At 67.9% G+C, this 54,365-nt stretch carries 53 protein-coding genes, 5 tRNA genes and 1 pseudogene; 22 read left to right on the plus strand and 37 right to left on the minus strand.

Annotated features, from left to right (window positions below):
• Positions 1-256: 256 nt before the first annotated feature.
• The 4 genes and pseudogenes from QM693_RS31965 to QM693_RS31980 form a co-directional block, all read left to right on the plus strand.
• Positions 257-898, plus strand: a complete 642-nt coding sequence (locus QM693_RS31965; protein WP_283354337.1) for a hypothetical protein — start codon at positions 257-259, stop codon at positions 896-898.
• A 99-nt stretch (positions 899-997) separates the two neighbouring features.
• Positions 998-1,342, plus strand: coding sequence for a CD225/dispanin family protein (locus QM693_RS31970; protein ID WP_348539665.1), 345 nt, complete (start codon positions 998-1,000; stop codon positions 1,340-1,342).
• A 196-nt stretch (positions 1,343-1,538) separates the two neighbouring features.
• Complete coding sequence (locus QM693_RS31975) at positions 1,539-1,745, plus strand: alpha/beta fold hydrolase (RefSeq protein ID WP_280783799.1); 207 nt, start codon at positions 1,539-1,541, stop codon at positions 1,743-1,745.
• 113 nt (positions 1,746-1,858) lie between these two features.
• A pseudogene (locus tag QM693_RS31980) lies at positions 1,859-2,204 on the plus strand (radical SAM protein); the annotation flags it as partial.
• Positions 2,205-2,269: 65 nt separating this feature from the next.
• Here QM693_RS31980 and QM693_RS31985 read toward each other — a convergent pair.
• Positions 2,270-3,343: a serine hydrolase domain-containing protein gene (locus QM693_RS31985; RefSeq protein ID WP_502942690.1), complete on the minus strand. Its 1,074-nt coding sequence runs from the start codon at positions 3,341-3,343 to the stop codon at positions 2,270-2,272.
• Positions 3,344-3,531: 188 nt separating this feature from the next.
• Between QM693_RS31985 and QM693_RS31990 the strand changes: the two genes are divergently transcribed.
• Complete coding sequence (locus QM693_RS31990; protein WP_283354339.1) at positions 3,532-5,259, plus strand: ABC transporter ATP-binding protein/permease; 1,728 nt, start codon at positions 3,532-3,534, stop codon at positions 5,257-5,259.
• Between the two features lie 37 nt (positions 5,260-5,296).
• Here the strand turns inward: QM693_RS31990 and QM693_RS31995 are convergent, their stop codons facing one another.
• The 5 genes from QM693_RS31995 to QM693_RS32015 all read right to left on the minus strand — a co-directional run bounded on the left by QM693_RS31995 (position 5,297) and on the right by QM693_RS32015 (position 10,686).
• Positions 5,297-6,889 carry an HD domain-containing phosphohydrolase gene (locus tag QM693_RS31995; protein ID WP_283354340.1) on the minus strand — a complete coding sequence of 531 codons (1,593 nt, stop codon included), beginning with the start codon at positions 6,887-6,889 and terminating at the stop codon, positions 5,297-5,299.
• A gap of 486 nt (positions 6,890-7,375) precedes the next feature.
• Complete coding sequence (locus QM693_RS32000) at positions 7,376-8,785, minus strand: amidase (RefSeq protein ID WP_283354341.1); 1,410 nt, start codon at positions 8,783-8,785, stop codon at positions 7,376-7,378.
• Complete coding sequence (locus QM693_RS32005) at positions 8,772-8,951, minus strand: hypothetical protein (RefSeq protein ID WP_283331857.1); 180 nt, start codon at positions 8,949-8,951, stop codon at positions 8,772-8,774. The genes QM693_RS32000 and QM693_RS32005 overlap by 14 nt, the downstream gene beginning before the upstream one ends.
• Positions 8,952-8,980: 29 nt before the next feature.
• Entirely contained in the window at positions 8,981-9,865 is an 885-nt protein-coding gene (locus tag QM693_RS32010) for an MBL fold metallo-hydrolase (RefSeq protein WP_283354342.1), read from the minus strand.
• Between the two features lie 2 nt (positions 9,866-9,867).
• Positions 9,868-10,686: a creatininase family protein gene (locus tag QM693_RS32015; RefSeq protein ID WP_283354343.1), complete on the minus strand. Its 819-nt coding sequence runs from the start codon at positions 10,684-10,686 to the stop codon at positions 9,868-9,870.
• Between the two features lie 127 nt (positions 10,687-10,813).
• On the opposite strand from QM693_RS32015, the gene QM693_RS32020 reads away from it, so the two are divergent.
• The gene (locus QM693_RS32020) at positions 10,814-12,235 is read left to right on the plus strand and encodes an MFS transporter (protein ID WP_283354344.1); all 1,422 of its coding nucleotides are present in this window, start codon (positions 10,814-10,816) and stop codon (positions 12,233-12,235) included.
• Here QM693_RS32020 and QM693_RS32025 read toward each other — a convergent pair.
• Positions 12,204-12,848 (minus strand): TetR/AcrR family transcriptional regulator, encoded by a 645-nt coding sequence (locus tag QM693_RS32025; protein ID WP_280783808.1) that lies wholly within the window; start codon positions 12,846-12,848, stop codon positions 12,204-12,206. The two genes, QM693_RS32020 and QM693_RS32025, sit on opposite strands and share 32 nt — an antisense overlap.
• A gap of 669 nt (positions 12,849-13,517) precedes the next feature.
• Between QM693_RS32025 and QM693_RS32030 the strand changes: the two genes are divergently transcribed.
• The 4 genes from QM693_RS32030 to QM693_RS32045 are packed head-to-tail and all read left to right on the plus strand — an operon-like array spanning position 13,518 to position 15,772.
• Positions 13,518-14,603, plus strand: coding sequence for an NAD(P)H-dependent amine dehydrogenase family protein (locus tag QM693_RS32030; RefSeq protein WP_283331861.1), 1,086 nt, complete (start codon positions 13,518-13,520; stop codon positions 14,601-14,603).
• Positions 14,604-14,661: 58 nt separating this feature from the next.
• Entirely contained in the window at positions 14,662-15,018 is a 357-nt protein-coding gene (locus QM693_RS32035) for an ArsR/SmtB family transcription factor (protein ID WP_280783810.1), read from the plus strand.
• Entirely contained in the window at positions 15,015-15,491 is a 477-nt protein-coding gene (locus tag QM693_RS32040; RefSeq protein WP_283354345.1) for an SRPBCC family protein, read from the plus strand. Before QM693_RS32035 ends, QM693_RS32040 begins: the two co-directional genes overlap by 4 nt.
• Before the next feature lie 29 nt (positions 15,492-15,520).
• Positions 15,521-15,772: a dihydrofolate reductase family protein gene (locus QM693_RS32045; protein WP_283354346.1), complete on the plus strand. Its 252-nt coding sequence runs from the start codon at positions 15,521-15,523 to the stop codon at positions 15,770-15,772.
• A 66-nt stretch (positions 15,773-15,838) separates the two neighbouring features.
• Here the strand turns inward: QM693_RS32045 and QM693_RS32050 are convergent, their stop codons facing one another.
• The 4 genes from QM693_RS32050 to QM693_RS32065 are packed head-to-tail and all read right to left on the minus strand — an operon-like array spanning position 15,839 to position 20,865.
• Positions 15,839-17,824, minus strand: a complete 1,986-nt coding sequence (locus QM693_RS32050) for a 5-oxoprolinase/urea amidolyase family protein (protein WP_283354347.1) — start codon at positions 17,822-17,824, stop codon at positions 15,839-15,841.
• Entirely contained in the window at positions 17,821-18,477 is a 657-nt protein-coding gene (locus QM693_RS32055; RefSeq protein ID WP_283354348.1) for an urea amidolyase associated protein UAAP2, read from the minus strand. Before QM693_RS32055 ends, QM693_RS32050 begins: the two co-directional genes overlap by 4 nt.
• Positions 18,474-19,319, minus strand: a complete 846-nt coding sequence (locus QM693_RS32060) for an urea amidolyase associated protein UAAP1 (RefSeq protein ID WP_283354349.1) — start codon at positions 19,317-19,319, stop codon at positions 18,474-18,476. The genes QM693_RS32055 and QM693_RS32060 overlap by 4 nt, the downstream gene beginning before the upstream one ends.
• A 1-nt stretch (position 19,320) precedes the next feature.
• The gene (locus tag QM693_RS32065; RefSeq protein WP_283354367.1) at positions 19,321-20,865 is read right to left on the minus strand and encodes an amino acid permease; all 1,545 of its coding nucleotides are present in this window, start codon (positions 20,863-20,865) and stop codon (positions 19,321-19,323) included.
• Positions 20,866-21,086: 221 nt separating this feature from the next.
• Between QM693_RS32065 and QM693_RS32070 the strand changes: the two genes are divergently transcribed.
• From QM693_RS32070 to QM693_RS32080, 3 genes are read left to right on the plus strand one after another with little or no spacing between them, the layout of a single operon-like run.
• Positions 21,087-21,794 (plus strand): TetR/AcrR family transcriptional regulator, encoded by a 708-nt coding sequence (locus tag QM693_RS32070; RefSeq protein WP_283354350.1) that lies wholly within the window; start codon positions 21,087-21,089, stop codon positions 21,792-21,794.
• Positions 21,795-21,853: 59 nt separating this feature from the next.
• Positions 21,854-22,183, plus strand: a complete 330-nt coding sequence (locus QM693_RS32075) for a type VII secretion target (protein WP_283354351.1) — start codon at positions 21,854-21,856, stop codon at positions 22,181-22,183.
• Positions 22,180-23,589, plus strand: a complete 1,410-nt coding sequence (locus QM693_RS32080) for a hypothetical protein (protein ID WP_283354352.1) — start codon at positions 22,180-22,182, stop codon at positions 23,587-23,589. The genes QM693_RS32075 and QM693_RS32080 overlap by 4 nt, the downstream gene beginning before the upstream one ends.
• Positions 23,590-23,593: 4 nt before the next feature.
• Here the strand turns inward: QM693_RS32080 and QM693_RS32085 are convergent, their stop codons facing one another.
• The 3 genes from QM693_RS32085 to QM693_RS32095 are packed head-to-tail and all read right to left on the minus strand — an operon-like array spanning position 23,594 to position 26,183.
• A complete protein-coding gene (locus tag QM693_RS32085; RefSeq protein ID WP_283354353.1) occupies positions 23,594-24,253 on the minus strand; it encodes a hypothetical protein in 660 nt (219 codons plus the stop codon).
• Positions 24,216-25,487, minus strand: coding sequence for a histidine--tRNA ligase (gene hisS / locus QM693_RS32090; RefSeq protein ID WP_105419836.1), 1,272 nt, complete (start codon positions 25,485-25,487; stop codon positions 24,216-24,218). Before hisS ends, QM693_RS32085 begins: the two co-directional genes overlap by 38 nt.
• A gap of 15 nt (positions 25,488-25,502) precedes the next feature.
• Entirely contained in the window at positions 25,503-26,183 is a 681-nt protein-coding gene (locus QM693_RS32095; RefSeq protein WP_283354354.1) for an MBL fold metallo-hydrolase, read from the minus strand.
• 181 nt (positions 26,184-26,364) lie between these two features.
• Here QM693_RS32095 and QM693_RS32100 point away from each other — a divergent pair, with 181 nt between their 5' ends.
• On the plus strand, positions 26,365-27,243 hold the full coding sequence (locus QM693_RS32100) for a peptidylprolyl isomerase (protein ID WP_164060309.1): 879 nt from the start codon (positions 26,365-26,367) through the stop codon (positions 27,241-27,243).
• 21 nt (positions 27,244-27,264) lie between these two features.
• Entirely contained in the window at positions 27,265-28,059 is a 795-nt protein-coding gene (locus tag QM693_RS32105; protein WP_283354355.1) for a peptidylprolyl isomerase, read from the plus strand.
• A 70-nt stretch (positions 28,060-28,129) separates the two neighbouring features.
• Here the strand turns inward: QM693_RS32105 and QM693_RS32110 are convergent, their stop codons facing one another.
• The 10 genes from QM693_RS32110 to QM693_RS32155 all read right to left on the minus strand — a co-directional run bounded on the left by QM693_RS32110 (position 28,130) and on the right by QM693_RS32155 (position 39,573).
• The gene (locus QM693_RS32110) at positions 28,130-30,505 is read right to left on the minus strand and encodes a RelA/SpoT family protein (protein WP_280783821.1); all 2,376 of its coding nucleotides are present in this window, start codon (positions 30,503-30,505) and stop codon (positions 28,130-28,132) included.
• A 103-nt stretch (positions 30,506-30,608) separates the two neighbouring features.
• Positions 30,609-31,142 carry an adenine phosphoribosyltransferase gene (locus QM693_RS32115; RefSeq protein ID WP_283354368.1) on the minus strand — a complete coding sequence of 178 codons (534 nt, stop codon included), beginning with the start codon at positions 31,140-31,142 and terminating at the stop codon, positions 30,609-30,611.
• Positions 31,139-32,875 (minus strand): ABC transporter substrate-binding protein, encoded by a 1,737-nt coding sequence (locus QM693_RS32120; protein ID WP_283354356.1) that lies wholly within the window; start codon positions 32,873-32,875, stop codon positions 31,139-31,141. Before QM693_RS32120 ends, QM693_RS32115 begins: the two co-directional genes overlap by 4 nt.
• 1 nt (position 32,876) lies before the next feature.
• On the minus strand, positions 32,877-34,109 hold the full coding sequence (gene secF, locus QM693_RS32125) for a protein translocase subunit SecF (protein WP_283354357.1): 1,233 nt from the start codon (positions 34,107-34,109) through the stop codon (positions 32,877-32,879).
• Positions 34,106-35,764 carry a protein translocase subunit SecD gene (gene secD / locus QM693_RS32130; RefSeq protein ID WP_283354358.1) on the minus strand — a complete coding sequence of 553 codons (1,659 nt, stop codon included), beginning with the start codon at positions 35,762-35,764 and terminating at the stop codon, positions 34,106-34,108. The genes secF and secD overlap by 4 nt, the downstream gene beginning before the upstream one ends.
• A 144-nt stretch (positions 35,765-35,908) precedes the next feature.
• Positions 35,909-36,286, minus strand: a complete 378-nt coding sequence (yajC, locus tag QM693_RS32135; RefSeq protein ID WP_061045219.1) for a preprotein translocase subunit YajC — start codon at positions 36,284-36,286, stop codon at positions 35,909-35,911.
• A 136-nt stretch (positions 36,287-36,422) separates the two neighbouring features.
• On the minus strand, positions 36,423-37,520 hold the full coding sequence (gene ruvB, locus QM693_RS32140) for a Holliday junction branch migration DNA helicase RuvB (RefSeq protein ID WP_280783825.1): 1,098 nt from the start codon (positions 37,518-37,520) through the stop codon (positions 36,423-36,425).
• Positions 37,517-38,119 carry a Holliday junction branch migration protein RuvA gene (ruvA, locus tag QM693_RS32145; RefSeq protein WP_280783826.1) on the minus strand — a complete coding sequence of 201 codons (603 nt, stop codon included), beginning with the start codon at positions 38,117-38,119 and terminating at the stop codon, positions 37,517-37,519. Before ruvA ends, ruvB begins: the two co-directional genes overlap by 4 nt.
• Positions 38,116-38,685 carry a crossover junction endodeoxyribonuclease RuvC gene (gene ruvC / locus QM693_RS32150; RefSeq protein ID WP_037239920.1) on the minus strand — a complete coding sequence of 190 codons (570 nt, stop codon included), beginning with the start codon at positions 38,683-38,685 and terminating at the stop codon, positions 38,116-38,118. The genes ruvA and ruvC overlap by 4 nt, the downstream gene beginning before the upstream one ends.
• A gap of 135 nt (positions 38,686-38,820) precedes the next feature.
• Complete coding sequence (locus QM693_RS32155) at positions 38,821-39,573, minus strand: YebC/PmpR family DNA-binding transcriptional regulator (protein WP_011598635.1); 753 nt, start codon at positions 39,571-39,573, stop codon at positions 38,821-38,823.
• A gap of 144 nt (positions 39,574-39,717) precedes the next feature.
• Between QM693_RS32155 and QM693_RS32160 the strand changes: the two genes are divergently transcribed.
• On the plus strand, positions 39,718-40,074 hold the full coding sequence (locus QM693_RS32160) for a GntR family transcriptional regulator (RefSeq protein ID WP_280783827.1): 357 nt from the start codon (positions 39,718-39,720) through the stop codon (positions 40,072-40,074).
• Positions 40,071-40,991, plus strand: a complete 921-nt coding sequence (locus tag QM693_RS32165) for a hypothetical protein (RefSeq protein ID WP_283354359.1) — start codon at positions 40,071-40,073, stop codon at positions 40,989-40,991. Before QM693_RS32160 ends, QM693_RS32165 begins: the two co-directional genes overlap by 4 nt.
• Here QM693_RS32165 and pdxT read toward each other — a convergent pair.
• Both pdxT and tesB read right to left on the minus strand, forming a co-directional pair.
• Positions 40,988-41,596, minus strand: coding sequence for a pyridoxal 5'-phosphate synthase glutaminase subunit PdxT (pdxT, locus tag QM693_RS32170; protein ID WP_009480131.1), 609 nt, complete (start codon positions 41,594-41,596; stop codon positions 40,988-40,990). The two genes, QM693_RS32165 and pdxT, sit on opposite strands and share 4 nt — an antisense overlap.
• Positions 41,593-42,447, minus strand: coding sequence for an acyl-CoA thioesterase II (tesB, locus tag QM693_RS32175; RefSeq protein WP_283354360.1), 855 nt, complete (start codon positions 42,445-42,447; stop codon positions 41,593-41,595). The genes pdxT and tesB overlap by 4 nt, the downstream gene beginning before the upstream one ends.
• Before the next feature lie 56 nt (positions 42,448-42,503).
• Between tesB and QM693_RS32180 the strand changes: the two genes are divergently transcribed.
• Positions 42,504-43,127, plus strand: a complete 624-nt coding sequence (locus QM693_RS32180; protein WP_283354361.1) for a nucleoside/nucleotide kinase family protein — start codon at positions 42,504-42,506, stop codon at positions 43,125-43,127.
• Between the two features lie 6 nt (positions 43,128-43,133).
• Here QM693_RS32180 and QM693_RS32185 read toward each other — a convergent pair whose 3' ends face one another.
• The 11 genes from QM693_RS32185 to QM693_RS32235 all read right to left on the minus strand — a co-directional run bounded on the left by QM693_RS32185 (position 43,134) and on the right by QM693_RS32235 (position 53,662).
• Positions 43,134-43,955: an acyl-CoA thioesterase gene (locus QM693_RS32185; RefSeq protein WP_283354362.1), complete on the minus strand. Its 822-nt coding sequence runs from the start codon at positions 43,953-43,955 to the stop codon at positions 43,134-43,136.
• A 158-nt stretch (positions 43,956-44,113) separates the two neighbouring features.
• Complete coding sequence (gene pdxS / locus QM693_RS32190; protein ID WP_011598631.1) at positions 44,114-45,016, minus strand: pyridoxal 5'-phosphate synthase lyase subunit PdxS; 903 nt, start codon at positions 45,014-45,016, stop codon at positions 44,114-44,116.
• A 152-nt stretch (positions 45,017-45,168) separates the two neighbouring features.
• The gene (locus tag QM693_RS32195) at positions 45,169-46,191 is read right to left on the minus strand and encodes an NUDIX hydrolase (RefSeq protein ID WP_283354363.1); all 1,023 of its coding nucleotides are present in this window, start codon (positions 46,189-46,191) and stop codon (positions 45,169-45,171) included.
• Entirely contained in the window at positions 46,188-47,315 is a 1,128-nt protein-coding gene (locus QM693_RS32200) for a glycosyltransferase family 4 protein (RefSeq protein ID WP_283354364.1), read from the minus strand. The genes QM693_RS32195 and QM693_RS32200 overlap by 4 nt, the downstream gene beginning before the upstream one ends.
• The gene (locus QM693_RS32205) at positions 47,312-48,217 is read right to left on the minus strand and encodes a phosphatidylinositol mannoside acyltransferase (RefSeq protein WP_283331878.1); all 906 of its coding nucleotides are present in this window, start codon (positions 48,215-48,217) and stop codon (positions 47,312-47,314) included. The genes QM693_RS32200 and QM693_RS32205 overlap by 4 nt, the downstream gene beginning before the upstream one ends.
• The gene (gene pgsA, locus QM693_RS32210) at positions 48,214-48,879 is read right to left on the minus strand and encodes a phosphatidylinositol phosphate synthase (protein ID WP_283331879.1); all 666 of its coding nucleotides are present in this window, start codon (positions 48,877-48,879) and stop codon (positions 48,214-48,216) included. The genes QM693_RS32205 and pgsA overlap by 4 nt, the downstream gene beginning before the upstream one ends.
• 79 nt (positions 48,880-48,958) lie before the next feature.
• Positions 48,959-49,534, minus strand: a complete 576-nt coding sequence (locus tag QM693_RS32215) for an ATP adenylyltransferase (RefSeq protein WP_005240964.1) — start codon at positions 49,532-49,534, stop codon at positions 48,959-48,961.
• Positions 49,535-49,539: 5 nt separating this feature from the next.
• Positions 49,540-51,597: a threonine--tRNA ligase gene (gene thrS, locus QM693_RS32220; protein ID WP_283354365.1), complete on the minus strand. Its 2,058-nt coding sequence runs from the start codon at positions 51,595-51,597 to the stop codon at positions 49,540-49,542.
• A 95-nt stretch (positions 51,598-51,692) separates the two neighbouring features.
• Positions 51,693-52,118: a TIGR02611 family protein gene (locus QM693_RS32225; protein WP_105414643.1), complete on the minus strand. Its 426-nt coding sequence runs from the start codon at positions 52,116-52,118 to the stop codon at positions 51,693-51,695.
• A 111-nt stretch (positions 52,119-52,229) separates the two neighbouring features.
• Positions 52,230-53,435 (minus strand): RtcB family protein, encoded by a 1,206-nt coding sequence (locus QM693_RS32230; protein WP_283354366.1) that lies wholly within the window; start codon positions 53,433-53,435, stop codon positions 52,230-52,232.
• Positions 53,436-53,590: 155 nt separating this feature from the next.
• Positions 53,591-53,662, minus strand: a tRNA-Val gene (locus QM693_RS32235).
• Between the two features lie 242 nt (positions 53,663-53,904).
• Here QM693_RS32235 and QM693_RS32240 point away from each other — a divergent pair.
• The 4 genes from QM693_RS32240 to QM693_RS32255 all read left to right on the plus strand — a co-directional run bounded on the left by QM693_RS32240 (position 53,905) and on the right by QM693_RS32255 (position 54,295).
• A tRNA-Gly gene (locus tag QM693_RS32240) sits at positions 53,905-53,977 on the plus strand.
• Between the two features lie 24 nt (positions 53,978-54,001).
• Positions 54,002-54,072 (plus strand) — tRNA-Cys (locus tag QM693_RS32245).
• 1 nt (position 54,073) lies between these two features.
• A tRNA-Val gene (locus QM693_RS32250) sits at positions 54,074-54,145 on the plus strand.
• Between the two features lie 77 nt (positions 54,146-54,222).
• A tRNA-Gly gene (locus tag QM693_RS32255) sits at positions 54,223-54,295 on the plus strand.
• Positions 54,296-54,365 lie beyond the last annotated feature (70 nt).

The following is a 54,365-nucleotide window of genomic DNA, read 5'->3' on the forward strand; positions in this document are numbered from 1 at the left end:
TACCACGCGTCACATTATGTCCCACAGGTCACTTCATCCACATGAGACACGCTCTCAGTGGAAACCCGCACGCGGACATTCACGCAGGATGTCAAAGAGTTAACCAACGCTGGGGCGCTGTCGCCCATCCCGATGGGGTATCGGGGCGCCCCATCGGGGTGGGCGACAGTGACCCTCGGGTGCCTGTCCCGTCGTCCGTCGGGGCCGCAGGATAAGGCCTGTCATCCCATCCCGTACCCCCTGTTGGAGGCACTTCATGGCTCGAAACACCGGCGCCCGCATCGCGATCGGCGCCCTCGCGGCGCTGTCAATCTCCCTGGCCGCGACGACTGCCATCGTCCTCGCGGACGACGATCTGCGCGGCATTCCGCTTCCCGGCCGGGAACAGGGCACCACAGTGCAGGTCGTCCCTGGAAGCGCACCACAGACCGGCAGAGACATCGCGGACGCGCGGACGCAATTCCCCGGCAACTTTCCCGCTACCGTCGGGCCCGACGGTAGCGCGACTGCGGGAGGAGCCGTCGGGGCTGACCCGTCCGGTGACGGCGCCGCGAACCCCGGCCCAGCCCCTGTGAACCCGGGCACGATCGTCGGCCCGGCCCCCGCGGATCCCGGTTCGCCCCCATCCCCGCCGGTCGCCGATCCGCCGGTCGAAGAACCACCCGTCGCCGACCCGCCGGTCGAAGAACCACCCGTCGCCGACCCGCCGGTCGCAGAACCACCCGTCGCCGACCCGCCGGTCGCAGAGCCGCCGGTCGCAGAGCCGCCGGTCGCAGAGCCGCCGGTGATCCGCGACCACCGCGACGAACCCGTCATCCGCGACCACCGCGACGAGCCCACGGGTCCGGTCGTCCGCGACCACCGCGACGAACCCGTCATCCGCGACCACCGCAATTAGTCCGAGGTGTTCCCCGAACTTGTGGGAACTTTCTCGTCTTCGAACGCATCTCACTAATAACAGCACGAATTCGACAGCCCGTTGAAGGAGCTCCCAACTATGTACCCGACATCGTCGCCCATGTCCGGCCAGTCGTTCCCCGCCCAGTCCATGCCGACCTATGGGGCGCCCCAGCCCGCGCCGCCAAAATCGAACGCCGGCTGGGCCGCCGCAGCCATCATCTTCTTCTGGCCGCTCGCGTTCGCCGCGTTCAACCACTCCTCCCGGGTGTATCCGCTGTGGGCGACCGGCGACTACCTGGGCGCGGCGTATGCCTCCCACCGGACGAAGCGCCTCGGCAAGACGGCCCTATGGATTTTCATCATCCTCAACACGATGTTGATCGCGTTCTACGTCCTGACGATCGCGATGGTCGCGGGAGCCAACGACTACTCCAGCTACTAAAGGGCATTTGCGCATTGTCCAGGCCAGGAACGTTCACTACGCAGCGTGTGGGCCCGCCCATGCCGGTAGCACGGTGTGGGGGCGGTTGGCGGTGCCCGCTAAGGTCTACGCCGCGGTCATCGGTCGTCGGCGCACCGCTGTCCCAATTGCCGTCCCAGTAGGTCCTGCCGTTTCCCGAAGAGTGTTGGAATGGACAATGTCGGAAGACACCGAACACCTGCGTCGCCGGCTGTTCGATTGCGGCGATCCGGAGCTGGGAGCCGCCCGCGCCCGTGAGCACATCCCGTCGGTCGAGGTCGAGATCTATCCGGGCATCGGGCACGACCTGTTGTGGGCGAATCCCGAGCAGGTGATTCCCCGCTTCCTCGACTTCACCGACAGCCACGATCCGGTTCGATCGTGAATCACGTGTCATAGGCCGATCGGTGTGCGATTCGGCTCTGCCGACTTCGCGCACCGGCGATGGTCCAGGCGTGCGCACGCTCGTGCCGGGTAATGAGCCAACGAGCGAGCGCGGACCTCGACCAGATCATCGCCGGTTGTTCACAACGGGTACCGGGCATTCCCCTCGCGATGACCGCCAACGCCGTCGGCCTCGAACATCGCGCACACCGGCTCGCCGATGCGGGACTGACCCGAGTCAACGTCTCACTCGATACCATCGACCGCGCGCACTTCGCGTCCTTCCCGCCGGGACCGACTGCCGTCGGTACTCACCGGAATCCGCGCCGCCGTCGCCGCCGGACTGGAACCGGTGAAGATCAACGTTGTACTCATGCCCGAAACCCCGAGCGGCGCCGGAGATCTGCTGCAGTGGCGCCTACATGAGGTTGTCGCCCTGCGATTCATCGAGAAAATGCCACGTCCCCACCGCCGCCCACAACCAGGACACCTGGTCATGACGCGGCACCTCCTATCATCTGATCTCTACGACGGAGGCGCCGGCCAGGGATGATCGGGGCTGATGATCTTCACGATCTCGGCGAAGAAGTTCCACACGCCCAGCGGGTCGACGTTCGTGTTGACCAGCATTACCACCGTCTTACCCTCAGGCGGAAGGTAATACGCGTAGGTCTGGTAGCCCGCGATATTTCCGTTGTGGCCGATCCAGCCGTTCTGGTACTCGACACCAAGTCCATACAGCGAACCCGCACCTTCCGACGGTGCCAGCTGAAACTGCTCCCGCTCGCGCTGTGTTGCCGGCGAGAGCAACGTTCCGGTGGCCAAGTCGCGCACCCACACACGCAGGTCGTCGAGCGTGGAAATCATGTTTCCCGCACCGAATCCCCAGGACGGATTCCAGTCGGTCGCGTCCACCGATTCGCCGTCAGGTGTTTTCGTGTATCCGTGAGCGTGCGGTGACGGAAGTGCCGCATCGGTCGGGACCGAGGTGTGGCCGAGATTCTCGGGTCGCGCGATGTACTCGTCGATATACGCGTTCAGCGGCTGGCCGGAGACCTTCTCGACCACGAGGCCGAGGAGCGCGGTATTGGTGTTGGAGTAGTCGAACTCGGTGCCCGGTGCGAACAGCGGTGGACGGCTGAAGCTGATCTCGAGCAGTTCCTGAGGCGTCCATTGGCGCTGCGGCTGACTCGGGAGCGCCGGGATCACCACCTCCGAGTAGTCCGGAAGCCCACTGCGCATGGCCGCCAACTGGCGGATGGTGATCGTGTCCCCGTTGGGGACGTCGGGCACATACCTGTCGATCGGATCATCGAGGCCGACTTTTCCCTGATCGACCAGTTGCAGCACGGCGGTGGTGGTGAAGGTCTTGGTTACGCTGCCGATGCGCATGAACAGGTCGGGTGCCATGGGGTCGCCGGTGGCCGTGTCGCTCACCCCGAACGCCTGGACGTAGGGCGCGGCGCCGTCCTGCCAGACACCGACGATGGCCCCGGGAATCGCGGCGTGCTCCATCGCCCCCGGAATCGTGGCGTCGAGCTGTGCGTCGGGCACGGCCGGTTGCACTGCCGACTCACCGCACCCCACGAGTCCGGTCATCGAGATCGCCAACACCGCGACGATTCGGCGTCCCGCGAATGTCTGTGACACCCCGCTCCCCAATCCAAGCCTCCACTGTCGTCTGATGGAAGCTTGCCTCATCTGCTTCGACTTGGATCGGTTTCCGGCGCCCGATTTGAGGCAAACGCCCCATGCGACGACATAAGCGGTCGACCGATGATCAGGGCATGACAAAGCGAGTTCAGGAATCACCGGTCATGACCGGATCGACCGTCGAATCACCGACCGTCGGGCGCGTCGATGCGGTCGACGTGAGCCGGCATGTCGGGGCGCGGCAGATCCTTCAGGAGCTGTCGCTGTCGGTCGAGCCGGGCGAGTTGGTCGCCATCGCCGGCGGCAGTGGAGCAGGAAAGAGCACATTGCTGGAGATCCTCGCGGGACTGCAACCACCGTCCGCCGGGGAGGTCCGGCACGACGGCGTCGTTCGCGGTGCCCGAGTCAGCGCCGATTCGCGCATCGGCTACGTCCCGCAGGACGACATCATCCACCTCGAGATGCCCCTGCGCCGCACGCTGCGCTACGCCGCGCGGCTCCGGTTGCCCGCGGGCACATCGGCGGCCGAAGCGGACCGGATAGTCGAGAAGACCATGCAGGACCTCGACCTGGCCGATCGAGCCGAGGTGCCGGTCCGTGCGCTGTCCGGCGGCCAGCGCAAGCGGGCGAGTATCGCCGTGGAGCTACTGACCCGGCCACACCTCTTCTTCCTCGACGAACCCACCTCCGGGCTCGACCCGTCGACCGCAGCCGACGTGATGCGCCTACTGCGCCGACTCAGCCGGCGCGGGGTCACAGTCGTCCTCACGACGCACGAGCCGGCCGGCATCGATCGGTGCGACCGGGTGGTGTTCCTGGCTCGCGACGGCCACCTGGCCTTCACCGGCAGCCCGACCGAGGTTCGGCGCTACTTCGGTGTGGAGGACCTCGCCGACGTGTACGACCGGCTGGCTCGTGAGGACACCCCCCAGGTCTGGGCGGAGCGATTCGCGGACAGCGGTGGGACGTCGGAATCCCTGCCCGGCTCGGCGCTACCGCCCATCCCGCCCGTCCCCGCCACCCGGTCCGACGTGGGACGCACCGGCATGGTGCGGCAATGGTGGCTACTCACACAACGCAATGTCGATGTCCTCCTTCGCAACCGGCTGACCCTGGCGGTGCTGCTCGGCTCACCGGTGCTGGTCACGGCGATGATGGCGACGCTGTTCCAGCGCGGCGCGTTCGATCCGCATGGCGCGGCCGACCTCGGCCCCGCCCAGATCGTCTTCTGGATCGCATTCGCAGGCTTCTTCTTCGGCCTCACGTACGGCCTGCTCCAGATCGTCGGGGAGATGGCTGTCTTTCGGCAGGAGCGCCTGGCCGGGCTCAGTGTCGGCGCCTACGTGGCCTCCAAGGTGACAGCGCTGCTTCCGGTGCTGGCTGGAGTGAGCGCGCTGCTGCTCGGTGTGCTGCGGGCGCTCGGTCGGCTCCCCGCCGTCGGATGGGACGTGTCGGCGGTCCTGTTCGTGACGATCGTGATCGAGGCGACCTCGGCGCTGGCCCTCGGCTTGCTCGCCTCGGCCGCGGTCTCCAACGCCGCGCAGGCCGCCCTCGCCCTGCCGATGCTCTGCTTCCCTCAGGTTCTGTTCGGCGGAGCCATCGTCCCGGTTGACGAGATGGCCCTCCCGGGACGCCTGATGAGCCTCGGCCTATCCAACCGCCACGCATTCGAAGCCTTGGGTCGCGACCTGGATCTCGACCGGTACAGCGCCACTCTGCCGGCCATGTCCGCCTACGGCGACACCTTCCGCGGAGGCACCGGTGCCAGTCTCATCGCGCTGGCCTCATTTGCCGTCGCTCTCATGCTGGCCACCGTGTGGGTACTGGACCGGCGGTCCCGGCCCGGCGCATCCCGTCGATGACCGCCCGCACGGCCGGTCCCGCCAGAAGGCGGATGCTTCACTTCCCCACGACCGCATTGACCGGGAAGCCCACCAGACCCCGGTCGATCGCGGCGAGACTGGCCTGCGTGCGGTTGTTCACCCCGAGCTTGGCGTATACACGCTCGACGTGGTTGCGTGCCGTTTTCTCGGCGATGAACAGGTCGGCGGCGATTTCTCGGTTCGACCGGCCCTGCGCGACGAGACGCAGGATCTCCACCTCGCGGTCGGTCAGCCCGGCGGGCCAAGGCGTCCGCCGCGACACCCGTTGCCCCGCCGCCGCCAGCACGGCCGCCACCGACTCGGCGTCGAGGCGTCCGGTGCGCGCCTCCTCTTTCAACCGATCGGCAGCGCCGCGAGGATCGAGCGCCGGCCGGTGCGGACGCGGCTCGAGCAGTCGCTGATAGGCATCCGCCGCGGCAAGCAGCCGATCCTGCGCGGTCAACTCCGCGCCGGCGATCCCCCGGGGAAAGCCGGACCCGTCGATCCGTTCCCGGTGCTTCATTGCGACGGACACCACCGACTCCAAGCCGTTGACTCGGCTCAGTATCCGGCCGGTCAGATCCGGATACATTCGCACCCGTTCCCATTCAGCCGTGGTGAGCGGACCCTTCTTCTCCCAGATCTGGTTGGACACCCCCATTTTGCCGAGGCTGTGCACGAGGCCTGCGCGGTAGAGATGAGTGATGTCCGACGGCGACATGCCCAGGCGCCGGGCCGCCCCGGCCACCAGATTCGCGACGCCACGCGAATGCCCCAGGGTGAACGGAGACTTGAGATCGACGAAATCAGCCATGGCCCCGAGTAACTCGTCGCTCTCCTCGGCCCTCAGGGTTCGGTCGCGATCCGGAGCCCGAGCCAACGCTGCGACCCAGACGTCCGTTTCGAACAAACCGTCCACGATCGCCGCCGCGTCACGTTCGAACACCTCCACCACTGCCGGGCTGAACTGACTGCCACGCCGGGAACGGAGAACGTCCTTCGCGTGCCCCAGCCCACCCGTCCGCAGGTGCACCTCGGCGACGTCCGCCACGTGGGAGATGTGGATCTCGACCGGGATACCCTCTCCGCGACAACCGTTGGGCAACCCCCGGCCGTCCCAACGCTCGAAGACGTAGGCGAGCGCCTTTCCGACCTGCCCGTCCAAGCCCATCCGATCGGACAGAACCCCGGCGGAACTGCAATGTGAATGGATCAGCGTGGCGACCTGGCTACGCGCTGCGACCAGAAAAACAGCGGCCCGGATGCCGCGCTCCCAGCCCGGCAGGCCGCGTCCCACGTGACTCGTCATCAGCCGCAGAAACGGCAGACCGGTCATGTCCACCGCGTAGGTGTCGGCCCGGAAGGCGATGTCGTCGCCGAAGAGCGCCGAGAGTTCGTGGGAGTCCGCGTGACAGCCGATCCACCCGACCAGATTGGCGTAGTACACGGTCGCTCGCTGCTGGGGGTCGAGTCCCATCCGCTCCGCTATCCGTGTCGCGATCAAGGACGACCGAAGCATGTGTTCCATCGGTTGACCCAGACCGAGATCGATCGCCAGCGATACCGCGGCCAGCAGTTCGGCTCTGCTCAGACCTTGTCCCGAGCCGGGGAGCGTCCCGTGCGGGTGCATCTTCCCATTGTCCACCTCAACGTGACCGGACCTGGAGGCAACCCGAGAAGACAGGTACCCGCATACGCCGAACGACCCATGCGAAAGCTCGCAGGTCAACCCACAATTGTGACCAACCCGATACGCCGACCCACAGCAAGGAGGCCGCCGGACAAAGCTTCCGACCCACAACTTCACTCGCAATCACGCAGGCAGCACACCCCGCGCAGACAGGCAACTTGCGCCCCCTTATGAGGGACCAGTGCTGCACCCCAAGGACGCACCGTCGACCGGTGCGTGTCGGGGGACGGCCCGCCCGTGCGAAGCACCCTCGCCCGGGCGGGCCGACTCCTGTCGGCCGATAGGAGTAACAGTGTTGCCGAACGATGGCCCGACGACGCGGCCGCCTTCAGCCGTGGAACGAGCACAGCGGATCGCCCGACGCCCGATCGTTCGTCGCCGAAACTTTGTTCTCCCACGAGTCGATCAGCAGACAGCCCCACCACTTCAGACGCCGGTGGGGAGCCAGCTCCATCCCGGCTTTCTCACTTGCCCGCGGACGAGCTCGTAGGACGCGCCCACCTGAAGCAGTGTTGCCTCGGACAGTGGCCGTCCGATGAGTTGCATTCCGATCGGCAGCCCATCGGACGACACGCGGACCGGCACGGACAACGCAGGCAGACCGGTGAGGTTCGCCGGAGCCGAGAGACGGACGTAGGTGTCACTGATACCTTCACTGCTCCCGTCGGGCCAGTCGATGGTCTCCTGACCCGCCCGTGCGGCTACCGATGTCACAGTCGGTGCGGCGAGCACGTCGATGTCGTCGAACAAGTTCGCCCAGGCCTTGCGGATCAGCGCGCGGGACCGTTGCGCCCGGAGATAGTCGGTAGCAAGCAGGTGCTGCCCGGCTTCGAGGAGGAGACGGACGTCGTCCGAATACAGCTCGGGGTGGCTGTTCAGGGAATCCTGATGGTAGGTCGTGGCTTCCGGAACCACCAGACCCCATTGCGTGGCGTGCACGAGGTGGGTGAGCGGGACTTCCACCTCGACGAGCGTGGCACCGAGCCCGGCGAGTACGTCTATCGCCTCCAGAACGCGCGCTTGCACCTCGGGTTCGACGTTGTCGAAGTAGTAGTTCGTCGGAACGCCTACTCGGACGTTCGTCAAGTCCCTCCCGGAATCGGGAACGTAGCTCCCCTCGTTGTGCCGCAAGCTGGCGGGGTCTTTGTCGTCGTATCCGACGAGTGCATCGAGTGCGACCGCCGCATCACGCACGGTGCCGGCGATCGGGCCGACGTGATCCAACGACCACGACAGTGGGGTGACGCCTGCGCGGGAGACCAAGCCGAATGTGGGCTTGAGCCCGACAACCCCGCAGAGCGCGGACGGAATCCGGATCGAACCTCCGGTGTCACTGCCGAGCGCGATACCCACGATCCCCGCGCTGACCGCAATCGCAGATCCGCCGCTCGAGCCACCGGGCACGCGGTCGACAGCCCACGGATTCCTACTCTGCGGTGTGATCGTTCCGAAGGCGAACTCGTGCGTGTGGGTTTTGCCCAGCGAGATCGCGCCTGCCGACTGCAACTTCCGCACTGCGGTCGCGTCGCGGTCGGGAACGTGAGTTGCCCGCACCGCAGAACTGGACGTGGTGAGAACCCCGGCAGTATCGAAGAGATCTTTGATCGCGATCGGAATGCCGTGCAGCGGACCGCGATATCGGCCTGCGGCGATGTCCGATTCGGCGATCGCCGCCTCCTCCCGCGCCGCGCCGGCCGTCACAGTCACGAAGGCAGACAGGTGCGGATCGACGCGGTCGAGGTGATCAAGCGCGGAGTCGATCAGTTCGACCGGTGACAATTCTCGGCGGAAGATGGCGTCGGCAGCGGCGGTGAGGTCCAATTCATGCGGTTGCATCGGGTGTTCCGTTCTGCGGGTGGGTAAGCGCGACGAAGGAAAACGCCGGCGGAGTCTCCGCGTATTCGACGCCGTCGAGAGCGCTCAGGACACCGCGGATGCCCATGACGGTGGCCGCCACGGCTGCGGCGTGCTCGCGATTTCGGTGTCCGGAATGTGTGGTCACGGCGAAGTCCTTGGTTGTGGGTGAAATGCCTACGGGATCGCGGCGGCCGAAACGAGCACGAAACCTGTTGCGGTGCTGCGCACGCGTCCGGCGGTGGGGTGGGTGAAATGGCTACCGAGCAAGAGTGTTTCGGTGTCGGCGATAGTCGACAGGATCGTCTCTCGTGTGCGTTCCGACAGAGCCGGGTCGATGTCCACTCCGCAGCACAGGCGCGGGTGGGCGAGCTGGATGGGGTGGTGGAGGAAGTCCCCGGTCACCAGTGCGGTCTCGCCGCCGGAGCTGATCCGGACCGATACGTGCCCCGGGGTGTGCCCGGGAGTGGGGAGCAGTTCGACTCCGTCGGCGACCTCGACGGGTGTCTCGGCGTCGACGAGTTCGTATTGACCGGCCTGGCGGATCGGGGTGATCGAATCGGCGAACATTCGCTGCTGGTCTTCGCTCAACGCTGCCGCCGACCAGTAGTCCCATTCGGTGCGGGCGACGAGGTAGCGGGCATTCGGGAAGGTCGGCTCCCACACCCCCTCTCGCAAGGTGGTGTTCCACCCGACGTGATCGCGGTGGATGTGCGTGTTGATCACGAGGTCGACCGAATCCGGGTCGAACCCGGCGTCGCCCAGTCGCGGCAGGTAGTCGCCGTCGAGGTTGTTCCACGCCGGGTTGTCCCGGACCTTGCCGTTACCGACACCGGTGTCGATGACGATGCGGGTTCCGGCGATGTCCACGACGAAGCTATGCACCGACAGGCGGATGTCACCGCCGTCGTCGGTGGCCGACGGGTCCAGCCACGGTTGGCCGGCAACGAGTTCGGCTGTCGCGTCGGGCAGGAGCCAACGGCCTTGCCCTTCGAGTACGACTTCGTCGACGCGACCGATGGTCGCGTCCCCTACCGTCCAGTGCGCTGATGTTCCGGACACGATCAGCTCCCTACGCTCGTTGCGGCAGCCTGGCGGTCGATGGTGGCGTTCCGGTGCCAGGTTTCCGGCGCCGCGAGCAGATCAGCGAGTCGCTGTGCGCACACCGCCAACAGTTTCTCGCCCTTGTCGGCCGTGGCGAGTCGTGCGTCGCCGGCCACACCGGATTCGGTGATCTCCTCGAACGAGCGCCAGAGGTACACGGGGACGTTGTCGGATTGCAGTCCGCATTCGGGGCCGTGTGCGTCGGAGAGGCGGCCCAGGACCACGAGCTCGGGGTGCGCGGCGAGCATCATCGACGTCTCCCCCTCACACGCGTGCATCACGCCGCTCTGCCCCGCCAGGATGTGCGCGACGTCGTCCGCCGCCGCGGTCAGGTACGTCGTCACGGCGATAGTGACGGGCAGTTCCGCGGTCAGTTCGTTGACGATGGCATTGAGCGCCGAGATGTTCCCGCCGTGCCCGTTCACTATCGCGATCCGGGTGAACCCGGCGCGCATGATCGACCGGCAGACGTCCCGGAGCACGGCGTGGTAGGTGGGCAGGCTCAGAGTCAGCGTGCCGCCGAAACGCATGTGGTGTTCCGCCAGACCCCACCACAGTGTCGGTGCGACGACGACGGAAAGGCTCTCCGCCAGTTGGGCTGCGACTCTGTTCGCCGCCTCGGTGGCGAGCAGCGCGTCCACCCCGGTGGGCAGGTGCGGGCCGTGCTGCTCGATCGATCCGACCGGGAGCAGCACCAGACCGCCCAGTCCCGCCCGCTCTCGCAACTGCTCCGCGGTCATCTTCTCCCAGGAGTACTCCATGGCGCCCTCGTCCTCCATAACGCTGTCAAGCCTCGACCAAAGTTAGATTGGACTGTACAGTACACCCCTATCGGTAGCGGTCGCCAGAGCCCAGGCCGGCAATGGCCAATCGCTGACGTTTCCGCACGAACCCCATCGAGGAGCCATGGATACACATACCCCTAGACCCGGCGTTCCCTTGACCATCGCCGCCCGGCTGAATCGCCTCCCGGTCACCCGGCGGCACAAGAAGATCATCGCCATCATTGCGTTGGGCAACTTCTTCGAGATCTACGAACTGTTCCTCGCCGGTGTACTGGCGGCCACCCTGAAGACCAAGTTCGCGCTCACCGGCTTCGACCTGTCGCTGGTGCTGGCCTCGGCGTTCGTCGGCGCCTTCGTCGGCGCCGTCCTGATCGGCCGGATCGCTGATCGTCTCGGCCGCCGGCGCGCGTACATGATCACCCTTGGCTTGTACTCGGTGTTCACGCTGTTAGCCGCCTTCTCCACCGATCTGTGGATGCTGGTGCTGTGTCGCTTCATCGCGGGCGTCGGACTCGGCGGCGAACTGCCCGTCACCGACTCCTTCCTCGGCGACATCCTGCCGTCGAAACGACGCGGCTACTTCGTGGCGTGGGCCTTCACGCTTTCGTACACTGCGGTCCCCGTCGTCGGGTTCGTCGGCATGATCGTTGTCGATGCCAGCCCGCTCGGGATCGACGGCTGGCGATGGATGTTCGCCCTGGGTGCGCTCGGCGCCCTGATCACCTTCGTCCTGCGGCGGCACCTACCCGAGTCGCCGCGCTGGCTCGAATCCGTCGGCCGGACAGACGAAGCCGAAGCCGTCACCCGCGAACTCGAGGATGCCGCACGTACGGAGGGCTGGGCCGCCCCGGCCGAGGACGAGGCAATCTCTCCCGTGAGCACCGGACCGGTGAGCGCGTCCGCGATGCTGCGGAAGCCGCTGTTGCGCCGCACCATCACGATGGCGATCGTCTGGATTCTGGCCGTCGTCGGGTACCACGGATTCAGTAGCGTTGCGACGCTCGTATTGACGGGGAAGGGAATCAGTGTCACCAATTCCCTGCTGTATGTCTCGCTCGCCTTCGTCGGATACCCGGTCGGCTCACTGCTCTCGATGCTCGTCATGGACAGGTTCGAACGCAAATGGCTTCTCGGTGGCTCGCTGGTCGTGATGGCCGCGCTCGGCCTGGCCTACGGAAATGCCGTCACACCGGTGTGGATCGTGCTGTGGGGTTTCACGTTCACGGTGATCGCGAACCTGATGTCGAATGTCACCCACGTGTATCAGCTCGAGCAATACCCGACCGCCATCCGGACCACCGCCACAGGCCGGCTCTATTCACTGGGACGCCTGTCGACCGCCGCCGCTCCGCTCTATCTGATCCCCATGCTCGAACACAGCGGTGCCGGAGCGGTATTCACCCTCGTCGCCGCAGCCCTGGCGGTTGCTGCGGTCGTCACCGTGGGGTTCGGTGTTGCCACCACCGGGCGGACCCTCGAGGAGATCTCGCCCGGTGACGCGTCGGCGGCAGTTATCCCGCAGCGGGCGCGTACCGCGCCATGAAGGTGGCGACCGACTCCTCGACAATCTCGTCGGCGGGCGGGAGATCCGTGACGAACTCGACAATGCCCATGACCTGAGGCCACAACGTCACTTCCTGGAGTAGCCCGAAGAACTGGTGGGCGGCCAACTCGGTCGAGCGGCATTCGATGTGTCCGTCGGTGACCAATCGGTCGAGTTGGCCGACCAGCGCCTTCAGCAGAGGCTCCTTGCCGGCCCGGTAGAACTCCTCGGCTATCCACGGCAGCCGCCGAGATTCGGCCACCACCAGGCGGATGAAGCTCACTTGGTCGGTCTCGGCCACGAACGCGAGGATCGCCTGAGCGAAGCGCCTCAGTACTGCTTCCGCCGACTGCGGCGCACCGTCCACCAGATCGTCGATGCGCCCGGTCTGCAACAACTTCGACCAGTGCCGATCCAGCATCGAGCGGAAGACGGATTCCTTGCTGCCGAAGCGGTTGTACAACGTCTGCCGCGCCACTCCCGCCGACTTCGCGATCCGATCGAGGTTGACCCCCGCGTATCCGTCCCGCAAGAAAAGCGCCTGCGCGGCGTCGAGGATCTTGCCGGTCGTCTCGGGCTCGGCCGCCGCTGAACCCTCCACCGTATTTGCCACACTGCCCTCCGAACGTTCTGCTGCACAGCAACCTGCTGCGAAGTCAACCCCTCAGTGGTATGGACTGTACTGTACAAGCCACAGGAGGTTCGTTCCGCCGCGCAGGAACGGCGAGGCATCACCCGAACACCGCCACTGCATTCAGCCCCGGCAACCCCGACGATTGAGTGATCACGCATAACTGAGCACCCCGCGCACCAGTTCCCTCCACTGCACGGCCGCACACCCACGCCAGGGGCAACCCACCCACCGCGCACACCGGACGAAGACATATCCCGATACCGGCAACTGCGACAACGCAGCCAACGCCTTCGCCGACGAACCCACGACTGGCATTCCGGGCACAGTGACACCGACGCGGTCATCGAGTTCGCACATGTCTGAGCACCCTACGGCGGAGCACCCGACGAAGAGATCTTCGTCAGATTCGGAATGTCCACGGACCGCTTCGTCGAGGCACTCTGGCGAATACTCGAGAATTGCCTTTTCGCACCCCCGTTCATGGACGAACTCGCAGAGGTCTACCGACCCCCGCACAGCTGACGACCCACCAGTTCGTCGAGAAATCGTGCTCACCCACGATCGCCGCCCCTCGCGTGGAGGTTCCACGGCCCGATGTTGCCCCATTCGGGCACTACCCACCTCGCGCACTGGGTAGGGTCCGATTCCATGGCTGACCAGGGGAAGATCCGGACCGTGGTGTGGGGCACCGGGAATGTGGGGCGGGCCGCGATCCGCGCGATCGATGCACACCCCGGACTCGAGCTGACGGCGGTGATCGTGGCCAACCCGGAGAAGGTGGGACGCGATGCCGGCGACCTGGCCCGCCTGGGCCGCTCGCTGGGGGTGGCCGCAACGGATGACGCCGATGCCGTGCTCGCGACCTCCCCCGGCGCTGTCGTCTACGCCGCGTCGGGCGAAATTCGCCCGGACGATGCGGCGGCGGACATCATCCGCGCACTCTCCGCCGGGGCCGTCGTCGTGACCCCGTCGATCTATGCGCTCTACGACCAGCGCAACGCGCCGGCCGAGTTGCGCGACCCGATCGAGGCGGCCGCGAAGTCCGGCGGCGGCGCCCTGTTCGTGTCGGGCGTGGATCCGGGATGGGGCAACGACGTCCTGCCGATCCTGATGACGGGCCTGGCCGGCACGATCGATCAGATCCGTTGCCAGGAGATCTTCGACTACACCACCTACGACCAGCACGATTCCGTGCGATACCTCGTCGGCATGGGCCAGCCGATGGACTACGAACCGCCGATGGTCGCGGCGACCGTGCCGACGATGGTGTGGGGCGGCCAAATTCGGCTCGTCGCCCGGGCCCTCGGTGTGGAGCTCGACGAGATCCGGGAGACACTGCTGCGCCGGCCGCTGGACGAGACGATCACCACTGATCTCATGGGCGAGTTCGAGGCCGGCACCCAGGGGGCGCTGCGTTTCGAGGTGCAAGGCATCGTGGGCGGCGAGCCTCTGATCGTCATCGAGCACGTCACGCGGATCCACCCGTCGTGCGCCCCGGACTGGCCCGTGCCGCCGGACGGCGGGGACGGCGCGCACAAGGTGATCATCGAGGGCCGGCCGCGCATCGAGGTGAACGTGGAGGCCACCGACGAGGGCGGCAATCGAGCGGCTGGCGGCAACGCCACCGCGGTGGGGCGCCTGGTCAACGCGATCCCGTGGCTGAGGACGGCCGCGCCGGGGCTCTACGACGCCCTGGACGTCCCGCTCACCCCCGGTCACGGCAAGCTCGGCTGACACCACCCACATCAGTTAGCTCTTGCGCTAACTATTGTTGCTGTGAATACTTTGCCTTATGGCTCAGTATCCCGAGCAGCTGAACGGCATCTTCCAAGCGCTCGCCGACCCCACGCGGCGGGCCGTGCTGGGCCGCCTGAGCCGGGGCCCGGCGACGGTCAGCGAACTGGCGAAACCGTTCGACATGGCCCTGCCCTCCTTCATGAAGCACATCCACTTCCTCGAGGACAGCGGATGGATCCGGACGCACAAGGAGGGCCGCGTACGGACGTGCGCGATCGAGAAGGAACCGTTCACGGCCGTCGAGGCGTGGCTCGCGGAGCAACAGGAACTGTGGGAGAGCCGCACCGACCGACTCGAACAATTCGCCACCGAACACACCGTCACGACACCCGCAAAGGACACACCGCAATGACCGACACTGCGAGACCCGATCTCGACCTCACGATTTCGCGCATCATCCGGGCACCCCGTCCGGTCGTGTGGCGCGCCTGGACCGACCCCGCCAGCTTCGAGCAATGGTGGGTCCCCGCGCCGTCTCGGTGCCGGGTCGTCGACATGGAACTACGCCCGGGCGGGGCGTTCACGACCCAGATCAGTGAGGACGGGGGTGAATTCACACCACACATCAGTGGCTGCTTCCTCGCCGTCGACGAACTCGAACGCATCGTGTTCACCAACTCGCTGGTCGGCGGCTGGCGACCCGCCGAACAGCCGTTCATGACCGCGATCATCACGTTGAACGACCATCCGACGGGCACGGAGTACGTCGCCCACGTGATGCACAAGGACAACGCCGACCGCAACACCCACGAGGAAACGGGCTTCTACGACGGCTGGGGCACCGTCACGGAGCAGCTCGCCGAACTGGCCGAGCGACAGGCGTAACGGAGGAGGCCGACAACGAACAGGTCATCGTGGCCACCGACGATGAGCTCGCAACCTACCTCGAGGAGCTGAAGAGACAGCCGGACACGGACATTCACCTGTCCGGCGGATCGTCCTTTGCGCGATCGGTCCTCGCGCTGGCTCTGGTGGACGAGTTCTATCTCTTCGTCTATCCGGTCGTGTCACCGGGCGCCTCCTGGTTCTCGGAGATCTCCGACCAGCGTGACCTCGAACTGGTGGGCACTGAGTCGTACGGCAACGGGGTCGTCGAAGTGCATTAGGTGCCCCGGGAACGAGCGGCCGCACTCAGGCCGGACAGCTTCACCGACATGCTCGCGTAAACACGGTCAGCCCACCGTCGCGAACTCCCCTGCCGCGGACCATCGTTGCCGCTCGGCGGCGAACGCGACGGCCTGCTCGGCTCGGAAGTCGCCGATCGAATCGGCATTTGCCGTGAGGAACTGCTGGTGCTCGGCGAGCGAGAACGTGCCCTCGGTGATGTCGATACCGCCGCCGCGGCCGGCTGCGACCTCGGATCGCAGGTCCATCAGCTCGTCCGGTTCGACGGGGTACCAGGAGATCCGGTCGAAGAAGCGAAGCAGCCAGGGGGTGCCGTCCTCGAACGGTCCCGACTTCTCGGGATGCCGATGGTTCCACACCTGGGTGGTTCGGCCGACGAACTGGTAGCCGCCCGGGCCCTCCATTCCGTAGATGCACAGGTACGCGCCACCGATACCGACCGCGTTCTCCGGCGTCCACGTTCGGGCCGGGTTGTACTTCGTGGTGACCAGCCGATGCCGCGGGTCGAGCGGTGTCGCGACGGGTGCGCCGAGGTAGACGTCACCGAGCCCGAGCACCATGTACTCCGCTCCGAAGACCGTGTCGAAGACGTCGTCGACGCTGCCGAGCCCGTTCATGCGGCGGATGAACTCGATGTTCCACGGGCACCACGGTGCGTCGGAACGGACACCGTGCATGTAGCGCTGGATCGCCTCACGAGTCGAGGGGTCGTCCCACGACAGCGGCATCCGCACGGACCGGCTCGGCACCACGAGTTCGTTCGCCGCGGGCAGTGCGTCCTCCGCCTCGCCGAGCAGCCCCATGAGCTTCGGGATCGGCAGCACGTCGGGGTCGACCCGGACCTGCAGCGAGCGGATGCCCGGTGTCAGGTCGAGGAGCCCGGCCGGCTTCTCGACCTCGAGTCGCTGGTGCAACGCGTGGGCGCGGGCCCGCAGTGCGAGGTCGAGGGTCATGTCGCCGTATTCGACCAGGACGTTGTCGTCGCCGGACCGCCGGTACGTCACGGCGGTCTCGCCGTCGCGCCGGGCGATCACGCCGTCGTCGCGGTCACCGGTGGTGGAGAAGACCGTCGAGTGCGCCGCCCGCCGCGCGGGCCCCAGTGCCCGCGTGGACGCGGCCCGGTCGGCCCTGATCGGCACGAAGCGCACCGCATCGCCGGGCGCCAGTTGTCCGAGCTTCCAGCGTTCCGCCGCGACGACGGTGACGGGGCACACGAACCCACCGAGGCTCGGTCCGTCCGGGCCCAGCAGGATGGGGGTGTCCCCTGTGAAGTCCAGGGCGCCGACCGAATACGCGTTGTCGTGAATGTTGGACGGATGCAGTCCCGCCTCGCCGCCGTCCGTGCGGGCCCAGTCGGGCTTGGGTCCGATCAACCGCACCCCGGTGCGGTCCGAGTTGAAGTGCACCTCGTAGTCGGTCCGGTACAGCGTGTCGATGTCGGCGCGGGTGAAGAATTCGGGTGCGCCGTGCGGGCCCTCGGTGACCGCGATCTCCCAGCGACGGCACAGGGCCGGAACGTATTCGGCGGGGACGGCGGCCGTGCGGGGGCCGGTGTGCTCGCCGACCGCGAGAACATCGCCCTGCCGCAGCGTGCGGCCCTGATGTCCGCCGAACTTGCCGAGCGTGAACGTCGAGGCGCTGCCGAGGAAGTCGTCGACGTCGAGCCCGCCCTGGACGAGTACGTAGATGCGGAGGCCGGGTCCTGCCACCGCGCCGACGTCCAGGACTGCGCCTGCCGGCACCCGGACCGGACGCCACTGCGCCTGCAGCACTCCGTCGACCGTGACCGGTGCGGGCGCGCCCGTCACACACACCACCGTGTCCTCGTCGAACTGCAGTGCGGGACCGGACATGGCGCATTCGATTCCGGCGGCGCCCTCGTCGTTGCCGAGCGCGATGTTGCCGAGCCGGAACGACAGGTCGTCCATCGGCCCCGACGGCGGCACACCGACGTGCCAGTACCCGGTCCGTCCGGGGAAGTCCTGCACCGTGGTGAGCATGCCGGGCCGGTGCACGGTGATCTTGGCGCTCATGCCTGCGCTCCCGTCGGCCGGGTCACGATCATCCGCACCGCGGTCGGGTCGAAACCGTTGCAGGGGTTGTTGATCTGCGGGCAATTGGACACCAGTACCAGAACGTCGCGCTCCGCGCGGAGCGCCAGGCGGCGGCCCCGCGCGGACAGGCCGTCGACGATGCCGAGCGTGCCGTCGGCGTCGACGGGAACGTTCATGAAGAAGTTGATGTTCGACACCAGGTCGCGCTTGCCGATCCCCCACCGGGATCCTTCGGCGAGGAAGTTCTCGACGCAGGCGTGCTGGTGCTTGGTGTGGTGGCCGTACCGCAGGGTGTTCGACTCCTGCGAGCAGGCGCCGCCCACCGTGTCGTGCGAGCCGACCTCGTCGGCGACGAGCGTCATCAGGGCGTCGTGATCGTCGGTGCGGAGGACACTTCCCGTGGTCAGGAACAGGTTTCGCTGCGCCGACACCGTGGCGGCGGCCGAGTAGCGCTGCCGGTGGTCGTCGGCCGCGTAGATCAGGGTGTCCACGGCCTGGTTGCCGCACAGGTCGACGATGGTCAGGACGTCACCGGCCACGACGACGGCAGACCAGGGGCCGCGGGCACCGACTTCCTCGTCCAGGATCACCGTTCCCGGTACCAGCGGTGCGGTCTCGATGGTGGTGGTCATGCCTGCTCCCGTCCCTGGCGCTGCGCTGCAGCCCAGACGTCTTCGGTGTTGAGAAAGGCTCGGTGGTACTCCGGGTCGGCGTCGACAGGCTCGGCCACGTCGACGCCGGTCCAGGCGAGCACTTCGAGCGAGGTCGTGCCGTACGTCGGCGACGGATCGAGCGGGTGCGCCGTGTTGGCGATCAGGACGATCACCGGGAGGTGGATCACGAGGTCGACCGCGGTGTCCGCGCCGGCGGATCCGATGCTGCTCAGCGACCCGTCCTCCCCCACCCGCACCCCGTGGAAGAACGACAGCGAGGGCGGGAGGTCGCGCCGCTCGAGTCCGTGCTTCGCCGCCGCCACCGTGAAGAGTTCACGGCCGGCCGGGGACGCCGAATGCAGGCTGCCGTCACCGTATCTCGCGGTGTTCGAGGCGAGCGACGTGGTGCCACACAGGGCGTCGTGCCGCCCGGACCCGTCCGACACGAGCGTCGCGAGAACGCGCCCCTGATCGGAGAGCAGCGGATGTCCCGCCCCCAGGTACGCCTGCCACGGCACCTTGACGGTGTCGGCGACGTTGAGCCGCTCCCACGGCGCGTCCGCCCGGTACAGCAGCAGGTGGGCGCAGGCCCGGCCGTCGAGGTCACGCAGTCGCAGTCGCGTGCCGCGGCCCAGCACCTTGGTGGTGTACCGGCCACCGGAAACCGTCTCCGCCCACGTGAGCTGTGCCGGATCGATGTCGGACGGTGGGGTCGGCCAGGACGACGCCGGGACCACCGGCATCGAGTCGGTGATCACTCCCGACTGGGCACGCGCGTGTTCCTTCGCGGCACTGGTGGTCGACGTGTCCACTGAGGTCATGTCAGGCTCCGATCGTGACGGGGTTGGGGGTCGTGCGGCCGCGCGGGAAGCACGCGACTCCGAGCGCGACCACGGCGGCGACGGTGACGGGGGCGGCCCACCGCAGGAGGGGGTAGTCGCCGCTGGGGTCGAAGATCTCCGCGCGCGGCCAGGACAGGTTGACGACCATCAGCGCTCCGTAGCCGACGGCCAGGATGTTGACGGGAAGGCCGAACCGTCCGAGCGAGTACAGCTTCCGTCCGTCCGCGTCGACCTGCGGTCCTCCGTGCGGCCAGCCTTTCAGCCTGCGCAGCAGGAGCGGCACCGTGACCATCAGGTAGGCGAGGTAGATCAGGATGATGCAGACACTCGAGAGGGTCGCGAAGATGGCGGAGTTCCCGACGTTGACCGCGAGGATGCCGATGCAGACCAGGCCGATCAGGACGGAGGGCGCGATGGGTGTTCCGGTGCGGGTGTTCACCGTCGACAGAATCTGCGAGGCGGGCAGCCGTCCGTCGCGTGCCATCGAGAACACCAGCCTGGACGCCGCCGTCTGGATGGCGAGCGTGCAGACGAACACGGCGATCGCGACGTCGACGAGCAGGAGTGTGCCCCAGGGCGAGCTGAGGATCGACGAGAGCACGTACGGCAGGCCCTCGGCGGCGAGCCGGCCGTCGGTCAGGCTCGGTGCGGCCATCAGCGCGCCGATGATCATCAGTCCACCGCCGAGCGCCGACACGGACAGCGCGAGGCGGATCGTGCGCGGCGCGACCCGGCGCGGGTTCCGCGTCTCCTCGGCGAGTTCGCCCGCGGAGCCGAATCCGACCATGACGTAGGCCGCCATCAGACCCGACACGATCCACGCCCATCCGTACCCGGGTGACGCCCCGGCCGTGCCGGTGTCGAACACGACCTCCGGTCCGCGCTGGGCGTGGGTGAGGAACATGCCGATCACCGCGATGACGCCGACGATCTCGCAGGTCACGCCGATGTTGTTGATCCTGGACATCCAGTTGACGCCGATGCAGTTGATGAACGTGGTCACCACGAGGAGGACGGAACCCAGCAGCACCGCGTTGGCGGCGCCACTCGCGGACGTCAGCGTGCTGTCCTCACCGATGATCTGAAATCCGCTCCACACATTCGGGAGCACGACCTGCAGCGCGATGGCCGCGGCGGATGCCGTCACCATCTGCGCGAGGATCATGAACCATCCGGCGAACCAGCCGACCACCTCGCCGCCCATCCGGCGTGACCACTGGTAGATCGCCCCCGAGATGGGGTACCGGGCGGCCAGTTCGGCGAAGTTGAGCGCCACCATGAACTGGCCGACGAACACCACCGGCCACGTCCAGAAGAAGGCGGGTCCGGCGAATCCGAATCCGAGCCCGAAGAGCTGGAAGATGGTGGTGAGGATGGAGACGAACGAGAAGCCGGCGGCGAACGACGCGAACTTGCCGAGGGAACGGTGAAGTTGCTGCTCGTAGCCGAATTCGCCGAGGTCGCCCGTGTCGTCGACGCCGGTTCCGCCGGACGGGCGGGGAGGTGCGGCCGGCGCGGTCAGCACTTGCGCAGTCCTTGTGGGTGTACTCAAGGGCTTACTCCTTCGGCGAGAGCAATATCTGTCGCTCGATAGTTTTCTCGCGGAAGGGCCTCGATGGGTGACGCCCGCGTATCCAGATCGCCGCCGGCCGTAACAGCATCGTTGCCTACGTTTCGGGAGCATGACGAAACCCTCACTGCGGGTGGAGACCGTCGATCCCGAGAGCGACCTGACATCATGGAGCGGTGACCACAGGGCCGGGACGACCCCGACTGACCAGTCAGCGCAGACCAGGGCAGACCACTCCCGAGGAGATACTCGACGCCGCCGGAGAGTTGTTCACCACCAAGGGTTTCGCGGCCACCTCGACCCGGCAGATCGCCGAGATGGTCGGTATCCGGCAGGCATCGCTCTACCACCACTTCCCCAACAAGGAGGAGATCCTGGTGGCGCTCCTCGAGGAGACGGTGTCCCCCGCGCTCGCCGCGGCGGGGCGGCTCGCCGACGCCGCCGCGCCCGCCACGGTGCGCCTGCACGCGCTGGCCACCTACGACGTCACGCAACTCACCGCCACCACATGGAACCTCGGTGCGCTGTATCTTCTTCCGGAACTGCTGACCGATCGATTCGAGCCGTTCCGCGCCCAGCGAACCCTGCTGCGCCGGCACTACCGGCAGCTGGCGGACCAGGCCCTCACGGAAATCACCGACGATTCAGGTGACACCTCCCCCGCCCTGACCGACCTGCCGTTCCGAATAGTCGAGAGCGCCATCGCAACCCGCGCCGACATCGAACGCGGACTGCTTCCCGGGCCCGAGAACGAGGGTGCCGCCGGACTCCTCGCCGACGCCTGCCTCCGCGCCCTCGGATGGACGAAGCCGATGGACGAAATCCGGGCGAAGTCGCGGGCACTGCTCGCCGAGACGGCGGGCGGAACACCCCTTCGCCTCTAGCCGTGCACGTCGGGCCCGTGAGATAAAGTCTGGCGAACGCTTATCACTGGGGGGTTATCTTGAGCGATGTCTTTGTCGTCACGGACGGCATCAGGAATTACGGCGCCACCGCTGCGCAGGCCGCCGAACAGATCAGCAGCGCCGCCGCACTCGATCTCGGCGCGAATCTCGCGGCACTCGCGCCCGTGTTCGGCCCGATCGGCGCCGACTTCCTCGCGTCGTTCGCCGCCGCACAGGCAAATCACGCCAGGTCGGTCGCCGAACTCGCGTCTCACTACGCGCAGAGCGCGATCGCGGCGCATGCCACCGCCGATTCCTACGACTCCGTCGATGGCGCCAACGGCGCTGCGCTCGGCGGCGTCGGCGACGGAATCGGGGGCCTCGCATGACGTCCCCCGAACCCGCCGGGCACCCTGCGGAGCAGGGATCGATCCTCGACCTGATCCAGGGAACGCCCGTCGGCGACGCCCTCGCGACGCCACTGCCGAGCACTCCGCTCGAGGCCCTGCAGAACTCTCCGCTCGGCCCGTTCCTCGATGCGCCGCTCGGTGACCTGCCGCCACTATCGGCCCTTCCGCCGCTGCCTCCACTGCCGCCGAACCCGGTGGAGGCGCTGCTGCAGGGGCACGGGCTGCCCGGACTGCCGGGTGTGGACGAATTGTTCAAGCCGCTCACCGATCTCGCCGGGAGTTTCGGCACCGGCACGTTCGGCTCGTTCGATCCGACATCGCTGCTCGACATGTCCTCGGGCATGATCGACCAGGCGATGTCGATGAGCCTGTCGGGGCTGAAGGTGCTCGACCAGATCTGGCAGAGCCAGGCAGCGCAGGCAGCGCAGTCGCAGGGCCTGCAGGCTCAGACGAGCGGCACGGAACTGAGCGAACGCGGCACGGAGATCTCGGCGACCACGCAGACCGCCGCGGCGTCCGTGGCGCGGGGCAACGCGAACCTCATGACGATTTCGGAGTCGTTCGCGGCGACCGCGGTCGCTGCCGCGCCGATGGTGATGACGCCGCCCGGGCAGGCGATGCTGCTCGCGTCCGCCGCCGAGCACCTGAAGGCGGCCATCGGGGTCGTGACGCAGACGCGCACCGAACTCAACGAACAGACCCTCACGATGAACGGTCTGGCCGCCCCGGTTCCGGTACCGCCGCCCCCGGCGCCCGGGGCCGTGGCGGGAGCCGCCCCGGCGTCACCGTTCGCCATCGCGTCCACCGTGATCGAGGGTGTGGGCAAACCGATGATCTCCACCGTCACCGACAGTGTCGGCGACCTGGTGTCGGCGAGCACCCAGGCTGCGAGCGTCTCCTCGTCCGATCTGCCTGCCGACGCCCTGTCGACGAAATCCCCCGGCACCCCCGCACACGGGGCATCGGGCGGAGTTCCGGGTGCGGTGGGCATCGCCGGCGGCGCGGGCATCGGCATGTACGGCGGCGGCGCGGGCGGAAGCGTCTCCGCGGGTAGCGGTTCCGTACCCCGCGGAACGGTCACCGGGCCGGTGGTTCCCCCGGCGACACCGGGGACCACTCTGACACCCGGCGCCGCTCCGACCGCCGCCGCGTCCTCTCTCGCACCCGGCGGAGCCATGGGCGGGATGGGCGGCGCCGGGATGGCGGGTGCCGGGATGGCGGGTGCCGGGCGCGGGGGCGACGACCAGCTGAGCGGCCGGTCCACACCCAGCTACCTCGTCAACGCCGGCGAGAACAACGCGTTCGCCGGCGACCTCCCGATGGTCGCGCCCGCCGTGATCGGCGGCGAGGATCTCGACGACACTCCGTTCGGCGACCAGAGCTGATCGCTCAGTCGAGGAGCGCTGCCACCTCGTGATCGGTGAGCGTGGTGGTGGGCACGCGGCCTTCCGAACGCACCAGTTCCACGGCCCGGAACAGGGGGCGTTCGGGAAGGGCCGCGCCGCGGGCCTCCGCACGTAGCTGCTCGATGAGCACCGACGCGATCGCGGCGGCCGGCACCAGTTCGCTCGTCGTCAGGGCGTCGGCCAGCCTCCGGAGCCCGAGGATCTCGAGTTCACGGCCGCCGTCGGTCGTGTAGAGGGCGAGCGGTATCGCGAGGCTCCCGTCGGGGTCCGTGATCCGGACGCTCACCTCGCTGACGCGAGCCGAACGGACCACCAATTCCGCCGCGACCGCCCTCGTGACGTCGACGTGCCTGCTGCGCAGTCCCCCCGTCGACCGGATTCGCCCGGTCTGCAGTGCGATTCGTCGCCGCAACGTGAGGAGCGCGGAGGCGGCGGTCGGGACCGCGATCACGGCCCCGACCGTCACACCGACCCACACGGGACCGAAGAACCCGACGATGACGCCGACCACCACACCGATCAGCACGGCGATCGCCGCGACCCGCTTGAGCCGCGGTGCGATCAATTCGATCGGAACGAGGTCGAGTGACACCGCCGCGGTGTCGTCACGCGCCAAGGATGGCTCCGACGCGTGCGACGACATCCGCCGAGGAGACCGATTCCTGGTCTCCGGTGGCGAGATTCTTGATTCCCACCGTCCCGTCGGCGATGTCGCGGTCGCCGAGCACGAGTGCCAGCGCGGCGCCGGATCGGTCCGCGGCCTTCATCGCGCCCTTCACCCCGCGGTTGCCGTACGCGAGGTCGACTCGAATCCCCTGGGCGCGCAACTGCTGAGCGATCACCACCAGCTTCGCCTTCGCCTCGTCGCCCAGCGGAACGCCGAAGACCTCACAGCGCGCAGTCGAGCCTGCGGTCTTGCCCTCGGCAGCGAGCGCCAGGACGGTCCGGTCGACGCCGAGCCCGAAACCGATGCCGGACAACGGCTGACCGCCGAGCTGCGCCATCAGACCGTCGTATCGTCCGCCGCCACCGATACCCGACTGGGCGCCGAGACCGTCGTGCACGAATTCGAACGTCGTCTTCGTGTAGTAGTCGAGGCCGCGGACCATTCGCGGGTTCACCACGTACGGCACACCCAGTGCGTCGAGGTGTGCGAGGACCTCGTCGAAGTGCGCCTTCGCCGTGTCCGAGAGGTGGTCGAGCATGAGCGGTGCGTCCGCCGTCATCTCGCGCACCTCCTTGCGCTTGTCGTCGAGAACCCGCAGCGGGTTGATCTCCGCCCGCCGGCGCGTCTCTTCGTCGAGGGGAAGGGCGAACAGGAACTCCTGCAACCGTTCCCGGTACTGCGGCCGGCACGTGTCGTCACCGAGGGAGGTGATCTCCAACCGGAACCCGTCGAGGCCGAGGCCGCGGAAACCGGCGTCGGCGACAGCGATGACCTCGGCGTCGAGGGCGGGGTCGTCGACGCCGATGGCCTCCACCCCGACTTGCTGCAGCTGGCGGTAACGACCGGCCTGCGGTCGCTCGTAGCGGAAGAACGGTCCGGCGTAGCTCAGTTTCACCGGCAACTGGCCGCGGTCCAGTCCGTGTTCGATCACGGCCCGCATGACGCCCGCCGTGCCCTCGGGCCGCAGGGTCACCGAACGATCACCGCGGTCGGCGAACGTGTACATCTCCTTGCTGACGACGTCGGTGGACTCGCCGACACCGCGGGCGAACAGCCCGGTGTCCTCGAAGATGGGAAGTTCGATGTGGCCGTATCCGGCCAGTCGCGCAGCGCGCGTGAGTCCGTCACGGACCGCGACGAACTCGGACGACTGCGGCGGGACGTAATCGGGGACGCCCTTGGGGGCGGAGAAGGTGCTGGCTTTGCTCACTGTCGTTACTTTTCCTTATTTCGATCCCGAGAGTCCAACGAGGAACGGGTTCGACCCACGTTCGGCGCCGACGGTGCTCGACCCGCCGTGCCCGGGGAGGACCGCCGTGTCGTCGGCGAGGATCAGAAGCTTGTCGGCGATGGACTGCAACAGCTGTTCGTGGTTGCCGCCGGGCAGGTCGCTGCGGCCGATCGACCCCTGGAACAGGGTGTCACCGGTGAGGGCGATCTCGACGGGACCGTTCTCGGTGGCGACCCGGGTCCGGAAGACCACGGACCCCTGTGTGTGCCCCGGGGTGTGGTCGACGACGAACGACATCCCGGCCTGCTCGATCACGTCGCCGTCGGCCAGTGCGATCACCTCGCCGGGCTCGACGAACGTCATGCCCTCGATGAACGGCTTCATCGTCGGGCCGATGCCGCGGCCCGGGTCCGACAGCATGTACCGGTCCTCGGGATGGATGTACGCGGGGATCCCGAACTTCTCGCAGACGTCGTAGGCGTTCCAGACGTGGTCGAGGTGACCGTGGGTCAGGAGCACCGCGGTCGGCGTGAGATTCGACTGGTCCAGGAACTCGAACAACGGTTCGGCGGCATCCTGTCCTGGGTCGACGACGACGCATTCCTGGGCATCGTCCTGCGCGAGGATGTAGCAGTTGGTCTGAAACATCCCGGCCGGGAATCCTGTGACGAGCACCTGTGAGGCTCCTGTTCGAGTGGACATTGCAGTCGCTACAGCCTAAGCCGCCGCCCCGCCAGGATGTTCTCAGGTTCGGATGGCAGACTCTGGAGGTCGTGTGCCGGGGGTAGTTCGCACCGACCAACTGCTATATCGATCGACCGACTGCCAGACAGACCGATACGGGAGGACCACCGCAGTGCCGAGCAACGAGCAGCGCCGGGAAGCAGCCAAACGAAAGCTCGAGCGTCAGCTCGAACGCCGCGCCGACAGAGCACGCAAGCGTAAGCAGCTGACGATCGCCGGTTCGGTGCTCGGTGTCGTGCTCGTGGTGGCGGCGGGCGCCGTCGTCTTCGCCCTCACCAGCGGCGACGACGACGCGACGGAAGCGTCGGCGGCCGAGTCGGTGTCGGCGTCGCCGCAGTCGCCCGGCGTGATGCCGGCGGGGCGGTCCGAACCGCTGCCCGAGAAGGTGTCGTGCACGTACACCCCCGGAACTCAGCCGCCCGCGAAGCAGGTGAACCCGCCGCGCACTGACGACATCGACACCACCCTCCAGGAAGTCAGCGTCAGCATGCAGACGACGCAGGGCAACATCGGCCTGATCCTGGACAACGCCGACTCCCCGTGCACCGTCAACAACTTCCTGAGCCTGGCGAGCCAGAACTACTTCGACAACACCCCGTGCCACCGGCTCGTCACGTCCGAAGGACTGAAGGTCCTGCAGTGCGGTGATCCCACGGGCGCAGGCACCGGCGGTCCCGGTTACGGGTTCGCCAACGAATTCCCCACCGACCAGTACGAGGCGTCGGATCCGTCCCTGCAGGTGCCGGTGACGTACCCGCGCGGCACCATCGCGATGGCCAACAGCGGTCAGCCCGACAGCAACGGCAGCCAGTTCTTCCTCGTCTACGCCGACTCGCAGCTTCCCCCGCAGTACACCGCGTTCGGGAAGGTCGACGAGACGGGTCTCGCGACCATCGAGAAGGTCGCGGCGGCCGGCGACGACGGATCGATGCAGGCCGGCGGCGGCAAGCCCAACCTGCCCATCGACATCACGTCCGTCCGGATGGACTGAGTCTCGTGTGAGGATGGACCGATGAAACGCACCTCGATCCTCGTCGCAGGCGTGGGCCTCGCGGTCCTCCTCGCCGGCTGTTCGGATTCGTCCGACTCGGGCGGCACGTCGACCGGCACCTCGTCGAAGGCGGCCCCCACGAGCGCGGCGGAACAGTCGCTCGATCTGTCCAAGTTCGGCACGTTGCCACCGGTCCCGGCGCCCGCCGCGGCCACCGTGGACTGCACGTATCCGGCCGGGCAGCCCGCCGCCAAGGACGTCACCCCGCCTCCCACGTCCGGTGTCTCCACCGAAGGCACCGTCCCGGTCGACCTCCAGACCAGCGCCGGACCGATCGGCCTGGTCCTCGACCGCGCCGAGGCCCCGTGCACGGTCAACAGCTTCACGAGCCTGGCCCAGCAGGGCTATTTCGACGACACACCCTGCCACCGGCTGACGACGGAGCTGGGACTGCAGGTCCTGCAGTGCGGCGACCCCAGCGGGAAGGGCACCGGCGGACCGGGCTACGGCTTCACTACCGAGTACCCGGAGACGGCGTTCGCGCCGAACGATCCGGCACTCGCGAATCCGGTGGTCTACCCGCGCGGCACCGTCGCGATGGCGAACAGCGGGACGCCCGGCAGCAACGGCAGCCAGTTCTTCCTCGTCTACGCCGACTCGGTGCTCCCGCCCAATTACACCGTGTTCGGTTCGATCTCCGAGGAGGGCCTCGCGACCGTCGAGAAGATTGCGGCGGACGGCGACGACGGATCCATGTCCGCAGGCGGCGGCAAGCCCAACACCCCGGTTCAGATCGAGACCGCGACGGTCGGCTGACCTCACTCCCGCGGCTATACGAACGGGACGGTCGTTCGAACAGATCGAACGACCGTCCCGTTCGTCGGTGCTACGCGGCGGACGTCACCCGGTACACGTCGTACACGCCCTCGACGTTGCGGACCACGTTCAGCACGTGCCCGAGGTGCTTCGGGTCGCCCATCTCGAACGTGAACTTGCTGATCGCCACCCGGTCACCGGACGTCGTCACGGACGCCGACAGGATGTTGACCTTCTCGTCCGCGAGCGCCTTCGTCACGTCCGACAGCAGCCGGTGCCGATCGAGCGCCTCGATCTGGATGGCCACCAGGAACACCGACGACGGCGACGGCGCCCACTTGACCTCGATGATGCGCTCGGACTGCTCCTGCAGGGAGCCCGCGTTGGTGCAGTCGGTGCGGTGCACGCTGACCGCGCCGCCCCGGGTCACGAAGCCCATGATCTCGTCGCCGGGAACGGGTGTGCAGCATTTGGCCAGCTTGGCGACCGTGCCCTCCGCGCCGGGAACGAGCACACCTGCGTCGCCGGTGCTCCTCGGCCGCATCGGCATCGTGGACGGAGTCGACCGCTCGGCCAGCTCCTCCTCGACGTCGCCGACGCCGCCCAGATGTGCCACCAGACGCTGGACGACGTGCTGCGCCGACACGTGGCTCTCGCCGACGGCCGTGTACAGCATCGACACGTCGGTGTAGTGCAGTTCGTGCGCGATGGACGCCATCGATTCGGCGTTCATCAGGCGCTGCAGCGGCAGGCCGACCCGGCGCACCTCCTTCGCGATGGCGTCCTTGCCCGTCTCGAGCGCCTCTTCACGGCGTTCCTTGGCGAACCATTGCCGGATCTTCGTCTTGGCGCGCGGGGAGACGACGAACGTCTGCCAGTCGCGGCTCGGGCCGGCGTTGACGGCCTTGGAGGTGAAGACCTCCACCACCTCGCCGTTCTCGAGCTTGCGTTCGAGCGCCACCAGCCTGCCGTTGACCCGGGCGCCGATACATCGGTGCCCGACCTCCGTGTGCACGGCGTACGCGAAGTCGACGGGTGTCGACCCGGCGGGCAGCGTCACCACGTCGCCCTTGGGGGTGAAGACGAAGATCTCCTTGACCGCGAGGTCGTAGCGGAGCGACTCGAGGAACTCCCCCGGGTCGGCGGCCTCACGCTGCCAGTCGAGGAGCTGACGCATCCACGCCATGTCGTCGACCTCGGCGACGTCACCGGAGTGCCTGCCCTTGGTCTCCTTGTACCGCCAGTGCGCGGCGATACCGAACTCGGCGGTCCGGTGCATGTCGTGGGTGCGGATCTGCACCTCGAGGGGTTTGCCCTCCGGTCCGACCACGGTGGTGTGCAGCGACTGGTACACGCCGTAACGCGGCTGCGCGATGTAGTCCTTGAACCGGCCCGCCATCGGCTGCCACAGCGAGTGGACGACGCCGACGGCCGCGTAACAGTCCCGGACCTCGTCGCACAAAATCCGCACGCCGACCAGGTCGTGGATGTCGTCGAAGTCGCGGCCCTTGACGATCATCTTCTGGTAGATCGACCAGTAGTGCTTGGGTCTGCCCTCGACGACGGCGTTGATGCGGGACGCCGTCAGGGTCGCGTTGATCTCGGCACGCACCTTCGCGAGGTAGGTGTCGCGGGACGGCGCCCGGTCGGCGACGAGCCTCACGATCTCGTCGTACTTCTTGGGATGCAGGATCGCGAAGGACAGGTCCTCGAGTTCCCACTTCACGGTCGCCATGCCCAGCCGGTGGGCCAGGGGCGCGATCACCTCGAGGGTTTCGCGGGCCTTGCGGGCCTGCTTCTCGGGCGGCAGGAACCGCATGGTCCGCATGTTGTGGAGCCGGTCGGCCACCTTGATCACCAGTACGCGGGGGTCCCGGGCCATCGCGATGATCATCTTGCGGATGGTCTCGCCCTCTGCGGCGTTGCCGAGCACCACCTTGTCGAGTTTGGTGACGCCGTCGACGAGGTGGGCTACCTCTTCGCCGAACTCGTCGGTCAACTGCTCGAGGGAATACCCGGTGTCTTCGACGGTGTCGTGGAGCAGGGCCGCCACGAGCGTGGTCGTGTCCATTCCCAGTTCCGCGAGGATGCTGGCGACGGCGAGCGGATGCGTGATGTACGGGTCGCCCGACTTGCGGCGCTGGCTGGCGTGCCGCTCCTCCGCGACGTCGTAGGCGCGCTGCAGAAGCGCCAGGTCCGCCTTGGGATACAGCTCGCGATGCAGGCTGACGAGGGGTTCGAGAACTGGCCGGATGGTCGTGTTCCGCTGACCCGTGATGCGCCGGGCGAGTCGCGCTCGTACCCGGCGCGATGCGGACGCCGGAACGGCGAATCCCTGTGCTCCACGGTTGTTACCGGAAGCCGGGTTCGCTGCAGGTGACTCGGCATCGGATTGCGCAGACGAGGTTGATCCCGTGTTCTGCGACCGATCAAGATTCGAAGTCATGCCGTCACCTCCTACCACTGAAATGGCTCGGGCCGTGCGGCCCTGGTTGGTCTCGGGCATGCGCCCCGGTGGCCGTGACGACCACCAGGCACAACTTTAGTACTCAGACCGTGACGAGGGACGTGAGCGGGTACTTTCCGAGCCGCTCTCGGCCGCCCAGCGCGGCGATCTCCAGGACCACGGCGACACCGATCACCCGGGCACCTGCGGATTCCACCAGTCGCGCCGTGGCGTCGAGGGTTCCACCGGTGGCCAGGACGTCGTCGACGACGAGCACGGAGCGCCCGTCCAGACCGATCGAGTCGGCCGGAATCTCCAGCGTGGCCGTTCCGTACTCGAGGGTGTACGACTGCGACAGCACCGGCGGCGGCAATTTGCCCGACTTCCGCACGGCCACCACACCGGAGCCCAGTTCCCGGGCGACGCCGCCACCGAGGAGGAACCCTCGTGCGTCGACGGCGGCAATCACATCCGCCTCCGGGGCGCAGGCGGCGAGCGCGTCGACGACGACACGGAAACCGTCCGCGTCGGAGAAGACCGGCGTCAGGTCGGCGAACCGCACCCCGGGTTGCGGAAAGTCGTCGGCCCATCGGGTGAGCCGGGTGACGGCGTCACGGGCCGGAGAATGGTCGATCACCTGCGCAGAACCCACCTGTCCATGTTCCAGCCGGCGCCCGATCGCGTCGGATTGACTGCTCCCGCCTGCAAACCTGTTGCGAACGCGACGGTCCGCGGCTGATCGAACAGCGGCACCGTGGGCACGTCCGACCACAGGATGTTCTCGGCCTCGGTCGACAGCGACAGCTGGGTGGCGGTGGAGCTGTCGACCGCGAGTTGGTCGACGATCTGGTCGACGCGGCCGTTGCTGTAGTCCCCGAAGTTCGATCGGATTCCGCTGCGGAGGGCGTACATCGCGGTGGTGGCCGCCGCGGTGCCCGCGGCGCCGGGAGCGGAGGCCGTGCCCGCGAGGACCACGTCCACCTGCCCGTCGCGCAGCATGGTCGGGGTGAACTCGGGCGACGCGACGTCCTGCACGGTGATACCGGCCGGGGCACACGCCGCCGCCACGGCCGCCACGATCTCGGCGCGGCGCGGGTTCGGTCCCAGATATCCGACGCGGACGGTCGCGGACGTGTTGCCGGTGTCGGCCAGTGCGTCCGTCGCCGCTGCCGTGTCCGCCGTCTCGTATCGGCCGCCGACGGCACCGGCCACCGACTGGTGAACGAGGCTGTCAGGGGCGGTGACCCGGGTGTCGACCGGGGCACCGGACGCCGCAGCTGCCTCGTCCGACTCCGCGGTGATCCCGAACTTCGACGCCAGCTCCTCCCGGGGCAGGCACGCTGCGAACGCCCGCCGTCCGGCTGCGTTCTCGAACAGGCCCGAGGTGGACAGGACGAACTGCTCGACGCTGCGCGACGGCACCTCCGTCACGTCGAACCCGCCGAGGTCCAGATCGGGCGCCGATCCCGCGGCGACGTCGACCACCTCGACCGAACCGTCACCGATCCGCGCGCTCACGTCGGAAGACTTGGGCCACACCACGATCCGCGAGGTGGCGGGACGATTCCCCCACCACCGGTCGTTGGCCACCAGCACGAGGCCCTCGTCCTCGGAGAACGATTCGACCTTGTAGGGGCCGGACGCGGGGAACTTGGCGAGGTCGAGGTCGCCGGGCGCCATCGTCCATCCGTTGTTCCAGAAGTCCGCGACGCGCGTCAATGCATCCGCGTCCGAATTCTGCACGGCGGCCACGACGTCGGGCACGCCGGCAGCGCTGGCGACCACGTGCGCCGGCATCATCGACGTCGCGCCGAACAGCGACTTCCAGTCGGTGACATTGCGTCCCGCCTTGAACGTGACGACGGCATCCTTCGCGCCGGTCTGGCAGTCGATCCGGTCGATGTCCGAGTAGCCGGCCGTACTCGCCGCATCGAACATCGGGAAACGGCCACTGTTCGCCGCCCACGTCAGCACCAGATCGTCGCAGGACATCGGCACACCGTCGGAGTAGACGGAGTTGGGATTGAGCTTGTACTGGATCGTCAGGGCGTCCCCGGGCATCGCGTTGGCGGTGCCGATGTCCGTGTCGGCCACCGGTCCGCCTTCCGGTCCGGTGTAGTTGAACCCGGGCAGCACCCGCGCGAACGCCTGACGCGCCCCCGACACCGCACCCGCGACGCTGTTGGCGTTGTAGGTGGTGACGGTGTTGTCGATGGCGTACCCGATCGACGGGATCTGCTCACCTTCCTCGGAACATCCGGCGAGCGAGCCGGCGAGGAGCACGGTCGCGAGGAGGCCGGCACCCGACACGGCCGCCGTACGGCCGTGTCGGGTGTGCGCACCGCGCCGGGTGCTGTGCGATGCGGGCATGTCAGTGCCTCTTCTTGTTGCGCTTCCCGGTGGGACGTGAGCCCGGTGTGGGTGCGGTCGCCGCCGACCGGCGGCGCGGGACGGCGGTGTCCGCCGTGGACGCGGCGACCTCGGCGGCCGGGGTACCGGCCTTCTGCGCACCGCCCTGTGCCAGGGTCGCGCGGCGAGCGAGGACCTTGCGCGTGTGCGCGGCGACCGGACCCCACCGCTCCTTCAGCGTGACCAGCAGGGGCGTCGCGAAGAAGATCGACGAGTAGGCGCCGACGATGATGCCCACGAGCTGCACCAGCGCCAGGTCCTTCAGCGTTCCGACACCGAGCATCCAGACCGCGACCACCATCAGCGCGAGCACCGGCAACACGCTGATCAGGGTGGTGTTGATGGACCGCATCAGCGTCTGGTTGATCGCCAGGTTCGCCTGCTCTGCGTAGGTGCGACGGGTCAGGTGCAGAATCCCGCGCGTGTTCTCCTCGACCTTGTCGAACACCACCACCGAGTCGTAGAGCGAGAAACCGAGAATCGTCAGCAGGCCGATGACGGTCGCCGGGGTCACCTCGAAGCCGACCAGCGAATACACGCCGGCGGTGACCGCGATGTCGAAGAACAGCGCGACGATCGCGGCGATGGCCATGTCCCGCTCGAACCGGACGGCGATGTACACGCTCACGATCACCAGGAACACAAGCAGCGCGATCAGCGCCTTCTGGGTGATCTGCCCGCCCCACGTCTCGCTGACGTCGGCGACGCTGATCACGTTCTTGCTGACGTTGCCGTCACTGTCCTTCGGCTGGAACTCGTTGTACAACGCGTCCTGAAGCGTCACCACCTGCGCCGCGTCGAGTGCCTCGGAGCGGATCTGCACGGTCGCGCTCGACCCCGAGCCCACCGTCTGCACCGAGACGGGGTCCATGCCGAGCGCCTCGGAGTAGACCTCCTCCACCTGTGCGGTCTCCACCCCGTCGCCGGCGGGGAACTGGATCCGCGATCCACCCTCGAAGTCGATACCGAGCGTGAACCCGCGGACGAGGATGCTCAGCAACGAGATCAGCACGATCGTGCCGGTCAGGATGTAGTAGAAGCGGCGACGCCCGACGACCTCGAAGGCGCCGGTTCCGGTGTACAGCCGCGACAGCAGGCTGTGCTGGGGCATCGACGACTGGTTGACGCCCGAATCGGACAGCGAAGACTCGGGGTCCGTCTGCGACGCAGACTGGGACGTGGTCGATTCGCTCATACTCGTGACTCCTTCGCCGACGCTGCGGCAGCCTTGCGTTCCTTGGCGATCTGCTGCACGGCACCCAGCCCGTTGACGCCGGGCTTCGACCAGAACGGCGACTTCGAGGCCAGGTGGACCAGCGGCCACGTCACCAGGAACACCACGACGACATCGAGGATGGTGGTCAGGCCGAGGGTGAACGCGAAGCCGCGGACCTGCCCGACCGCGAGGATGTACAGCACCGCGGCGGCGATGAAGCTGACCGCGTTACCGGACAGGATGGTCCGGCGCGCACGGGCCCAGCCGCGCGGAACCGCGGACCGGAAACTGCGTCCCTCCCGCATCTCGTCCTTGATTCTCTCGAAGAACACCACGAACGAGTCGGCGGTCATACCGATACCGATGATCAGACCGGCGATGCCCGCGAGGTCGAGGGTGAAATTGATGTACCGGCCGAGCAGCACCATGATCGCGTAGACCATCACACCGGACAGCACCAGCGACAGCGCCGTCAGCACGCCGAGCATGCGGTAGTAGAGCAGGCAGTAGAGCAGCACCAGGACCAGACCCACCAGTCCGGCGATGAGACCGGCCTCCAGCGAGGCGAGACCCAGCGTCGCCGACACGGTCTCCGCCTCCGACGCCGCGAACGACAGCGGCAGCGAGCCGTACTTCAGGGTGTTCGCGAGTTCCTTCGCGCTTTCCGCGGTGAACGAGCCGGTGATCGACGTCGAGCTGCCTGCGGGTGTCGCGCCCTGGACGACCGGTGCGCTCACCACCTTGGAGTCGAGCGTGAACGCGGCCTGCTTGCCGATGTTCTGCGACGTGAACGTGGCCCAGGTGTTGCTGCCCTCGGACTTGAACGTCAGGCTCACCTCGTGCCGCGACTGCTGGGAGTTGTAGCCGGACGTCGCGTCGGCGATCTCCTGTCCGTCGATGATCGCCGGTTCGAGCAGGTACACGGCCTGACCGTCGGTGGAGCACGCGACGAGCGGCAGGGCCGGGTCGTCGTTGCCGCGCAGTGGGTCGGGCACGCTGCAGTCGAGTGTCGCCATGGCCTGCTGCTGCACGGCCGGGTCGGTGCTCTGACGGGTGGCCCGCGCTGCCGCGATCTCGTCGGCCGCCTCGGCGGTCTCGGTGCCGGACCCGTCGGCCGGCGCCGGAGTCGGCTCGGGAGAGGTGGACGGATCCTGAGCCGGGAACGGCCGGTTCTGGGGTGCGGGAGTCTCGGTTCCGGCGGGAGTCTGGGCGGGCGTCTCACCGGCGGCGGGTGCCTGTGTGCCGGCAGGAGCCGCGGCCTGGGACGTCTGGACGGGACGAACGTACAAGCGCGCCGTCTGGCCGAGCGAACGCGCCTGTGCGCTGTCGTCGCCGGGGACGGTGATGACGAGGTTGTCGCCGTCGATGACCACCTCGGAGCCGGACACGCCGAGTCCGTTCACACGGGTCTCGATGATCTCCTGGGCCTGCCGCAGGCTGTCCGGCGTCGGCTTGCTGCCGTCCGGGGTGCGTGCGGTGAGGGTGACTCGGGTCCCACCTTGCAGGTCGATGCCCAGCTTGGGTGTCGCGGACTTGTCGCCGGTGAAGAACACCAGGGCATACAGAACCGCCACGAGCACCGCGAAAACGGTGAGGTAGCGGACGGGATGCACCGATCCTGTGGAAGGTGCCACGATCTCTATGTCTCCTCAGTACGTGCAGTTCGGGTAGGAACGTTCACAGCGCACCGAGCCGGCAGACGCAGGGCTGTGCCCCGGTTGCCGCGCCCGGGGCGCCTGCGACGCGACGGCTGCGGAAATACGCCGCGGAAGCGTCGATCAATCCTTGTTCAGCCGCGGCGTGCTGTCGCCGCCGTTCTCACGATCCTCGCGCACGATGTCGGTGGCGGGGGCCTCGGCGTCGATCGACTCGTGGTCGAGGGAACCGTCACCCTGCAGCGGGGCGTCGACGATCTGCTCGCGGACGACGAGACGCGACCACGTGGTGACCACGCCGGGAGCGATCTCGAGGTCGATCGTCTCGTCGCCGAGTGCGACGACGGTGCCGTGCAGACCGGCAGTCGTGAGGACGCGGTCGCCGACCGAGATCGAGTCCTGCAGAGCGGTCACCTTGGCCGCCTCTTTCTTCTGTCGGCGGATCCCCAGGAACATGGGGACGAGCAGCGCCAGAATCAGGAGCGGGAAGAGAAAATCCATCTGAAAGTCAACCTCGAGGTATGTCGCACGGTCCGAAGCACTGGTCCCGGTTGGACCGATGCAATACACCAGTGTGCCATCACCGGCCCGGACACCGGTTCGCTCGGCACGAGGCGGGCGTTTCTCCGGGGGTCGATCAGGGGTCTTGCGGATCGAACAGGGAGGCCTGCGGTTCGTTGACGCGGACCTCGATTCCGCCGGTCACAGCGTCCGGCGGCGGGGTCAGGCCCAGTTGCGTCCACGCGGCGGCCGTGGCGACACGGCCGCGGGGTGTCCGGGCGATCATTCCGGCACGGACGAGGAAGGGCTCACACACCTCCTCGACGGTGGCGGGTTCCTCACCCACCGCGACGGCCAGGGTGGACACTCCGACCGGGCCGCCGCCGAAGCTGCGCACGAGGGCGCTGAGGACGGACCGGTCGAGGCGGTCGAGTCCCAGCTGGTCGACGTCGTAGACGGCGAGAGCGGCGTGGGCGATGTCGCGGGTGACGACGCCGTCAGCCCGGACCTCGGCGTAATCGCGGACACGGCGCAGGAGTCGGTTCGCGATGCGGGGCGTGCCCCGGGACCTGCTCGCGATCTCGGCGCCGGCCTCCTCACCGAGTTGCACGCCGAGAATGCCCGCCGACCGCATGAGGATCTGCTGCAGTTCCGCGGGTTCGTAGAAGTCCATGTGGGCGGTGAACCCGAACCGGTCGCGCAGCGGCCCGGTGAGCGCCCCCGAGCGAGTGGTGGCCCCTACCAGGGTGAACGGTGCGACCTCCAGGGGAATGGACGTGGCGCCGGGACCCTTGCCGACCACGACGTCGACCCGGAAGTCCTCCATCGCGAGATAGAGCATCTCTTCGGCCGGCCGGGCGATGCGGTGGATCTCGTCGATGAACAGCACGTCGCCCTCGACGAGGTTGCTCAGCATGGCGGCCAGGTCGCCGGCCCGTTCCAGCGCCGGACCCGACGTCAGCCTCAGCGAGGAGCCCAGTTCGCCGGCGATGATCATCGCCATGCTGGTCTTCCCCAGCCCGGGCGGGCCCGAGAGGAGGATGTGGTCGGGGGTGCCGCCGCGCATCTTCGCGCCGGTCAGGACGAGCTGCAACTGCTCCCGGACCCGCGGTTGCCCGATGAAGTCGTGGAGGTTCTTCGGGCGCAGGCTGGCCTCGATGTCGCCGTCGCCGGCGACGAGATCGGCCGAGACCGGGGACTCCTCGTCGTAGTCGCCCCCGGGTTCGGGATTCATCTGGTCTTCCCGAGCAGGGAGAGGGCGGAGCGCAGCGCCGTCGAGGTGGTCGACTCGGGTGCCTCGGCGAGGACGGAGTCGGTGGCCTGCTCGGCCTGCTTGGCCGGGAATCCGAGCCCGACAAGGGCTTCGACGATCTGGTCGCGGACCGATCCGCCGCCGCCCGCACCGATCGGCACCGCCCCGGACGTGGACGCGACGGCGTCGACCTTGTCGCGCAGTTCGACGACCATCCGCTCCGCCCCGCGTTTGCCGATGCCCGGCACCCGCGTGAGTGCCGTGACGTTGCCCTCGGCCAGGGCCGCCCGCAGCGCGTCGGGTTCGAGGACGGCGAGGGTGGCCATCGCCAGCCGGGGGCCGACTCCCGACACCGTCTGGAGCAGCCCGAACAACTCCTTGGACTCCGAGTCGGGGAACCCGTACAGCGTCATCGAGTCCTCGCGGACGATCATCGCCGTGACCAGCCGGGCCTCGGATCCCCGTTGCAGTCCGCCGAGGGTGGCCGGCGTCGCGTTCACGCGGTAGCCCACTCCGGCGGATTCGATCACCGCATGGTCGAGGGCGATCTCGAGCACCTCGCCGCGGACGGACGCGATCATCGTGTACCTGCCTTCTTCACTTCGGCCAGTCGGGCCTGGTAGCGACGTTTTTGTTCGGCGGCCGCGGCTTCGGCGCGGGCCATGCGTTCGATCATCGGCGCCCGCCAGCAATGGCAGATCGCCAGTGCCAGCGCGTCCGCCGCGTCGGCCGGTTTGGGTGCGGCCGCAAGTTTGAGGATGCGCGTCACCATTGCCGTCACCTGAGCTTTGTCTGCCGAGCCACTCCCGGTGACGGCGGCCTTGACCTCACTGGGGGTATGGAAACACACGGGGATGCCGCGGCGCGCGGCGGCGAGGGCGACGACGCCACCCGCCTGCGCGGTGCCCATCGCGGTGCGCACGTTGTGCTGGGAGAACACCCGCTCGATCGCCACGACCTCGGGCCTGTGCAGATCGATCCACGATTCGGCCGCTTCGGAGATCCGCAGCAGCCTGGACGACAACTCGAGGTCTGCCGGGGTCCGGACCACGTCGACGGCGATCGGGGTGACGGTGCGGCCGCTACCGCCGTCCACCACTCCGAATCCGCACCGGGTCAGACCGGGATCCACACCCAGCACACGCACGCAAAGCCACCTCTCCCACGCCGAACAGCTGTTCGATAGCTTAGCCGTGGGGTCGGACGAGTCGGCGCATCAACACGCAGGACGAGCCGGGGCGGGCGAGCACCGCTCCCCCGCCCCGTGCCGTGCGTCGTGCGATCAGTCGTCGAGCTCCGCCAGTACCTCGTCGGACAGGTCGACGTTGGTGTAGACGTTCTGCACGTCGTCGGACTCCTCGAGCGCGTCGACGAGCTTGAACACCTTGCGGGCTCCGTCGGCGTCGACCGGAACCTCGACGGACGCACGGAAGTCGGCCTCGGCGGAGTCGTAGTCGATTCCCGCCTCCTGCAGTGCGCTGCGGACGGCGACGAGGTCGGTGGGCTCGCTCACGATCTCGAAGGTGTCGCCGAGGTCGGTGACCTCTTCGGCACCCGCATCGAGGACCGCCATCAGCACGTCGTCCTCGCTCTGGTCACCCTTCTCGAGGGTGACGACACCCTTGCGCGTGAACAGGTAGGACACGGAACCCGGGTCGGCCATGTTGCCGCCGTTGCGGGTCATCGCGGTGCGCACCTCGCCGGCCGCACGGTTGCGGTTGTCGGTCAGGCACTCGATGAGGACGGCGACACCGTTGGGTCCGTAACCCTCGTACATGATGGTCTGCCAGTCGGCGCCGCCCGCTTCTTCACCGGCGCCGCGCTTGCGGGCGCGCTCGATGTTGTCGTTGGGGACCGACGTCTTCTTGGCCTTCTGGATGGCGTCGTACAGGGTGGGGTTTCCCGCAGGATCGCCACCGCCGGTACGGGCCGCCACCTCGATGTTCTTGATCAGCTTCGCGAAGGCTTTGCCACGCTTGGCATCGATCACAGCCTTCTTGTGCTTGGTGGTGGCCCATTTGGAGTGGCCGCTCATGCGATTCAAGCCCCTTTCCTGCTGCCTTTGGCACGCCGAATGCGCGGTTTCAGCTTTGACGATGTTACCCGCAGCCCGGCCGCCCCTGCGCGTTCCCGGGGTAACAACTCGCATAAGTCGCCATTGTTTGCATAGAATGCAAACATGTTGATGCGGGTCGACCACAGCTCCACCACCCCACTGGGTGAACAGATCGCGGCCAACGTGCGCGGCGCGTTCCTGCGCGGCGAGATCGGCGCGGGCGATCGGCTCCCCTCCGCCCGGGCGCTGGCCGAATCCATCGACGTCAACCTCCACACCGTGCTGCGCGCGTACGCCGCGCTGCGCGACGAGGGCCTGATCGACCTCCGCCGGGGCCGGGGCGCGGTCGTCCGCGCCGACACGGACCCGGTACACACCGGATTGACCGAAGCCGCAAAGGCTTTCGTGTCCGAGGCACGACGCCTCGGACTCGACACCGAACAGATGCTCGACGTGATCAAGGAGACCACCAGACAATGACGACCTCCCGAACGCGCCTCCTCGCCGCGACCTCCGCTGTGCCCCTCCTCGCGCTCGTGATCGCGAGACTCGCCTGGAGCGGGCAACTGCCGCCGGTGGTGGCCAGCCACTGGTCCGGCACCGAACCCGACCGATTCAGCGACACGACCACCTACTTCTGGATCGCTCTGGCCGTCTGCGCGGCCGCCGCCGTGATCGCGGGCGTCGTGGCGGCGCGGGTCCGCACCGACGCCGCGCTCTGGCTTCCCGCCACCGTTCTCGTCGGGTGGACGGTGGCCACGGCGTGGATCGTCAGCGTCGCCGCCACGATCGAGGCGGGCTCGCCGGAAGCGGCGACGCTGGGCTGGTGGATCGTCGTTCCCCTCTTGGGAATCGTGTGGGCAATCGCCACGTTCGCCCTGCTCCCCCGGACGCCGCACTCCCCGGAGAACGGTGCGGCGCCGACGCTGCCCGTCCCCCTGGCGCCCGGCGAGCGCGCATCGTGGACCGGTTGTGCCCGCGGGCGGTGGGCGGGCGTGCTCGCTCTCGCCATGACCCTGGCCGCCGTCGTCTCCGCGCTGGTGGGAGCGCTCTGGCTGGCCGTCCTCTTCGTCGTCCTGGCGGTCGCCGGCGGCGGCTTCGCCTCCGTGACCGTGCAGATCGACCGCACAGGACTGACCCTGTCGTCGTGGAACATCCGCTGGCGGAAGATCCCGCTCGACTCCATCGACGAGGCTCGGGTCACCGAGATCCGGCCCACGGAATGGGGCGGCTGGGGCTACCGCTTCACGCCGCGCGGGACCGCGGTCGTGATCCGCGCCGGCGAGGGCATCGTGCTGAACCGCACCGGCGGCCGCCCGTTCGCGGTCACCGTGGACGGCGCCGCACAGGGTGCGGCGCTCCTCAACACACTCGCCGCGCCCCGTCCGGCGAGCTAGACCCCGCGGACGATGTCGACGAACAGCTCGTGCACCCGCCGGTCGCCCGTCACCTCCGGGTGGAACGACGTCGCCACCACGGCGCCCTGCCGGACGGCCACGATCCGTCCGGCGGCCGCGCCACCCGACTCGGGCACGCGGGCAAGGACCTGGACGTCGTCGCCGACGCGCTCCACCCACGGAGCCCGGATGAACACGGCCCGCATCGGGTCGCCGACGATGCCCTCGAATTCGAGGTCGGACTCGAAGGAGTCGACCTGACGACCGAAGGCGTTGCGGCGCACCGTCATGTCGATCGCACCGAGGTGCTGCGCGTCAGGTCTCGTGTCGAGGATCTCGCTCGCGAGGAGGATCATCCCGGCGCAGGACCCGTAGGCGGGCAACCCGTCGCGCAGGCGCGCCTTCAGGGGTTCGAGCAGTTCGAAGATCTGCAGCAGCTTGCTCATCGTCGTCGACTCGCCGCCCGGGATGACGAGGCCGTCGATCTTCTCGAGCTCCTCCGGGCGGCGGATGCCGACGGCGTCCGCACCCGAATCGTTCAGTGCGGCGAGGTGTTCACGGACGTCGCCCTGCAGGGCGAGTACTCCGACGAGGGGACGGGTCATGCCATGTTTCCTGTCTCGATGTCGCGCTTGTCCTGATCGCGCTGGATACGGGTCAACCCCTCCTGGACGACGGCGGCGACCATGGTGCCGTTCCGGTCGAACATGCGGCCCTGGGTGAGGGCGCGGCCGAAGCCGGCGGAGGGTGAGGTCTGGTCGTAGAGCAGCCACTCGTCGGCGCGGAACGGGCGCATGAACCACATGGCGTGATCGAGCGACGCCGTCTGCGTGACCACTCCGGGGTGCGGGACCTTCGACGCACCGAGGAGCGTCATGTCACTGAGGTAGGCGAGGGTGCAGATGTGGAAGACCTGATCGTCCGGCAGCTTGCTGCGGTACCGCATCCACACCCGTTGCTGCGCGGCGATTCCGGGAGTCTTCCCGGTGGAGCCAGCCGGAACGATACGGACGTCCCATTCCTTCCACTCCCGGTAGAGATCGGTGGCGGCGAACTCGTCGAGGGTCTGTGCGTCGACCAGTTCCTCGGGCGCGGGGACGGACGGCATCGTGTCCTGATGCTCGATGCCGTCGTCCTCGGTGTGGAACGACGCCGACATGGTGAAGATCGCCTTGCCGTCCTGGATTCCGGTGACGCGCCTCGTGCAGAAGGATCTGCCGTCCCGGATCCGGTCGACCAGGTAGACGGTGGGTTTCGCCGGATTTCCGGGGCGCAGGAAGTACCCGTGCAGGGAGTGGACTTTGAATGCCTCGTCGACGGTACGGACCGCGGACACCAGTGACTGACCCGCGACCTGCCCGCCGAACGTCCTCTTCAGAACAGACGGATGAACCGCGCCGCGGAAGATGTCCTTCTCCAGCGCTTCGAGTTCGAGAACGTCCTCGATGCTCGCCATGAGCCCTCCTTCTGTGCCTGGTCAAGGTTATCCGCCCGGTTCGGGCTCGAGGCACCATGGGTGCCATGACGATGTTCACACCGACGAGCCCTGACGGTCTCGTCGCCCTCGTCTCCGAAGACTGCCTCGCCGTTCACGGCACCGCCGTCGTCGCGATCGACGCTCCCGACGGCGCGCACCCCCTGCCCCTCGCGGACGCGGTGTGCGCGTCGCTGCGGGAGCGGGGCCGCCCGTGTGACGTCGTGTCGCTCCACGACTACGTCCGGCCCGCCTCCCTGCGGTTCGAGCACGGGCGCGACGACGAACTCAGCTACCGCACCCTCTGGTTCGACTACGACGCCCTGAACCGGGAGGTGGTGCGGTCGGTCCGCACCGACCGCCGGTGGTTGCCGCGCCTGTGGGACGAGGCCGAGGATCGCTCCGCCCGCTGCGCCCGCGTTCCCGCGGCCGACGGTCAGGTGCTTCTCGTCGCGGGCCCGATGCTGCTGGGCCGGGATCTCGACTTCGACGTCACCGTGCAACTCCATCTGGGCGAAGGCGCCCTGATGCGCCGAACCCCGGCCGATCAACAATGGACCGTCCCCGCACTGCTGCGCCGTGCTGCCGACGTCACGGACGAACCCGACCTGCTGGTGCGGTACGACCATCCGCCGAGGCCCGCAGTCCGGGCGGGCCGCTGAGGCCGCTCACGTCGTGCGCAGGAACCGGGTCAGCCCTTCCTGCACGACGGCCGCGACCAGGTTGCCCTTCCGGTCGAAGATCCGGCCCTGCGCGAGCGCCCGTCCGAATCCGGCGGACGGTGACGTCTGGTCGTACAGCAGCCACTCGTCGGCCCGGAACGGGCGCAGGAACCACAGCGCGTGATCGAGTGAGGCACCGTTGATCTCGATACCGGGGTGCGGGGTCATGGCGGAACCGATCAGCGTCATGTCGCTCATGTAGGCCAGTGCGCAGACGTGGAAGACCGGGTCGTCGGGCAGCGTCTTGCGGGACCGGAACCACGCCTGCTGCTGAGCGGCCGCACCGCGCCGACGGTCGACCTCGCCGTGGCCGACCATCCGGATGTCCCAGTCGGACCACTCCTGGGCGAGCCAGGCGATCTCCGGGTCGTCGGAGTCACTGGCGAACGGCAGCGTATCGGGCGGCGGGACCACGGGCATCTCGTCCTGGTGCTCGATGCCCTCGTCCTCGACCTGGAACGACGCCGACATCGTGAAGATCGCCTGACCGTCCTGGACGGCACTGACCCGCCGGGTGACGAACGACCGACCGTCCCGGATGCGGTCCACCAGGTACACGATCGGCATCGTGGGGTTTCCGGGACGCAGGAAGTAGCCGTGCAGCGAATGCACCATGAAACGGGGGTCTACGGTGCGGACCGCCGCCACCAGCGCCTGACCGGCCACCTGCCCACCGAACGTCCGGGGAAGCATGGTTTCGGTCGCTATGCCTCGGAAGATGTTCTCCTCGAGGCGTTCCACTTCCAGGATCTCTTCGATCGTCGCCATCCACGGCCCCTTCCGATGCTCGTCCGCTGACACTCTCACACGGGTCCCGGGCACCGGGCACCGCACCGCACGAGGCCCGGGTCGGGGCCTCGTGCGGTGCGAACGGAAGTAGTGCGGCGCCGGGAGCGCCGCGATCGATCACCGATCGATCGCGGAGATCACCAGCCGCGTTCGGCGAGCCGGTGCGGGACGGGGATGTCGTCGACGTTGATCCCGACCATCGCCTCACCCAGCCCACGGGAGACCTTCGCCAGCACGTCCGGGTCGTCGAAGAACGTGGTCGCCTTCACGATCGCCGCGGCCCGCTCCGCCGGATTACCCGACTTGAAGATCCCCGACCCGACGAACACACCCTCCGCACCGAGCTGCATCATCATCGCCGCATCCGCCGGGGTGGCGATGCCACCGGCGGTGAACATCGTCACCGGCAACTTCCCGGCCTTGGCGACCTCGACGACCAGATCGTACGGGGCCTGCAACTCCTTCGCCGCCACATACAGCTCGTCCTCGCTCAGCGAGGTCAACCGGCGGATCTCCCCACCGATCGTCCGCATGTGCGTGGTCGCGTTCGACACGTCACCGGTACCGGCCTCACCCTTGGACCGGATCATCGCCGCACCCTCGGTGATCCGCCGCAGCGCCTCACCGAGATTGGTGGCACCACACACGAACGGGACGGTGAACTGCCACTTGTCGATGTGATTGGCGTAGTCGGCCGGGGTCAGCACCTCCGACTCGTCGACATAGTCGACCCCCAGGGACTGCAGGATCTGCGCCTCCACGAAGTGCCCGATCCGGGCCTTGGCCATCACCGGGATCGACACCGCGGAGATGATGCCGTCGATCATGTCCGGATCACTCATCCGGGACACCCCACCCTGCGCCCGGATGTCCGCGGGCACCCGCTCGAGCGCCATCACCGCGACCGCACCGGCATCCTCGGCGATCTTCGCCTGATCGGGGGTGACGACGTCCATGATGACCCCGCCCTTCAACATCTCGGCCATGCCACGCTTGACGCGTGCCGTACCGGTGGTGGGGGTGGTGTCGGGGGTGCTCACAGCGAACTCCTGGGTTGTGGCGTGGATTGACTTCGATAGCGGCATGCGTGAGCGACGACGTTCACGCTGCAGTACCCGATTCTAGGACGAGGGGCGGTCCACTTCCGTAGCCAGTCCGCGATTGCTGGCTTTCTCCGGACGCCCGGGGCGGCTCAGGTGATCGCGCGCACCTCGGGTTCGTCCGGGGCCGAGGCCACCGCGCCTGCCTCGTCGAGGAGATCCGCGAGGTCGTGCGGGTACACGGCTTCGCCTGCTGCCGCCAGTTCACGAACCGTGTCCGCGGTGCACCACCGGTGACCGGTGATGGTGCGGTTCTCGAGTTCGGTGAAGCCCCCGTGGTGCGGCTCGAATCCGTCGGTGCGCAGCGCGAAGAACAGTTCCTCGGAGCGGATCAGCTGCCCGTTCCAGGAGAAGATGGCAACCCGCCGCCACATGGGTCCGCGCAGCGATTCGGGCGACGCGGTGTGCCCCGTCTCCTCGGCGATCTCCCGGACCGCGGCGGCCCGCAGGTTCTCCCCCTTCTCGACGGCGCCACCGATCGTGAACCAGTAGTAGATGTCGGGGACGGTGGGGTCGTGACCCCGGAGCAGCAGGACCCGGCCATCACCGTCGAGCAGCACCACCCGGGCGGATGTCCGGACGGAGTCGAGGGACAGACCCTCGGTGAACGCAGCGGCGGACGAGCGTTCGGTGATCTCGAAGTACGTCGGCAGCGAGGCCGTGCCCCCGAGGTGCAGCCATCGGACCGGACGCCGGGTGCGGAGTGCGAGGGTGTCGCGGACGGCGTCGTTGTGGAATCGGCGGGCGATCAGCACCCGCGCCTCGGCATCGGCGAGTTCCGCCACCAACTGGGGCCGCAGGGTCTCCGGGTCGAGGGCCGAGAGCGCACTGGACAGCGCGTTCTCGGCGATCTCCCGGTCGGCCCGGTCCGACCGTTCGGCCCGGGCCGCCAGCGCGGCCAGCGACCTGCCTTCGGGTGGGTCCATCGCCGCGGCCGCCGCCCGCACGACCACCGCCCGGCGGGCGAGGGCCGCGTCGAGGGCCTGCCAGGACAGGTCGGAGCGGACGTGCAGGCGGTCGAGGCGGTTGGCCGTTCCGTACGCCCACAGGCCGATCGCCAGGACAACGGCTGCGACCAGGGCGAGGACCAGGATCGTGAGGGCGGAGAACGTCATGATCCGACCTCCCGGACGCCGTCGCGGCCGACGGTGACCGTCTCGTAGACCCGCAGGATCTGTTCGGCCACCACCGGCCAGTCGTATTCGGTGACCACCGTTCGGCCGACATCGGTGAGTGCGGCGCTGCGCTCGGGGTCGCCGAGCACCGAGTCGATCCCGGCGGCGAGCGCCGCCGCATCCCCGACCGGCACCAGCACGCCTGCCTGCCCGTCCCGCAGGACACGGCGGAACGCGTCCAGTTCGCTCGCCACGACGGCGGCTCCCGCGGCCATCGCCTCCACCAGCACGATGCCGAAGCTCTCACCACCGAGGTTGGGTGCGCAGTACACGTCGGCGCTCCGCAGTGCCGACGCCTTGTCGGCATCGTCGACCTGGCCGAGCAGACGCAGGTGCCCGAAGACCGGGCCGGCCTCGCGGCGCAGTTTGTCCTCGTCGCCGCGGCCGACCACCAGCACCTCGAGGCCGGGATACTTCTCCACCAGGGCGGGAAGCGCCTTGAGAAGCACCGCCATGCCCTTGCGGGGCTCGTCGTAGCGGCCGAGGAAGAGGATGGTCTTTCCGGGACGCGGGTAGCCGGGCAGCGGCTCGGCGTTCGCGAACGCCTGGACGTCGACCCCGTTGGGGATCTCGACCGCATCGGAGCCCAGTGATTCCACCTGCCAGCGTCGCGCGAGTTCCGACACCGCGATGCGGCCGCTGATCTTCTCCAGGTAGGGCTGGAGTACACCCTGAAATGTGCTCAGCACCAACGACTTCGTGGTCGACGTGTGGAAGGTGGCCACGATGGGCCCCTCGGCCACGCGCATGGCGAGCATCGACAGGCTCGGCGCGTTCGGCTCGTGGATGTGCAGGACGTCGAAGTTGTTGTCCGAGATCCAGCGCCGCACGCGGGCGCTCGCGGCGGGGCCGAAACTCAGCCGGGCCACCGAGCCGTTGTAGGGAATGGCGAGGGCGCGTCCCGCGGAGACGACGAAGTCGGGCAGGTCGACGTCGTCGGACGCCGGCGCGAGGACGCTCACCTTGTGCCCGCGCTCGATCAGAACCTCCGCGAGGTCGACGACGTGAGCCTGCACTCCGCCCGGGACGTCGAACGAGTACGGGCAGACCATTCCGATCTTCACGAGTTCTCCATGCGGGAGAGCCTCGACTGGGACAGGTCGGAGAGCCACAGCGGCTGAAGCATGTGCCAGTCCTCGGGATGTGCCGCGATGTTGGCTTCGAACCGGTCCGCCAGGGCCTGAGTCGCCGCGGCAACCCCCGCGGTGGTGTCGATCGGCGGGTCGATGCGGAAACCCCACCCGCCGTCTGTGAACCAGCAGTGCACCGGTAGGAGCGGCGCGCCGGTGTCGATCGCCAGCTTCGCGGGGCCGGCGGGCATGCGCGTCGGTTCCCCGAAGAACGTCACCGGGACGCCCTTCTTCGCCAGGTCGCGTTCACCGAGGAGGCACACGATCCCGTTGCCGCGCAGTCGCGCCGACAGTTCCACGAACGGGGGGTTCTCTCCTCCGCTGAGCGGGAAGATCTCGAAGCCGAGCCCTTCGCGGTAGTCGACGAACCGCCGGTACAGCGACTCCGGCTTCAATCGCTCGGCGACCGTGGACAGCCCGCCCCAGTGCTGGGCGCACCACACACCCGCCATGTCCCAGTTGCCGCTGTGCGGCAGTGCCATGACCGCGCCCCGGCCGGCTTCTTTCGCGGCGTCGAGGTGCTTCTGGCCTTCGATCAGCTCGTCGAGGGCGGCGCCCGTCTTCACGAGGTCCATCGACGGCAGCCGGAAAGCCTCCCGCCAGTAGCGCGCGTAGGACCGCATCGACGCCTGCATCAGGGTGTCCGGCACCTCGGCCGCGGGTACACCGAGCACGCGGGCGAGATTGCGGCGCAACTGTTCCGGGCCGCCGTTCCGGACGGCGAAATCGGCTCCCCTGTCGAACAGGGCGACCGCGGCCTTCTCCGGCAGCGCACGGACCAGCCGCCAGCCGGTCGCGTACCCCAGGTCGCTGATGCGTTCCGACAGGCCGCTCACTGCGCGCTCGCCTGTCCGTCTTCCGGCGTCGTGTCCGCAGGCGGGAGGGGCAGCACGTCCCGGGCGCCCGGCGACCGGCGAACGGCCAGTACCCGCTGGAACACGGTGATGACGCTGCCCGCCGACAGCAACCACATCGCGACGTGAATGGCCCATGGAACTCCGAGCCCGGTCACGCCGGCACCGACCAGCACGATGACCAGCCGATCGGGTCGTTCGATGAGTCCACCGTCGGCGGACAGTCCACTGGCCTCGGCGCGCGCCTTGGCGTACGAGATCACCTGCGAGGTGACGAGGCACAGCAGAGTCGCGATCAGCAGCGGCTTGCTGTTCTCGTGATAGACCGCCCACCAGGCGAGACCGGCGAAGATCGCACCGTCGGCCACCCGGTCGCAGGTGGCGTCGAGAACGGCACCGTACCGGGTTCCGCCGCCGCGGGCGCGGGCCATGGCACCGTCGAGCATGTCGAACATGACGAACAGCCAGATGAACATCGCTCCCCAGAACAGATGTCCGCTGGGAAACAGTGTGACCGCGCCGGCCACGGTCGCCACGGTGCCGATGACGGTGACGGAATCGGGGGTGAGCCCGGTCTTGACCAGAGCCTTCCCCAATGGTGCCGTCACCTTGGACACGGATGCCCGTCCGAAGAAGCTCAGCACCTCTCCACCCCGTTCTTCACTTCCTGCCAGGAACCCCGCACGCGTGAGCCAGCGACTCCCGCGTCATTCATCTATCGCGTCATTCATTCCAGGCCTTCGCCAGCAGCCCCCGGGTCTCGCGCAGCAACTGCGGCATGACCTTGACCCCGGCGAGGACCGTGATGAAGTTCGCGTCCCCGCCCCAGCGCGGAACGATGTGCTGATGCAGGTGCTCGGCGAGCGAACCGCCTGCCGCCGCACCGAGATTGAGACCGACGTTGAAACCGTCCGGCCGCGACACCCGCTTGATCACGCGCAGAGCCTGCTGCGTGAACGACATCAACTCGGCGCTTTCCTCCTCCGTCAGGTCTTCGAGCGCCGCGACCTTGCGGTAGGGAACGACCATCAGGTGCCCCGGGTTGTACGGGTACAGGTTGAGCACCGCGTAGACGTGCTCACCCCGGGCGACGATCAACCCGTCCTCGTCGTCCATCTTCGGGATGTCGATGAACGGCTCGTTCGGGGTGTCCCGCGACTTCGGCGCCTCGGCGATGTACGACATGCGGTGCGGCGACCAGATCCGCTGGAGGTGATCGGGTTCGCCGGGGCCGCGGTCCACGAGGCGGCCGGGGCCGCCGAGCATCTCGTCGGCCGTCACGTCGTCACCTCCGGTCATGTGCGTCACCCTTCCTTACCGGGTTGCAGCAGTTCCGCCGTCGGCGAGGCATTCTCGCGGCGGCCGATCCACTCGGTGACGATGCGCACGGCGTCGTCCACGGGCACCCCGTTGACCTGGGTGCCGTCCCGGAATCGGAAGCTGACGGCGCCCGCCTCGACGTCGCGCGCACCCGCCAGCAACATGAACGGCACCTTCTGCGCCGTGTTGTTGAAGATCTTCTTCTGCATGCGGTCGTCGCTCGCGTCGACCTCGGCGCGGATACCGGCCGCCTTCAGCCGCTTCACCACGTCGAAGAGGTGGTCGGCGAACGTCTCGGCGACCGGGATGCCGACCACCTGGACGGGCGCCAGCCACGCCGGGAACGCACCCGCGTAGTGCTCGGTGAGCACACCGAAGAACCGTTCGATGGAACCGAACAGGGCCCGGTGGATCATGACCGGACGCTGCTTGGTGCCGTCGTTGGCCGTGTACTCGAGGTCGAAACGCTCCGGCAGGTTGAAGTCGAGCTGAATGGTCGACATCTGCCAGGTGCGGCCCAGGGCGTCCTGCACCTGCACCGAGATCTTCGGTCCGTAGAACGCGGCGCCGCCCGGATCGGGAACGAGGTTCAGCCCCGACGACTCCGCGACCTCGGCGAGCGTCGCCGTCGCTTCGTCCCACACGGCATCGTCGCCGACGAACTTGTCCGGGTTCTTGGTGGACAGCTCGAGGTAGAAGTCGTCGAGTCCGTAGTCCTTCAGCAGGCCGAGCACGAACTGCAGGGTGGTCGCCAGTTCGTCACGCATCTGCTCACGGGTGCAGTAGATGTGCGCGTCGTCCTGGGTCATGCCGCGCACGCGGGTGAGTCCGTGGACGACACCCGACTTCTCGTACCGGTACACGGAACCGAACTCGAAGAGCCGCAACGGCAGCTCGCGGTACGACCGGCCGCGGGAGCGGAAGATCAGGTTGTGCATCGGGCAGTTCATCGGCTTGAGGTAGTAGTCCTGGCCCGGCTTGCGCACGGTGCCGTCCTCGTTCAGCTCCTCGTCGATGTGCATCGCCGGGAACATGCCGTCGCGGTACCAGTCCAGGTGACCCGACACCTCGTAGAGGTGCCCCTTGGTGATGTGGGGGGTGTTGACGAACTCGTACCCCTCCTCGACGTGCCGCTTGCGGGAGTAGTCCTCCATCTCGGTGCGGATGATTCCGCCCCGCGGATGGAACACGGGCAGTCCGGAGCCGAGTTCGTCGGGGAAGCTGAACAGGTCGAGTTCGGACCCCAGCTTGCGGTGGTCGCGACGTTCCGCCTCGGCGAGCAGTTCCAGGTGGTGGTCCTGCGCCTCCGCCGACTCCCACGCGGTGCCGTAGATGCGCTGGAGATCGGCGTTGTCCTGATTACCGCGCCAGTACGCCGCCGAGCTGCGGGTGAGCTTGAACGCCGGGATGTGCTTGGTGGTGGGGATGTGCGGGCCGCGGCACAGGTCTCCCCACACCTTCTCGCCGGTCCGCGGGTCCAGGTTGTCGTAGATGGTCAGCTCGTTGCCGCCCACCTCCATGATCTCCGGATCGTCGATTCCCGACTTGTCGTCGATGAGTTCGAGCTTGAAGGGCTCCTTCGCCAGCTCGGCGCGCGCGTCCTCGAGCGACTCGACGACGCGGCGGGAGAACCGCTGCGACCCCTTGATGATCTTCTTCATCCGCTTCTCGAGGCTCGCGAGGTCCTCGGGGGTGAACGGGCGATCGACGGCGAAGTCGTAGTAGAAGCCGTCCTTGATCGGCGGGCCGATGCCCAGCTTCGCCTCGGGGAATTCCTGCTGGACGGCCTGCGCAAGCACGTGGGCGGCGGAGTGACGGATGACGCTGCGGCCGTCGTCGGTGTTCGACGCGACCGGCTCGACCTCGACGTCGGTGTCGGGCACCCAGGACAGGTCCTTGAGCTGGCCCTCGGCGTCACGGACCACGACGACGACGTCCGGACCCTTGCTCGGGTAGCCGGCCTCCCGAACCGCTGTACCGGCCGTAGTCCCCGCGGGCACCCGGACGAGGGCGGCTGGGGCGGCGGATGCGGGGGTGCTCACGGCGATGTTCTCCTAGGTGAGGTGTGCGGTGCAGACATGGTGAATGTGCCAGCCCATGTTATCGGCCCAGCAGTCACACCCAACCATGCGTCCGGCTAGAGCGGGCTCTCCAGCCACGGGTAGTCGAGGCCGATCCACGTTCCGACGAGACCGAACGTCCCGAGCAACCACAGCGTGGCGAGGACGACGACACATGTCAGCAGCGCGCCCGCCCCCTTGACCACCAGCGACTGCCGCGAGAACCAGTGCATGAACTTGTCGTAGCGCTGCCGCGCGTAGTGCAGCAGCCGGTGGGCCCACGCGAACTCGGATGCGAGGATCCCGAGTCCCGCGAACACGATCAGCCAGCCGGGGCCCGGATAGGGAATCGCGACGATGCCGGCGGCCAGCACCAGAGCGCCGATCACCCCCACCGCGATGCGGTACGCCAGGTTGAGGCTCGGCCGCGCGGCGATGTGCGCGCGCCACCGATGCCACCGGCTCTCCGCTTCCTGGAACGGGGACAGATCCGAGTCGTCCACGTCCACGCTCTCGGGCGCGGGTCCCGGCCGAGCTTCTCCGCTAGTCACCGCTCCAGCCTACCGACCGCGACCTGCGGCGGCGCGTCGTCGCACCGCCGCACCGCCCGCGGGTCATCCCTTCACACAGACGACCTGCCGCAGGTGGGCAACGACCTCGACGAGGTCGGCCTGCGCTTCGATCACCTGCTCGATGTCCTTGTAGGCGCCGGGGATCTCGTCGATCACGCCCACGTCCTTACGCGATTCGACTCCGGACGTCTGCCGCACGAGGTCGTCGACGGTGAAGCGCTTCTTCGCCTTCGTACGGCTCATCGTCCGTCCCGCCCCGTGCGATGCCGAATTGAAGGACAACTCGGAGCCCAGGCCACGCACCACGTAGGAACCGGTGCCCATGGATCCGGGGATGAGTCCGAGATCACCCCGGCCGGCCCGGATCGCGCCCTTGCGGGTGACGAGCATCGGCTCGCCGTCGATGATCTCCTCCGACACATAGTTGTGGTGGCAGGAGATCGGCTCGTCGAATCGGACCGGCCTGCCGGGCAGGGCCTGCCGGAATGCCTGCATCACCAACGTGAGCATGACGGCACGGTTACGGGCCGCGTACTCCTGCGCCCACGTCAGGTCGTGGCGGTACGCGTCCATCTCCTCGCTGCCTGCGAGGAACACCGCGAGATCGCGATCGACCAGCCGCTGGTTGTGCGGCAACGCCCGCGCCACCGCGATGTGCCGCTCCGCCAGCTCCTTGCCGATGTTGCGCGACCCGGAGTGGAGCATCAGCCAGACCTCGTCGGCGTCCGACAGGCACACCTCGATGAAGTGGTTGCCGCCGCCGAGCGTCCCGATCTGCTTCATCGCCTTGGATTCGCGGGACTGGACACCCGAATGCAGGTCACCGAATTCCTGCCAGAAGCGGTGCCAACCCTTCTTCACTCCCCCGGCGTCCGTGACGTCCAGTGCGCCGACGTTCACCGAACGCTCGTGCATGGCAAACCCGACCGGCACCGCACGCTCGATGCGCGAGCGCATCGAGCGCAGGCTGTCGGGCAGATCGCTCGCGGTCACATCAGTTCGGACCGCCGTCATCCCGCACCCGATGTCGACGCCGACCGCCGCCGGGGCGACCGCCGCCCGCATCGCGATGACGGAACCGACCGTCGCCCCCTTGCCGACATGGACGTCGGGCATGACCCGCACACCGTGCACCCACGGCAGGTCGGCCATGTTCCGCAGCTGCTGCAACGCTGCCTGCTCGATGGTCCACTCTTCCGCCCACATCAAGGTGGGCGCGGTGGTGCCTTCCAGCCTCACGGGGAACATGGGACTCGGTCCTTCGATCGCGGATCACCCGGGGAATTTCGGCCGGCTGAGTTCATTGTCCGCCGCGCCGCAGAGCCGGAACAACCGATTATTCGGGTGCGCACACGAAAAAGAAGAGGGCGTTTCCGATTTCGGAAACGCCCTCTTCTTCTCTGTGGTCCCGGCTGGGATCGAACCAGCGACCTCCCCGGTGTGAACGGGACGCTCTTCCACTGAGCCACGGGACCGAAGCGCGCCAAACACTCGCGCTCGAACGAGTTGGAACATTAACACGACCGAGCGGCCGAACGAAAATCACGTCGTTGGGATTCGTGTCGACCCCTGCCCGCGGCACGTCCGCGACCCGGCGTCGTTCATGCGTAGTTCACCGTCTGACGCCTTGACCTGCAGATTTGTAACTATCGCGGATGGTCGGCTAATGTTCTCAACCGCACCACGGAGAACATTCTCCGCGAGTTACACGGTGCATGCGGACGTGGCGCAGCTGGTAGCGCACAACCTTGCCAAGGTTGGGGTCGCGGGTTCGAATCCCGTCGTCCGCTCGAGAGGTTGGACTCAACCTTCACGGTGGAGTGGCCGAGTGGTGAGGCAACGGCCTGCAAAGCCGTGCACACGGGTTCGATTCCCGTCTCCACCTCGCGCGATTAGCTCAGCGGGAGAGCGCTTCCCTGACACGGAAGAGGTCACTGGTTCAATCCCAGTATCGCGCACCGAGATAGATGATAGATGCACGACTGTTTTACTTGCTCGACCAGTGACGGCCCCCAGCCCGGGGGCTTTCACGAATGCGGACGTGGCGCAGCTGGTAGCGCACAACCTTGCCAAGGTTGGGGTCGCGGGTTCGAATCCCGTCGTCCGCTCTCTTTTCTCCATCCCGCGCGATTAGCTCAGCGGGAGAGCGCTTCCCTGACACGGAAGAGGTCACTGGTT

Source organism: Rhodococcus sp. IEGM 1305, assembly GCF_030058635.1.
Taxonomy (GTDB): Bacteria; Actinomycetota; Actinomycetes; order Mycobacteriales; family Mycobacteriaceae; genus Rhodococcus_F; species Rhodococcus_F opacus_D.

Excerpts from the sequence above, each read along its gene's own strand:
- QM693_RS32035 (WP_280783810.1), top strand. The coding sequence starts at position 14,662 with ATGGCTCAGTATCCCGAGCAGCTGAACGGCATCTTCCAAGCGCTCGCC.
- QM693_RS32120 (WP_283354356.1), bottom strand. The coding sequence starts at position 32,875 with ATGCCCGCATCGCACAGCACCCGGCGCGGTGCGCACACCCGACACGGC.
- QM693_RS32230 (WP_283354366.1), bottom strand. The coding sequence starts at position 53,435 with ATGTTCCCCGTGAGGCTGGAAGGCACCACCGCGCCCACCTTGATGTGG.
- QM693_RS32180 (WP_283354361.1), top strand. The coding sequence starts at position 42,504 with ATGGGTGCCATGACGATGTTCACACCGACGAGCCCTGACGGTCTCGTC.
- QM693_RS32165 (WP_283354359.1), top strand. The coding sequence starts at position 40,071 with ATGACGACCTCCCGAACGCGCCTCCTCGCCGCGACCTCCGCTGTGCCC.
- QM693_RS32030 (WP_283331861.1), top strand. The coding sequence starts at position 13,518 with ATGGCTGACCAGGGGAAGATCCGGACCGTGGTGTGGGGCACCGGGAAT.
- tesB (WP_283354360.1), bottom strand. The coding sequence starts at position 42,447 with ATGGCGAGCATCGAGGACGTTCTCGAACTCGAAGCGCTGGAGAAGGAC.
- QM693_RS32185 (WP_283354362.1), bottom strand. The coding sequence starts at position 43,955 with ATGGCGACGATCGAAGAGATCCTGGAAGTGGAACGCCTCGAGGAGAAC.
- pdxT (WP_009480131.1), bottom strand. The coding sequence starts at position 41,596 with ATGACCCGTCCCCTCGTCGGAGTACTCGCCCTGCAGGGCGACGTCCGT.
- QM693_RS32020 (WP_283354344.1), top strand. The coding sequence starts at position 10,814 with ATGGATACACATACCCCTAGACCCGGCGTTCCCTTGACCATCGCCGCC.
- QM693_RS32110 (WP_280783821.1), bottom strand. The coding sequence starts at position 30,505 with ATGACTTCGAATCTTGATCGGTCGCAGAACACGGGATCAACCTCGTCT.
- QM693_RS32155 (WP_011598635.1), bottom strand. The coding sequence starts at position 39,573 with ATGAGCGGCCACTCCAAATGGGCCACCACCAAGCACAAGAAGGCTGTG.
- QM693_RS32055 (WP_283354348.1), bottom strand. The coding sequence starts at position 18,477 with ATGACCACCACCATCGAGACCGCACCGCTGGTACCGGGAACGGTGATC.
- QM693_RS31970 (WP_348539665.1), top strand. The coding sequence starts at position 998 with ATGTACCCGACATCGTCGCCCATGTCCGGCCAGTCGTTCCCCGCCCAG.
- QM693_RS31985 (WP_502942690.1), bottom strand. The coding sequence starts at position 3,343 with ATGACCGGACTCGTGGGGTGCGGTGAGTCGGCAGTGCAACCGGCCGTG.
- QM693_RS32050 (WP_283354347.1), bottom strand. The coding sequence starts at position 17,824 with ATGAGCGCCAAGATCACCGTGCACCGGCCCGGCATGCTCACCACGGTG.
- QM693_RS32215 (WP_005240964.1), bottom strand. The coding sequence starts at position 49,534 with ATGACCGGAGGTGACGACGTGACGGCCGACGAGATGCTCGGCGGCCCC.
- ruvB (WP_280783825.1), bottom strand. The coding sequence starts at position 37,520 with ATGAATCCCGAACCCGGGGGCGACTACGACGAGGAGTCCCCGGTCTCG.
- QM693_RS32195 (WP_283354363.1), bottom strand. The coding sequence starts at position 46,191 with ATGACGTTCTCCGCCCTCACGATCCTGGTCCTCGCCCTGGTCGCAGCC.
- QM693_RS32015 (WP_283354343.1), bottom strand. The coding sequence starts at position 10,686 with ATGGAGGACGAGGGCGCCATGGAGTACTCCTGGGAGAAGATGACCGCG.
- QM693_RS31990 (WP_283354339.1), top strand. The coding sequence starts at position 3,532 with ATGACAAAGCGAGTTCAGGAATCACCGGTCATGACCGGATCGACCGTC.
- QM693_RS31995 (WP_283354340.1), bottom strand. The coding sequence starts at position 6,889 with ATGCACCCGCACGGGACGCTCCCCGGCTCGGGACAAGGTCTGAGCAGA.
- ruvA (WP_280783826.1), bottom strand. The coding sequence starts at position 38,119 with ATGATCGCGTCCGTCCGCGGCGAGGTGCTCGAGATCGCCCTCGACCAT.
- QM693_RS32060 (WP_283354349.1), bottom strand. The coding sequence starts at position 19,319 with ATGACCTCAGTGGACACGTCGACCACCAGTGCCGCGAAGGAACACGCG.
- QM693_RS32080 (WP_283354352.1), top strand. The coding sequence starts at position 22,180 with ATGACGTCCCCCGAACCCGCCGGGCACCCTGCGGAGCAGGGATCGATC.
- QM693_RS32105 (WP_283354355.1), top strand. The coding sequence starts at position 27,265 with ATGAAACGCACCTCGATCCTCGTCGCAGGCGTGGGCCTCGCGGTCCTC.
- QM693_RS31965 (WP_283354337.1), top strand. The coding sequence starts at position 257 with ATGGCTCGAAACACCGGCGCCCGCATCGCGATCGGCGCCCTCGCGGCG.
- yajC (WP_061045219.1), bottom strand. The coding sequence starts at position 36,286 with ATGGATTTTCTCTTCCCGCTCCTGATTCTGGCGCTGCTCGTCCCCATG.
- secF (WP_283354357.1), bottom strand. The coding sequence starts at position 34,109 with ATGAGCGAATCGACCACGTCCCAGTCTGCGTCGCAGACGGACCCCGAG.
- QM693_RS32085 (WP_283354353.1), bottom strand. The coding sequence starts at position 24,253 with ATGTCGTCGCACGCGTCGGAGCCATCCTTGGCGCGTGACGACACCGCG.
- QM693_RS32040 (WP_283354345.1), top strand. The coding sequence starts at position 15,015 with ATGACCGACACTGCGAGACCCGATCTCGACCTCACGATTTCGCGCATC.
- QM693_RS32000 (WP_283354341.1), bottom strand. The coding sequence starts at position 8,785 with ATGCAACCGCATGAATTGGACCTCACCGCCGCTGCCGACGCCATCTTC.
- QM693_RS31975 (WP_280783799.1), top strand. The coding sequence starts at position 1,539 with ATGTCGGAAGACACCGAACACCTGCGTCGCCGGCTGTTCGATTGCGGC.
- QM693_RS32160 (WP_280783827.1), top strand. The coding sequence starts at position 39,718 with ATGTTGATGCGGGTCGACCACAGCTCCACCACCCCACTGGGTGAACAG.